The sequence below is a fragment of the Sphingomonas sp. 10B4 genome (assembly GCF_035019905.1).
Taxonomy (GTDB): Bacteria; Pseudomonadota; Alphaproteobacteria; order Sphingomonadales; family Sphingomonadaceae; genus Sphingomonas; species Sphingomonas glacialis.
Genome location: NZ_JASJVC010000032.1, coordinates 1 through 43,983, shown reverse-complemented (window position 1 = coordinate 43,983; position 43,983 = coordinate 1). Strand labels below are relative to the sequence as shown.

Below are 43,983 nucleotides of genomic sequence, written 5' to 3'. Positions count from 1 at the left end.
ACTATCGCTTAAGCGATGGAAGAGTAGGTCGTCGCCAGGCATTGAAGCCGGTGAACACAAAACGTTCGTGTCTCTCATGAGAACCCATTTACAAGTCATCTACCCTGGCGCGGGGTGGAGCAGCCCGGTAGCTCGTCAGGCTCATAACCTGAAGGTCACAGGTTCAAATCCTGTCCCCGCAACCACACACCGACATACCAAACCGTCTCAGGATACCCCGAGGCGGTTTTTTTGTGTCGGCTTTCCGTGGTTTGTCGCCAATTCGTCGCCGCTTGCTGCGCGCGCTATCCGGTGCCTTTTTTGGCCCATAATGTCGAGTTGCATTTGGGGGCATTTCGGGGGGCACGTCATAGCGCATGCCAGTCTCAGGAGCAGCCAATCGTTGCGGCAGGCGGCGGCATAGTTGATGCTGTAGATCACGCAGATTGCGATCGTCCTCTCGACCATGGCAGACGTGATGTTCGGCGGCCCTTATGCTGTGCTCGCCCATGTCGCGCATCAGGCGGTCCAGCAGTCCCATCGGATTACCGCGCGCAAGATGCTCGGCGGCTTCGCCATGGCCGGACCACGCCAAGGCACTGATCATGATTTTTGACTTCTGTCGGCTTCCCTGGTGCGGATCGCCACTCAGGCATGTGGTCGCCGCCGCTCGAGCGGATGCGCGGTGATGCAGCACTATCGGGTGCGGTGTCGGCGATCACCGCTGCGATCGTGGACGCACTGCGCAACCGCGCGGTCGGGTCCGCGCGCCACACCACTTTTCTGCGTCACCCCGCCGGTTGCGATCGGTCCGTTGCGTTTCGTTGCGCCAATCGCGACAAGCATCGACGGCGAAGGCGATTGCTACCGCCCCGATTCTCGCCGTGTTCGGACTAACACTCGAGATTTTCGCGATCGTTGCTGCCGTGTCGGCTGCCGGAATTTCCCGTACCGCGATGGTGGTCCGAGCGCAGCCGCCAGTATTTCGGCGGAAAGCGATGGTCGGTCTGGCATCGCCGACACCTTCTCGTCGGTCCGATCGATCAGGATTCGCGTACGGTGTCGAGGACACGCTCGTCCTTTGGCAACGTAAGCCGTACCAGGACCGGCATCGCGAGCAATACCAAGGGGTATTGCAAGATCAGACCGGCGATGATCGCAATCGCGAGCGGTTGCTGGATCCCCGAGCCCTGACCGATAGCCAGCGCAAGTGGCAGCAGCGTGAAGATCGCCGCGAGCGTCGTCATCGTGATCGGGCGCAGACGGTTGCGGCTCGCCTCGCGCGTCGCCGCCGCGGGCGGCATGGTCCGCGCCAGCTCTTCGAATTCCGAGACGTAGAAGATCGCCATCTCCGTGCCGATGCCGATGATCATCGTCATTCCCATCAGCGCCGTGATGTTGAGATCGACCCCCGCCACCCACAGCGCGGTGAACACAGCGGTGGTCGAAAGCAGCGAACAGCCGATGATGATCACCGGCAACCAGAAGCGGCGATAGAGGATCAGCAGCAAGACCAGCTCTGCCACCAGCGCCGCTCCGAACACTTTGATCAACCCGGCAAAAGCGATCTGTTGCTGCTGATAGAGGCCGCCCAGTTCATACCGCACGCCGGGGCCGAGAACGCTTGGCCGGTCGAGCACCGCCCGCACGTCGCCGACCGCAGCACCGATCCCGCGGCCTTGGATCCGCCCGGTCACCGCGATCATCGGTTCGAGATTTTCGCGGCTGATCTGCGGCTGTCCGGTAACGGCCTCGATCGTGGCGACGCGCGACAGCGCGAAGACGTGTCCGTCGCTCGCGCGGATCGGCAATTGGGCGAGCCCGGCTTCGCTGAGCGTCAGTGCGTTGGGCAAGCGCACCCGCACGTCGACCGCCTTGCTCGGCTGGGCGAGCGTGGTTGCAATGCTCCCGGTCAGCGCGGCGCTCAACTGCGCCTCGATATCGGCGGGAGCGACACCCTCGATCCCGGCGCGGACCGGATCCACATGCACGTCGAGCGCATCGCCCGCGAGCTGCACGCCATCCTTCACCTCGACCACGCCGTCGATCTTGCCGATCAGCGCAGCGACCTTGCGCGCCTCGCCCTGCAGGACCGAAGGGTCGGCGGCATAGAGCTTCACCTCGATCGGCTGCGGCACTGCGGTCAAGTCGCCGATCAGATCCTCGATCAGCTGCGCGACTTCGACCTGGACGCCGGGTACCTCCGCGGTGATCCGCTCCGCCACCGACGCCGCGATTTCCTCGGTCGGGGCGGCATGACCGGGCTTGAGCCGCACGAAATAGTCGCCGTGATAGCTCTGCCCGAGATCGCCGCCGAGCCCGGTGCCGAGCCGGCGCGAAAAGGTCAGCACGGCCGGGTTGGCCTTCAACATCGCGTCGATCTGCCCGACCTGCCGCCCCGTTTCATCGAGCGACGTGCCGGGCGCAGTGTAATAGTCCATCACGAACCCGCCTTCGTCGACCTTGGGCATGAAGCCGCTCGGCACGTTTTCGTAGCTGACATAGCCGATCGCCAGCAGGGGAACCGCGGCGATGGCGAGCAGCCAGGGGCGTGCCGACAGGCGGTCGAGAATGCCGTCGTGGAGCCGCGCCATACGCCCGACTCCGGGGGCGCCGGGGTCATGCCATGCGCTGAAATCGACCAGCCAGCGAACCAGCACCGGCACGACGAACGCGGTCATCGCCCAGGAGATCGCAAGCGCCGCCGCCATCGTCAGCGACAGTGCCTTGGAGAAGGCGCCGGTCACCCCGGTGAGGAACGACAGCGGCACGAACACGATCAGCGTTGCAAGACTCGATCCGGTGAGCGGCGCGAGGAACTCGCGCGCCGCCGGGATCACCGCGGCGTCCCCGGCGGGTCGGCCGTCAGCGCCGATCGCGCCGGCGCGGCGTGCGATATGCTCGACCATCACGATGACGTCGTCGATCAGCAGCCCGACCGCCGCGGCGATCCCGCCAAGCGTCATGATGTTGAAGCTCATCCCCAGCATGCTGAGGACGAGCACCGTTGCCGCAAGCGTCGCGGGCACGACGATGACCGCGACCAGCGTCACCCGCCAGCTGCGCAGAAAGCCCAACAGCACCACCGCTGCGAGCACGAGCCCGATCAGCACTGCGTCGCGCACACTGGCGACCGATTGCGTGACGAGCTCGCTCTGGTCGTACCAGCAGACCAGCTTGACGCCGGGCGGGAGCGCGAGCGTGGCGAGCCTCTGCTGCACGGCCTGCGCGATCCGCACCGCATTGCCATCGGGCTGTTCGTAGATGTTGAACAGCACCGCGGGCGTGCCATCCTCGACGATGCGCTGCCACACCGGGACGGCACCATTCTGCACGGTCGCTACGTCGCGAACGCGGACGACGCCCTGCGGATCGGCAGAGACGATGATTGCACCGATCTGCGCCGCGGTCGTCACGCTGCGATCGGCGATGACGAGCGACAGGCGCCCGCGATCCTGCACCTGTCCGACCGCGCTCAGCACATTGCCGTTGCGGATCGCGGTGGTGAGGTCGGCCATCGACAGAGCGTGATCGGCGAGCCGGTGCGGATCGGCGAGCACTTGCACCTCGGCGGTGTCGCCCCCCTGCACCCCGACGCGCGCGAGCCCTGGGACCGACGAGAGCAACGGCGTGATCTGATATTTTGCGATATCCTGCAGCGCGACCGGATCGGCGGCGGTCGAGACGAGCGCGTAGGAAATGATCGGGAACACCGTCGGGTCCATCCGCCGGACGGTGTATTGGGTGCCGGTCGGAAGCGACGCGATCGTCCGCGCGATCGCCGAATCGACCAGCAGCGTGCTCGCGACCATGTCGCGGCCCCAGCCGAAATCGATCGAGATCTGCGCCGACCCACGGCTGGTCGCGGAACGGACGTCCTGCACACCGGGGATCGCGCGGAGCGCTTCCTCGACCGGGCGGGTGACGGTCAGCGCGGTCTGATCGGCGGGGCGGCTGCCGGCATCGAGATCGACGACGACGCGCGGGAAGGACACCTGCGGAAACAGTCCGATCGGCAGTGACAGCGCCGCCACCAGCCCCGCCACTGCCAGCGCGATGGCGATCAGGACGAAGGCGCGCGATTGCTCGCGCAGCAACCGCTCGAGCATCAGCGCGTCCACCGCACGGCGGCACCGTCGCTGACCTGATAGGCACCATCGACGATCAGGCGACGCCGGGGGTCGATCGCCCCGCTGACGACATCGCCCGCATCAGAGGCGAGCGCCACCGTGACGGGGACGGCGACCGCCTTGCCGCCGCTGACCTGAAAGACGTGCGCCGGCCCGCCCGCGGTGACGACGGAGCGATGCGGCACCACCCAGCCGGCGACCTGCCCAGTGGCGATCGCGACCTGCATAGCTTCGCCCGGCAACAGGCTTCCGACCGGAAACGCAACGTCGACGTCGACCAGCCGGGTCTTGGCATTGAGCGCATTGCTGACCCGTAGCACGCGTCCGGTCAGCGGCGTTCCGCCCGACAGCCGGACGAGCGACGCGGATTGCCCGACCGCGACGCGACCGCGCTCGGCAGGGTCGACGCCGGCGGTCACGATGATACCCGTTCCCTTGGCGACCGTCAGGATCGGGGCGCCCGCTTGCGTCCGGTCACCCTGAGCGACGCTCACGGTGGTGACGACGCCGTCGAACGGGGCGGTCAGCGTCTGTTCGCCGTTCCCCGCGCCATCCGCCTGCAACGCCGCAAGCGCGGTCTGCGCGTCGGACACCGCCTTTTCCGCCTGGACCAACTGATCCTGCGTCGCGAGCTGTTGCGACAGCAGCTGCGCGGTGGTCGTGCGTTGCTTGCGTGCCGCGCTCAGCGCGTCGACCGCTTGGCGGTACAAGCTCCGCGACGCGGGCGCGGTGGCGAAGCTGGCGAGCGGCTGCCCGCGCCGGACCGCCGTGCCGGGGGCGACCATCAGCCGCGTGATCTGGCCCGGCTGCGCTTCGTTGAAGCTACGCGTTCCGTTGAGCGCGGGCGCAACCGTGCCATAGCCGGTGACCGTTTGGGGCAAGGATCCCTGGGTCGGAGCGACTGTGGAGACGAGCGCGCTCGGTACTGCGGTTTGCGCGGAATCGGGGGTGCCCCCCGCGCCGCAGCCCGACAGCGCCAGCGCGATCGACAGACCGAGCGGCACCCTCATCGCGACACCGCCCGGGCGTCGTCGGCGCGCAAATCCACGGTCGGCAGGCCATCGCCGACAAGCGTCTGGATCGCGACCTGTCGGTCGAGCAATCCCAGTTCCAGCGTCATAATCTCCTGTTCCTTGGCAAAGCGGTTGTAGACGAGGTCGACATAGCCCCGCTCGTCGATGTTGGAGGCGCCGAACGCGGCCTGCGCGCGGTCGGCGGCGGACCGCGCCGCGGGTAGGTCGCGGCGCGCGACCGCGAGCTGCGCGGACAGTTGCTCCATCTCACGCAGCAACGCACCGACCGTGCCGACCGCCGTCGCAAGGCGCGCAGCATAGTCGGCCTGGAGCTGCGCACGAGTCGCGCGCGTGATCGCGACATTGCCCTGGTTGCGGTCGAAGATCGGCAGGCCGATCGCGACATTGGGGCCACTGTTGATGACCTTCGAGCTGTCGCTGCTGACGCTGCCGCCGAGAACGACGTCGGGGAATTGCGCGGCGATGGCCTGGCGCAGCTGCTCGTCGGCGGCGGCATAGCCCATCCGCAGCGCAATCAGATCGGGGCGGCGGTCGGGCAACGTCGCGAGCTCGGCGCGGATCGCGACGGGGTCGAACCGCGGCAGATCGATCTGCGTCGCGAGCGGGACGACGACGTCCGGCGCGAGCCCGAGCAACGCGTCGAGCTGATGCATCAACGCCAATTGCCGCTGATCGAGCGCATCGAGCGCGGTCCGCGCGGCCTGCAGCGCGACCCGGTCGGGCGCGACCGTCACCAGCGTGACGTTGCGCGCGGCCAGTGCCTGTTCGAGCTTGGCGTTGCGCGCGGCCAGCAACCGATAGGCCGCGACATAGCTTTGCCGACTGGCTGCGCCGAGGATCAGGTCGCCTGCGACTTGCCGCGCCTGCCCCGCGACTTGCCATTCCTGCCAGACGATATCCGCGGCGACCTGGCGTTCGCTGTCGACAGCGGCGCGGCGGCGCGTGCGGTAGGTGAGCAGCGCCTTGATGTCCTGGCTGAGGCCGATGTTCCACGCGGGCACCGCCCCGCCACCCGACAGCAGCGGGAGGAAGGCGCCGGTCAGCGACGGATTGGGCAGGACACCGGCCTGCCGCGTCTGGCCCGCGGCAATTGCGCGCCGCAGCCGTGCCGCCTTGAGGTCGGGGTTGTTGGCGAGGGCGAGGTCGACCACCTGCGCAACCGACAGCGGTTCTGTCGCGACGATCGTTTCCGCCCGCGCCAACGATCGCACGTCGGCCGCCAGCGGTGGCGCGGTCGCCAGCGGGAGCGGGGTGTAGCGCGCGCACCCGGTCACGCCGCTCAGTGCGGCGAGCGCAGCCATGGCGCGGCGCGGAAGGGTACGTCTCAACGCGGTCAACTCCGGAAGCCGAGCCACGGAAAGAACGCGCGGCCGTCGTGTGATATGGCATAGGCGAATGATGATCCGGATGTTGTTTATTCCCAACTTGCGCGCGACGCGGGACGTCCGGCTAGGCGATCGTGCTACGCAGCTGGTGGAGGTGATGCGGTGAACCTGCTGCTGCTCGAGGATGACGAAGCGACCCGCACCCATCTGGAGCGCACGTTGGTAGCGGCAGGGCATGTCGTCGACGCTTGCAGCAACGGGAGCGACGCGATCGTCCTCGGGTCCACCAACGATTATGCTGTCCTCATCCTCGATCGCATGGTGCCCGGAGTCGATGGGCTTGGCGTGCTCAAGGCGCTTCGCGCGGCCGGTGTTCGCGCCCCCGCGATCTTCCTCACCGCGATCGACGGAGTCCATGACCGTGTCGAGGGGCTCGACGCGGGCGCCGACGATTATCTGGTCAAGCCATTCGCCGCGATCGAGTTTCTCGCGCGGGTCAACGCCTTGTTGCGCCGCCAGCCGGCTCGAGATGTGGCGACCGTGCTGCGCGTCGCCGATCTCGAAATCGATTTGATCAAGCGCAGCGTGCGGCGTGGCGGCCGGGCGATCCCGTTGCAGGCGCAGGAGTTCAAGCTGCTCGAATATCTTATGCGCCACGCAGGCGAGATCGTCACAAGGACGATGCTGCTCGAAAACGTGTGGTCGTTCCATTTCGACCCGCAGACCAATATCATCGAAAGCCATATGAGTCGCTTGCGCTCGAAGGTCGATCGCGGCTTCGTTCAGGAACTGATCCATACGGTGCGCGGCGCGGGCTATCGGTGCGATGGCCTGGCTTAGCGGTTTCCGGAGCGGCGCGTTCCGCTTTGCCTGCCTGCTCGCGCTTGCCTTCGCGGCAGGCTCCGCGCTCGTCTTGGTCGTCGTCGAGCGGTCCATCGCGCATTATGCGGTCGATGCCACCGAAGGCGGCTTGACCAGCGAGGCCGCGATCCTTGCGGGTGAGGACCGGGAGGAGGGGCGAGCAAGCCTGATCGGGGCGATCGCCCGGCATCGGCGCGCCAGCGGCGCGGAAGCGTTCCGATACCAGGTGATCGACCGCGCCGGACGCCTGCTGGTCGACGATATCGGCACGCCGACGGTCAGGCTCGGCTGGGGGCAGGTCGCGGTGCACGACGACCCGCAGGACCCCGCCGCCGAAACCTTGCGGAGCCTCGGGGTTGCTCTCCCCAACGGCGGGACGCTGGTCGTCGCCACCGACACTTACGACATCCAGGAATTGCGGCGTGCGCTCGACCGGTTCCTGGTCGTCGCGGGAGCGGTCATCACCGTGCTTGCATTGGTCGGTGGCTATCTCATCGGCGCGCTGTTCATGCGCCGGCTCGACCGCGTGAACGCTGCGATCGCGCGGGTGATGGCGGGCAATACGGCCGAACGTCTGCCGCCGATCGGTATCAGCCGCGAATTCGACCAGCTCTCGGCGAACCTCAACGCGATGCTCGACCGGATCGGCGCGCTGATGGACGGCCTGCGCCAAGTCACCACCGACATCGCCCACGATCTGCGCACTCCGCTCGGGCGGCTTCGCCAGCAGCTCGAGCAAACGCGCGATGCGCGTGACCCGGAGCGGTTCGACGCCAGCATCGACACCGCCATCGCGCAGACCGACGAGATTCTCGCGATCTTCCGGGCGTTGTTGCGGATCGGGACGCTCGAGGGGGGCGACGGGCGCCAATATTTCGCTCCGCTCGATTTGAGCGAACTGGTCGGGCGAGTGATCGCCGCGTATCAACCCGTTGCCGAGGACGATGGGAAAACCTTGATCGCGGCGCATGCCGACGGTCTGCTAATCGAGGGCGATGCCGAATTGCTGGCGCAGATGATGACCAATCTGGTCGACAATGCGATCCGCCATACGCCGGCCGGAAGCACCATCGTCAGCCGGCTAGAGCGGATCGACGGCGCGATTGTCGCGAGCGTCAGCGACGACGGACCTGGCATTCCGCCGCATGAACGCGACGCCGTGCTGACTCGCTTCTACCGCCTCGACCGCAGCCGAAACTTGCCGGGCGCAGGGCTCGGCATGGCGCTGGCCGCGGCGATCGCGGCGCTCCATCGCGTCCGTCTCGAACTGCTCGACAATCGCCCCGGCTTGCGGGTTCGCCTGACCTTCGCGCAGCCCACACGCGTGGTCGAGACCGGGGTCGCAGCGCTGGATTAGCGATCCCTAACGTGACCGCGGTGGGGCGCCGGGGCAAAAGGCAGCCCTCATCTTCGTGGAGACCGCCATGCGCCGCCCTTCGCTTCTCGTCCTGCTCGCTGCAGCTGCAGCCACGCCGTCCGGTCTCGCGGCGACGCCCGCGCCGATCTATGCCGTCACCCAATCGATCGCTGGGCCCGACGGATCGTGGGACTATGCCCGCACCGACGACGACGGCATTTTCGTGTATGTCGCGCGCAGCAACGCGGTCACGGTGCTGGAAGTGGCGACCGGCAAGGTCACCTCGCTCGGCAGCGTGCAGCGCGGTCATGCAGTCGTGCCGTTGTCCGGCGGCAGGCTGCTGGTGACGAGCGGGACCGATGGCACCGTGCGGTTGTACGATCTGCGGTCGGGTGCCGAAACCGCGAGCATCGCCGTCGGCAAGAAGCCCGACGCTGCCATTCTCGATCCGCAAAAGACCCATGCCTATGTCATGAATGCCGATAGCGGCACCGTGTCGGTGATCGACCTCGCCACCAGCAAGGTGACTCGCACGATCCCGGCCAAGCCCGCGCTCGAATATGCCGCGTTCGGCGCGGACGGGACGCTGTTCGTCAACAACGAGGAGGCGGACCAGATCGAAACGGTCGACGTCGCGCGCGGAGTCGCCGGCAAGGCGATCGCGCTGCCGGGCTGCAAGGCACCGACCGGGCTCGGTTATGACAGCGCGCACGACCGCCTGATCGCGTCGTGCGCCAACGGCAAGGCCGCCATCGTCGACGCCCGTCGACGGCAGCTGAGCGCACTCGTCGATATCGGCGCGGGGCCCGACGCCGTGATTATGGACGAGGCGCGCGGGCTCGCGTTTATCCCGTGCGGGAAAGACGGGGTGCTCGACATCCTCTCGTTGAAAGGTGTCCGTGTGGAAGCCGTGGGCGTCGTGACGACCGAAGTCGGCGCGCGCACCGGCGCGCTCGATCCCAAAACGGGGGCGCTGTATCTGCCAACCGCGAAGTTCGGCGCGGCTGCGGCGGGGGGCGGACGTCCCGCGATGGTGCCGGGGTCCTTTCACATTCTGGTGGTCAAACCTGCGCGTTGAAGGTGCGGTTTTGCGATCGTCGGAACTTTGTTCAACGATCGTCGGCACAGCCACGCGCGCGGCAAAAACCGCGCGCGCCGAGGAAAAGGCGGCCTCCCATCTCATCAACGTCCAGTCCGCCGAGGACATCGTCAAATATCCCACGACGCAACGCGAATTCTACGACCAAAGCTACGAGGCGGGTGTTCGGTCCAAGTTCTGACGATCTCGCGCGTTTCTCCGATGGTTATGCATACCGGCGGCGCAGCGTCCTCTGGCGTGCGTAGTTTCCGATGCTGTTCCGTCGCAGCGGCCTGCCAGATAGCGCCATCGCGACACGGCGTGCGCTTCAGAATGGGTGAAGCAGTCCCTGCCCGGTCGACGCTTTCGAGGAGACGAATGATGGCCGGCACCGACTCACGCATCAAAGACGTCGGGCCACAGCCGCAGTCGTTCGACCTCGAAAGCGCGACCAAGGACAATGCCGAGTATCGGTCCGTCGCGTGGAGCGGCCGCTATCTGCAGGTGACGTTGATGTCGATCCCGGTCGGTGGCGATGTCGGTCTCGAGGCGCATCCCGACACCGATCAGTTCCTGCGCCTCGATGCCGGCCATGGGCGCGTGCAGATGGGTGCTGCCAAGGACGCGCTGACTTTCGAGAAAGACGTTTCGGACGGCTGGTGTGTGCTCGTTCCGGCGGGGACGTGGCACAACATCACCAACACCGGCACGACGCCGATGCAACTCTATACCGTCTATGCCCCCGCGCATCACAGGCCAGATACCGTGCAGGCGACGGCAGCGGCGGCCAAGGCCGACCAGGGCGACGAACCTGCCGCCTGGTCGGTGCAACCAAAGCCTGCAGCCGACACGCACGGTTGACGGGGGAGATGCGCAAGGTTCGGATCGACATGGCCGGGCAGCGCTATGCGCGGCTCCTGGGCGTGGATTTTTCGCACACCGATCGGCACGGCCATTGCCATTGGCTGTTCGCCTGTGATTGCGGCGCCATGATCGTGGCGCATGGCGGCAACGTACGGGCAGGAAGCACCACGAGCTGTGGCTGCAGACACCGCGAGATCAGCGCCGCACGGCTGCGCACGCATGGCGAGCGCGCTGACAAACGGCATGCGCCGACCTACCGCGCTTGGCAGGCGATGAAGAGCCTGTGCGACAATCCAAAGGTCAGCGGCTATCCGCAATGCGGCGGCCGAGGGATTGCGGTGGCTGCGCGGTGGAGAGACGATTTTCCAGCATTCCTGGCGGATATGGGCGAACGCCCGCTCGGAATGACGCTCAGGCGCGACGATGCCCAACGCGACTTCGGCCCGAACGCCTGTCATTGGGCGGTGGTGCCGACGCGCGCTGAGCGGGCTGCGCGCTCGTGGAGCCATCGCCACGCCGAGGTGTAAGGCGGATCATCGGCGCGCGCCGGGGCATCGCACGGGCTGAGGTCGTGGCGACCCTATGCGGTATCGAGGGCGGCGATGATGGGGCAATCCGGCCGCCCGTCACCATGGCATCGTTCGGCGAGATCAAGCAGCGTATTTCGCATCGCCTCCAGTGCAAGAGCCTTGCGGTGAAGATCGTCGGCGCGCGCTAAAGCGAGGCGCTTGACGTCGATGCTCTGGCGGTCGCGATCGTTCCACAGTCCCAGCAGCGAGCGGATGTCCTCGATCGGGAAGCCCAGATCGCGCGCGTTCGCGATGAAGCGGAGGCGGTGCACGTCGGCATCGGCATAATCGCGATACCCGCTGTCGCGGCGGAGAGGCGCCGGGATCAAGCCGATCGTCTCATAATGGCGGATCATCCGCTGCGAGACGCCGCTCGCCTGCGATGCGGGCCCGATTTTCACAGCTTGGCCCGGTTCAATCGCAAGGCATTGGTCACGACGGTGAAGCTCGACAGCGCCATTGCCGCGCCCGCGATCATCGGTGACAGCAGCAAACCCGTGACCGGATAGAGCACGCCGGCTGCTATCGGGACTCCGATGCCGTTGAACACGAACGAGAAGAACAGGTTCTGGCGGATGTTGCGCATCGTCGCGCGGGCCAGACGGCGCGCGCGCACCATCGCCGCCAGATCGCCCTTGGTCAGCGTCATGCCGGCGCTCTCGATCGCGACGTCGGTGCCGGTGCCCATTGCCACACCCACGTCTGCCGCGGCGAGCGCGGGCGCGTCGTTGATGCCGTCGCCCGCCATCGCGACCTTGGCACCCTTTGCCTGGAGCTCGCCGATGATCCGCGCCTTGTCTTCGGGTTTGAGCCCGGCATGGACCTCGTCGATCCCGCCGATTGCCGTGGAAACGGCTTGCGCGGTTGCCTCGGCATCGCCGGTGAGCATGACGATCCGCAACCCTTCCGCCTTGAGGGCGGCAATGGCGTCGCGCGCGGAGTCCCGAATGGGATCGGCGACCGCGATCAATCCGGCCGGCTTGCCCGCGATTGCGACGAGCATCACCCCCGCGCCGTCACGGCGATAGCGTTCCGCTGCCTCCGCGAGGGACCCCGCATCGACTCCGATCCGGTGCATCTGCGCCGCATTGCCCACCACGACCGCCTTGCCATCGACATGACCGCTGACACCCAATCCGGTCTGCGATGCAAACTGCGCAAGCGACCCGAGCTTCAGTTTTGCGTCCTGCGCGGCGCGCAGGATGGCAGCGGCCAGCGGGTGCTCCGACTGGCCCTCCACGGCCGCCGCCGCCGCGAGCACCGTATCGCGATCGAAGCCGTCACCAGGCTCGATCGCGGTCACCTTCGGGCGGCCCTCGGTCAGCGTGCCGGTCTTGTCGATCACCAGCGTGTCGACGACGGCCATCATCTGAAGCGCCTCGGCATCCTTGATCAGCACGCCGCCGCGCGCACCACGCCCGGTGCCGACCATGATCGACATCGGCGTCGCGAGCCCTAACGCACACGGGCAGGCGATGATCAGCACCGCGATGGCGTTGAGCAACGCGTGACCGAAGCGCGGCTCCGGCCCCACCATATTCCACACGACGAAGGTAAGGATCGCGATCCCCACCACCAGCGGCACGAACCAGCCCGACACACGGTCGGCGATCGCCTGGATGGGGGCGCGGCTGCGCTGCGCCTCGGCGACCATCTTGACGATCCGCGCCAAGACCGTGTCGGCGCCGACGGCACGCGCCTCGATCGCCAGCGAGCCGGTGCCGTTGATCGTCCCGCCGGTGACGGAAGACCCCTTCTGCTTGAGCACCGCTGCCGGTTCGCCGGTCAGCATCGCTTCGTCGACCGACGACCGGCCATCGACCACGATGCCATCAACCGGTACTGCCTCGCCGGGCCGCACCCGCAGCGTATCGCCGGTGGCGACGTCGGAGAGGGGGATTTCTTCCTCGCTGCCATCCTCGCGCAGCCGCCGCGCTGTCTTCGGCGCGAGATCCATCAACGCGCGGATGGCTCGACCCGTCGCCGCGCGCGCGCGCAGTTCGAGGACCTGCCCGAGCAGCACTAGCGTCACCACGACGCCAGCCGCCTCGTAATAGACCGGAGTGACCCCGTGCATGCGGAACGAGGGCGGGAACACGCCGGGCGCGATCGTCGCGACGAGACTATAGCTGAATGCCGCGCCGACGCCGAGCGAGACCAACGTAAACATGTTGAGGTGTCGCGTGCGGATCGACGTCCATCCGCGCTGAAAGAACGGCGCACCCGCCCACAGGACGATCGGTGCGGTGAGCGCGAGCTGGATCCACGGCGAATATGTCGGCGGCACGAGCGTGATGCCGAGCATCTCGGCCACCATCGAAATCGCGAGCAACGGAACGCTCAATGCCCCGGCTATCCAGGCTCGTCGGGTAAAATCGGTGAGTTCAGGGTTTGGCCCTGTATCGAGCGTCGGATCTTCGGGCTCGAGCGCCATGCCGCAGAGTGGGCACGTTCCCGGACCGTCGTTCCGGATCTGGGGATGCATGGGGCATGTCCATACTCCACCGGGGCCCGCTTTGGGCGCGGGTACGGGTTTGCCGGCGCGGTAGGTCTCGGGGGCTGCGATAAATTTGCTCCGGCAGCGCGCACTGCAAAAGGAATAGCGGTGGCCTTCATGGTCGGCGTGATGTGCGGTCTTTGTCGCGTCCACGGTCATGCCGCAGACGGGATCGGTGACCATCCCGTCCGCTCGAGGACTGTCGGCATCGCGGCCGTGCACGGGAACGTCGCTGGTCATCTGGGTCTCCATGCGAACCCAGATAGGGTCTGACACCGTGTCAGGGTCAAGCCCGGAGCCGGTCTGGTTCATGACGCACAACGCGCCGGCCATCACTTCGGCCCTGTGAACGCGGCAGCGTGCGTTGGCGCCGGGGCGACCGCTGCGCCGCCGCCGTCACGATGCTCGAGCGGAGCGGCGACTCCGAGCGATGCCGACCGAATGCCGGCACCGCACCAGAAAGCGTACGGGGTTCCGCGCAGAAATGCCTATGGTCGATCACCGCCGCCCGTCGCGCGTGCCGACGCAGGACGTAGCTTGGCGCATTCATGCAAAGGAGCATTCGTTCAATGACAGATCGGGATATACCGATCATCTGCGTCGGCGGATCGGCGGGTGGCCTTGATGCGTACAAGCGCTTGCTCGACAATTTACCGAGTGATCTCGGGGCGGCGATCGTGATCGTGAACCATTTGCGAACCGTCTCGACCCTGCTCCACGAAATCCTCCCGCGGCATACCGCGATGCCGGTCGAGCTCATTACCGAAGGGCTCGATATCCGACCGAACCACGTCTTCATCATCCCCGCGCAACGCGACCTGCACGTGCTGGACGGGGCATTTCGCCTCGCAGCGATCTCCAAACCGCGGGGATGGCCGGATGTCATCACCGTCTTCCTGCAATCGCTGACGCAATATTGGCATGGTCGGCTCATCGCGGTGATCGTGTCGGGCTATGACGGCGACGGTGCGGACGCGCTGTGCGGGATTCGCGCGTGCGGCGGGGTCACGATCGCCCAATTGCCGGCATCGGCGATTCAGGCGGACATGCCCGACAGCGCCATTGCCAGTGGCTGTGTCGATTTTATCCTAGGTCCCGAAGATATCGCCGCTAAAATTGCAGAAATCCTCGGATCGGATAGCGAGTAGGCGTCCGTCGGCTCGCGATGGTTGTTCCGTGCGTAGTTTCCGATCCTTGGGCGGCCCTGTTCGTCACCATAGCGTCTGGCCCGAGGACCGCTCCACTCCGCCGCGGTCGGCCAGAAAGACCAGCGCCATGTCGATCGAAACCAGAGCGTTTTTGCGCGACCGGGCACGCACCGAAGACCTGATCGCGGCGGCAACCGACTGTGGCCCCGCCGCATGGTCGCACGCCCATCTCGCGCGCCTCTACCGTGCGCGGTGTATCGACACGGTGGAAGAGGCCGCGGCGTGCTGCGATTGCGATATGCAGGCGGACTGCCGGACACTGATATCGGCCGGATAGCGCGGTGCAGCGGCGCTATGCTCCGCTCGACCGCTGCAACGCCCTGCCTCAGACCGCCGCACTTTCGGTCGGGGGCAGAGCCGAACGCGGCCGTGCCGCATTCCCGTCGGCGGCGGCTTGCGCGATCCGCGCGAGTTCGGGAAGCGACTTGGCTTGCATCTTGTGCATGACCGCAGCGCGATGGTTTTCCACGGTGCGCTGGCTAATCCCGAGATCGGCGGCGATGTTCTTGTTGGGATGGCCCGCCAAAACCAGGTCCATGACTTCACGCTGGCGGTCGGTCAATTCGCCGACATGCGCCGCCGCTTTCTGGTGCGCGTCATCCCGCAGCCGAAAGTCGTGTGACTGATCGATTGCACGCGCGACGCTCGCAAGCAATTCGACCCGGCCGACCGGCTTTTCGATGAAGTCGCAGGCGCCGCTTCGCATTGCTTTGACCGCAAGTCCGATATCGCCGCTGCCCGTGATCAAGATCGCGGGGAGATGGTTTGCGCGGGCGCGCAGTTGCTCGATCAGCGCCACGCCGCTCATCCCCGGCAGGTGCGCGTCGACCAGCAGGCACCCGTCATTGCCCGGCGCATAGGCTGCAAGAAACGCCTCTGCATTTGGGAAATCCTGGACACTGCGTCCATCGCCCTCCAGCACATCGCGGATCGTCGCCAGAATGTACGGGTCGTCGTCGACGACATAGGTGATCGATGGGCCCGCAATCGCAACAGCTCCGGCCGGGTGCAACGCCGACGGCAGTGCCCGGGCCAACAGGAGTTCGATCGCCGCGAGCAGGTCGCGCGCCTTCACCGGCTTGCTCAGTTGTACGCAGTCTTCTGCCGCGATCCGCGCCAGCGCCGCGCTCGATATGTCTCCGGTGAGGACGATCGCCGGGAGCCCGTGCGGCAGGGTCGCGCGAAGGCTGCGCAGGAGATCGAGGCCGTCCCGGCCGCCGGGCAGGTTATAGTCGGTCAACAGCAGTTCCGGCTTGATCGCGCTGCCCGCAACCAGCTTGATCGCGGATGCTGCATCGGCCGCGGTCTTGACGATATGCCCCTCGCGCTTGAGGAGTTGCTCCAGCAATTCGACGACATCCGGGTCGTCGTCGACGACGACGATCTTGCAGGTGCGCCGGTGCCCCTCCGGGGCCGCATCGGGTTCGGGTGGTTTGGCGACGGCGCTTGGCGGATCGGCGGCCGGGCAGGGAAGCGTGATCGTGAAGACCGAGCCCGCGTTCGGGCGCGAGCGAACGTCGATGGCATGTCCGAGCAAATGGCCGAGGCGTTTTACGATCGACAGGCCAAGACCCAGACCGAGGCTGCGTTCGCGCGCGGCGTTGTCGATCTGGTGGAATTCCTCGAAAATCGCGTGCAACTGGTCGGCGGCGATCCCGATCCCGGTATCCCAAACTTCGATTCGAAGCGTGTCGCCGCGCCGTCGACAGCCGAGCAGGATCTTGCCCTGCTTGGTATATTTGATCGCGTTCCCCAGCAGGTTGCGAAGCATCTGCGTGAGCAGCGTGGCGTCGCTGTGAACCAACGCCGCACTGGGCAGGATGTGCAGCGACAAGTTACGGGCCTGTGCGAGATAACCGAACTCGTCGCGCAGCAGATCGAGCACGTCGGAGATCGGAAAGACCACCGGCATCGCCTCCACCACGCCGGCTTCGATCTGGTTTATGTCGAGCAATGCGTTGAGCATGCCGGACATTGCGGCCAGCGTCTGGCCTTGGCGGGAGACGAGTTTTCTGGGCTTCTCGCCCTCGACGGTCTGGCTCAGCAGTTCCTGCAGCAGCGTCAGTGACTGGAGCGGCTGGCGCAGATCATGGCTTGCTGCCGCGAGGAAACGCGACTTTGCAAGATTGGCGCGGTCCGCCTCGATCTTGGCGGCCTCGAGCGCCTTGGCGGTCATCTTCCGGTCGGTGGTGTCGGCGAACGTGATGACGACGCCTTCGACGGCATCGTCATGCGTGCGATAGGGAAATACTCGGCGCAGAAACCACGTATCGTTCGGCGCGCTGATCTCGCGGTCGATCAAGCCGTGATCCGCCAGCACCTTGCGCGCATCCCCCAGCAGGTCGGGATCGGTCGCGATCGAGCGCAGGTCGGTGATCGGTCGTCCGATGTCGCTGGCGATGATGTTGAAGACCGACTTGATCGCGGGCGTATAGAATCGGATCTTCAAGTCGATGTCGAGAAAGAGCGTCGCGACATTCGTGCTGTAGAGCACGTTCTGCAGATCGTCCGAGGTCAGGCGCTGTCGTTCCAGCGTTTCCTGCAATTGGCTGTTGAGCGCGGTCAGTTCCTCGTTGAGCGACTGCAGCTCTTCCTTGGACGTCAGCAATTCCTCGTTGGTCGACTGGAACTCCTCGTTGACCGAGAGCGCTTCCTCGTTGATCGTCTTCTGTTCCTGGCTCGACGTCTCCTGGTTCAGGATCGACGTCTGCAATTCCGCCTGGGTTGCCTCCAGTTCCTGCTCGAGCTCGGTGACGCGCGCTGCGTCACCGCGATTGGGGGATGCCGTCGCACCCGCGCTCTCGCCCGGTTCCTCGACGAAGCAGACGAGCAGCATGTCGTCCTGCCCGTCGACCACCGCCATGACATCGATCCGAAACCAGATGGCGATGCCGTCCTGCATCACGCGCGTCCGGCCGCCATCGACGCGCGGCGTTGCCTCGCTGACCTTGTCGATCGCGAGCCGCAACTTGGTGCGGAGCGTCGGGGACGCCATCGCAAGCAAGTCGAGCGTGGCATAGCCCGGCGGGATCCGCAGATAGCGATCGGTCGGCCCGATCGAATAGAGACACTGCCGCTTGCGATTGATCAGGATGGCGGCGGGCGCGTGGGTTGCGATGACGGCCCGGCGGCAAATGTCCGCCAGCGTGGCCTGGCGCTGCGACGAGGCGGACCGGCCCGTCGTCCCCGGCATCGGCAGCGCGTCGCCGAAGCTGACGGGAAAGCCCGCGGTGCCGGTCCGGCCGTGCGCGACGTGCCGGTAGATGCGTTCCGACTTGGCGATCACTTCGAACCGGTCTCCGGCGCTGCCCACCGTCTCGGACGATCCGAGCAGCAGGATGCCGCCTTCGCGGAGCGCGAAATGGAACAGCGATATGACCTTGGCCTGCGCCTCGGGGTTCAGATAGATCAGCAGGTTACGGCAGGAGACGAGATCGATCTTCGAAAAGGGCGGGTCCGACAGTACGTCCTGGACGGTGAAGACGACAGTGTCCCGCAGCGCGGTCGCCACCCGGTAGCCGGCCTCGTCCCGAACAAAAAAGCGCGTGAGCAGGTCCGCGGGGACCGTGTTCTCGATATCGAACGGATACAGCCCCTCGCGTGCGGTCGCGATCGCGTCCGGGTCCACGTCGGAGGCGAAGAGCTTGAGTTTGATGTCGCGTCCCGACGCCTTGATCGCGTCGCGGCAGAGCATCGCGATCGAATAGGCCTCTTCACCGGTGCTGCATCCCGCGACCCAGATCCTGAGCGGTGTTTGCTCGGGGAGGAGCCGGACGAGGTCGGGAAGGATCGTCTGCGCCAGCGCATCGAAGATCGCCGGATCCCGGAAGAAGCGCGTCACGTTGATCAGCAGGTCCTTGGCGAGCAGGTCGCGCTCGGCCGGCTCTGTGCGCAGCAGATCGAGATAGCCGGCAAGATTGCCGGGCGCGAGCGTGCGTAGCACGATCCGCCGCTCGATCCGCCGTTCCAGCGTCCCCGACTTGTATTGGCGGAAGTCGTGCGCCGTGTTGTCGTTGAGGAAGGCGATGATCGCGTTCAGGTCGGTCGATGCGGGCGGGGCGGGCATGCTCGACGGGGCGGGCACGCTCGGTGCGGCGGCGGACTGCGCGATCGCGACTTTGCGGTCCGCCAGGGCCTGGGGGATGTCTTCCAGCGCAAGGGTCTGATCGACGAGCCCCGTTTCGATCGCGCTCCGCGGCATACCGTCATAATCGGCCTGTTCGGGCTGTTGCGCGATCGCATAGCCGCCTGCGGCTTTCAGCGCGGCAAGCCCGCCACTGCCGTCTGCGCCGGTTCCCGACAGGATTACGGCAATCGTCCGGTCACCGCATTCCTCCGCCAGCGACGCCAGCAAAAAGTCGAACGGCAGGCGCGCGCCATGGTGCGCCTGTTGCGGGGAAAGGGCCAGCGCGCCGTCTTCGACCGAAAGATATCGGCCGGGGGGAATGACGTAGATATGGTCGCGGCGGATCACGCAGCCATCGACCGCTTCGCCGATGTCCATCGTGGTATGATCGGCCAACAGGTCGACCATCATGCTCTTGTGCGTCGGATCGAGATGCTGAACGACGATGAACGCCATGCCCGTGGTGGGTGAGATCGCGTCGAGCAGTCCGGATGCAGCCTTAAGTCCCCCCGACGAAGCGCCTATCGCGACGATCGGGACCGACTCCGCAAGCCGCGGCCCAGCGACTTTGGGGGTAGCCTTTTGCGGCATCGGCGACGCCGGATGGGGCAGAGGCTGGTCGCTTGCCCCCACCGATGGTGTTTTATTTACGGTCATGAAATAGACGTAGCACTGTCTGGTCCCATCCATCCTACGCATAGTTACGCTGAAAAATAAATCGCCGGTGCGCACTATGAGCTTGAGTATTTTCCGAGACTGACTGCGCGCATTTTTCTGAGGCAGTACCGCGGACGACCCTGATGACAACGCCGTTCACGATCGTGCCCGGGTTCATGTCTATCGCCGACGGGGTGGCCTGGAGGCTAGACAGTGTACCCGAACCCGAACAGCTTGCCCAAGATCGTGCGCGCGCAGCCACCGACGGTGCACCACGGTGTGCCCCGGCGTGGACGTCGCGCGGATGAGGCAAGGCGTGCGCGGCTGTGAGCCCTGGACGCAGAATCCTCCTCGTCGAGGATGACGTCCTGATCGCGATGGATCTTGCCGACCTGCTGATCGCGATGGGGCACGATGTGTGCCACATCGCATCGACCGAGAGCGATGCCGTGGCGGCGGCGCAGCGCTTGGCGCCCGATCTGCTGATCGTCGACGGCAATCTTGCCGAGGGCAGCGGAGTATCCGCGATGCGGCGGATCCTTGCCCGCGGCTTCGTCGCGCATTTCTATATGAGCGGCGATACGATCCAGCTCTTGAAGGCGGTGCCGGACGCCGTGGTCCTCGCCAAGCCTTTCACCCTGCATGCGCTCACGACTGCGATGGACACGGCAACGCGTGTTCGGGGCGGCCAGTGAGATGCTGCTCACGGTGATCGCGGTGCTGCGTGCAGCAAAGCCGAGATCCTCGAGACAGACGCGATGGCGGACCTGAACGCCACGATCATACCGTTATACTGGGTGTCGATGGTACGACAGATGTCGTCCTAGACGTCGATCGCCGAGAAATGATCGATGAAGCGTCGCAAGTAGCGGCGGAATTCGATTGCGCTGTGCCACGGCTCGAACGCGAACAGCGCGCACCATTCCAGCCAGAACGTGGTCTCGAAGAAATGGGCCGCGAAGCAGTCGGTGATGCGCTTGTCGCCGAGCCTGCGCTCGGATCCACCGATCAGCGCGAGCAGGTCGATCCGGTCGTGCTCGGTGAATCCCATGGCGTGCGCATCCGGGCGAGAGCCGTCCAGATTGACGAGCCGCACCTCATTGTCCCACCGCCATTCCGCCGCGGCTGGGTTGGCTTCCTCGGGCACCGAGATCGTCGGGTCGCTCGCCGAAGGAATGTCGTCGAGCACGTCGACGGTGCATTGGTACATCGCCTCGAGCATATGGCTGCCGCTCAGGAAATATCGGTCCTCGGCGCTACCATGCGCATCGAACGCGCCGCCGCTCTGGTGACGTTCCTCGAGGATCGTGATGTCCGCGCCCGCGACCTCTCCATCCCGCAGCAGGATGACCGCCCCGGCAAGCGCGGCAATTCCGCTGCTGACGAGAGTATAGCTGCTCATGCGTTGATCCTCTTGTCCCAAGGATCCCGCGGTAGTCCCGTTCCCCCGGCGCGAGCAGCGTCGGAAATTACGCACACCATCGGGGTATAGCTCGACGCGACGAACGCTAGAATGCCACGGCAAATGCTATCTGGGGCGCGGCGTAGGACGGTGTATTGCGGCCGGCGACGGACACTTCGACCCCCGCAATGAGCCCGGCGCGGGCCGACCAGTTATATTCCAGCGCAGGCGCCAAAGTCGTTCGGCTTGCGCGCCGGCCCGTGGTCCGTCGCACTGTGCCGCCGGCATCCATGCCCGTCAGCCGCGAACCGCCGGCATCGCTCCGGACAAGATCGAGTGCAATCACCCAGCGCTGGTCGAGCGCATAGCCGGCGGCCACACCGACCTGCGCGGACACGCCCGGCATGGCGTGGCCGACAAAGCCGTCCGTCGTGCCATAGACGCTCAGATCGCGAACGCTCGCCGACGCCAGCGCCTCAGTCATTGAGGCGAAGAGGCGGAGACGAACCGGGTGGCCGCCCGCGGTGTCGAATAGCGATTCGACGACGATCCCCTGTTTTGCCAGCAGCGCGCCGGTGCCGAGGCCGTCGAGCACGGTCGTCAGGTGATCGTAGCGGCCGATCGGCAGCACGAGGCCGGCGCTCGCGGTGATCGAGGGCGATCCGGTTCGGCCATTCTCATCCGTCAGGCGATATTCCAGCTCGATCGGCAGATCGGCGATGCCGAGGCCACGCCGATCATGGCCATCGGTCACGCGGACGACCGTCGGCAGCGCCTGAAAGCTCACCCGGTCGGTGAGCGCGTATTTCACGACCGTCACCGACTGCAGCTGGTGCACGCCGTCGCCGCGGGGGTGGCGATGGCCCCGATCGTCATAGGCGCCGGTATCGATCTTGTAGATGAGATAGGGTTCGATCGCGAGCGTCCCGGCCGTCGACAAGGCTGGCGACGACGCCTCGAGCGAACCGGTGAACCATTGGTTGCGAACCGCGAGGTCGCCGTCCTGCGCCAGCGCTGCGCCAGGCGATCCCAGCGCGCACAGGGCGACCGCGGCGCACACCGTCTTCATCGCCCGCCGAGCCCTGGAAACAGCACGACCAGCGCGCTCGCCATCCCGCCGACCGCGATCGCGACGACGAGCAGGCCGAAGATCTTTTCGGTGATCAGCAAGGCCTTCTCCCCGATCACCCGCGTGATCGGCGCGGCCAGGAAATCGAGCGCGACGATGACCGCCGCATTCGCGAGGATCGCGACCATCGCGGCGAGATAGACCGGGCGACTGCCGCTGCCCCAGGCGATGATGACCGACAAGACCCCGGGGCCGGCATAGATCGGGAAGCCCAGCGGCAGGATTCCGACCGATGCGGGGGAGGGGGCGACGGCATTGTGCGCGGCGACCGGCACCTGCGTGTTGGACGCGCGGTGGTGGTGGCTGCGGACGGGCGTCGCTTCGCTCGGGGTCGGGGCGTTGAGCATTTGCCAGCCGATCACGCCGATCACCGCCATTCCCGCCACGCGCAATGCGGCGATGCTGACACCGAAGACGCCGAGCGCGGCGTTGCCGACGAACAGCGCGAGCAGTCCCGCGACGACATAGGTCGCCGCCGCCATCAGCGCGGTGCGACGCTGGTCCCCTTGTGTCTGGCCAGCGGTAGCGGCGACGAACAACGGCAGCACCGCGATCGGCGCGGTGATCGCGAACAGGCCGACGGTCATCGTCACCAGCGCGCTGGTGTCGAGTGCCGTCACGCCGCGGTTTCGAACGGTTCGAAGTCCGACTCCGCCGCCTTCCAGTCGGGCTTGTGAAAGGCGTAGATCACGAACGGGATCGCCAGGAAGAACGCCGACCCGACCACCAGCGCGCCGACATAGAGCACCGGACTGCCCGTGCTGATCTGCGCCGGCGGGATGAAGCTGAACCCCAGCGCGACGAGCGCCCCGGCGAGCCCGAGCAGGCCGACCAGCCACATGCCGACATTCCCGCCGGGAATGCGGAACGGCCGCTCGCGGTCGGGCTGGGTGTAGCGCAACCGGATCGCGGCGACGTACAGCAGGACGTACATCACCAGATAGATGATCGTCGCCATCTGGCTGAGCAGTTGATAGGCCGATTCGACCGACGGCAGCACGGTGAACGCGACGCACAGCACCGTGACGAGCAGACCCTGCAGGATCAGGATCGCGACCGGAATGCCGTGCGCGTTGGTCTTTTGCAGGATGTGCGGCAGATACCCCGCCTTGCCCACCGCGAGCAGCCCGGTCGACGGCCCCGCGACGATCACGCTGACTTGCCCCAGCACGCCGAACGCCAGCATCGCCGCCATCACGTTGCCGAGCCACGGCAGCCCGAACGCCGCCCACAGTTCGTTATACGCGACGAGCAACCCGCGGTTGATGTCGATCGCCGCGCGCGGGATCACCGCACCGACCGCGAGCGTGCCGAGCACGAAGATCACCACGACCATCACCGTCGCGATCAGCACCGACAGCGGATAGTTGCGCGTCGGGTTCTTGAGGTCCTGTACATGGACCGCCTGCATCTCCATGCCGGCGAAATAGAGGAAGACGCTGGCGGCCAGCACCATGTTGTGGAAGTCGCTGAAGTCGGGGATTACGCTCGCGTGCAGGTCGAGGTGCATCGGCTTGCCGGCCGCAACATAGGCCACGCCGAGCGCGATCAGGATCGCGCCGGGGATGATCGTCCCGAACAGACCGCCGAGCCAGCTCAGCCGGGTCGATGCCGCCATGCCGCGGAAGGTGACCAGCGTCACGAACCAATAGACCGCGAGCAGGACGGTGATCGTGTAGACCTTGTTGTCGGCCAGCGCCTGGTCGAACGCGGGCGGCCACCAGATATAGGCGAGCGCGGCGGCGGCGAAGATCAGCACGGTCGGGAACCAGATCACCACCGCCTGCCACTGATAATAGATCGCGGCAAAGCCCCAGCGCGGGCCGAACGCTTCGCCGATCCAGCGGAACACGCCGCCTTGCTTGGGGAAGGTCGCGGCGAGTTCGGCGGCGACCAGCGCTACGGGCACCAGGAACACGATCGCGGCGAACAGGTAATAGAAGATCGACGCCATGCCGTATTCGGCCTGGGCGGGCATGCCGCGCAGGCTGACGATCGTGGTCACGTTCATGACCGCGAACGCCAGCATGCCGATCACGATCTTGGGTTGTGGCTTGGTCTGGCCGCCATGCGCGAGCCACCCCGCGGGCTTGGGCTTGCCGCCGGGCATAGCGGCGGCGGGCGAGGGCTCGGTCATGGGAACAGCCTTGAAAAAGCGTGCCGCCGACGATTGCCGGCGGCGCAGACGTCAGACCAAGTGGTTAGCGCTTGAGCACTTCGTCGCGCGCTGCCGCGACGCAGTGCAGCGCCCATTACATCGTCTCGGGCGTGATGAAGACGTTCATCGGAAACGATTTCAGCGCGTAGACGACGGCTTCGTCGTCGGTCCCGTCGCGGTTGTAGGTTGTGGCGCGAAAGCCCGTGCTGAAGCTCATGTAGGGCGTGTACTTGCCGTCGATCTGCTTGCCGCTACGGAACCATTCGAACAGTTTGTTGCCGACCGCTTCGGTCAAATGATTATGCTTGATCAAGTCGCTGCGCAGCGCCGGGTCGCTCAGCTCGCGACCGAACTGGACCTGCGCGTCGATATCCTCGGGATAGACCCGGAACAGCGTGATCAGTCCGGTGTCGTCGGGGTTGACGCACACCATGTCTGGGTGGCTGCGGATCAGGTCGTAGAGGTAGTATTTGGTCTCGAGGATGCCGCCGAGGATCGCCTGCATCCCTTCCTTGCCGAAATATTTGAGCGTCGCCCAACCCGCGAGCGACCCCGACGCGGTGCGCGACACTTCGAGCGTGTAATACATCGGATTGTACGGCGTGCGCGCCTGCAGATAGGCGTCCGCGCCGCGGCGGTGGATCGACTCGAACTCGGTCGCGTCGCGGTACAGGAAGCAGCTGCTGACATAGGGTGCCCAGCCGACCTTGTGGAAATCGATCCCGACGCAATCGGCATGTTCGAGCGCGCGCATCGCTTCGCCGTTGCGGCGCAGCACGGGCAGGATCCGCTCGGAGAATTCGAGCGGATTGGCCTCGAAATCATAATCCTTGAAATAGACCCACGACCATCCGACGACGGCATCGGCATAGAGCACCGCCTTGCCGAAGCCCGCGGGATTGGGATGGCGGTCCATCACTTCGCGGACCAGGCCGATCGGATCGAACGCGCTCGCGTCGGTCGTGCCCATCGTACAGACGACGGTCGCGACCGGAATGCCGCGCGCAGCGAAATCGGTCAGCAATTCCTCGAGATGGCCGAGGTCCATCTGGTTGGTCGCGACATCGGTGCGGACATGGACGATATTGTCCATGCCGAGGCCGAGCCAGTCGGTCGCGTTCTGCTGGACGTAATGCGCTTGCTGCGAACAGATGACCTTGGCGTCGGTCCGCACGCCCTTGTCGCGTGAGTCCTTCAGGACGCGCGTCAGCCCGTATTTCAGCCCGTAGGTCCAGCAGCCGCCACCGCCATAGGTGTAGATCGCGCCGCTGTTGACCGGGTTCCAGCCGAACATGTTGGCGACCATGCCCGCGGTCTCGAGCTCGGCGCGGTGGACGTTCCAGGCATATTCGCCCTCGAGGATGTTGGCGGAGAACACCTGCGACAGCATCGACGCGACGACGGCCGCGGTATTCGACTGCGGGATGACGTTGCACATCGTCAGCGGGTTGCCCCAATTGGGCGCGCCCTCGAACAGCTTGACGACATCGTCGAGCACCTGGTCGAGATCGCCCATCGCCTGCGGCACGGTGATGTTCTTGACGTCGGGATAGGCATACGTGAGCGCCGGGTTCTTGCCGAGAAAGGCCGGGCCGCCCTTTTCGGGGCGCAGCATGTCGAGCTTCTCGACGAATGTGTTGATCTGGCGCGCGAGCGGATCGTCATCGCCGCGGAAGGGCGAGGGGAACTCGCCTGCCATCTTGGCGTGGTATTTCGCCCATTTGGGCGATCGCGCGGCGGACGACGGGGTCTCGCTGTCGCTCTCGGTGGATGCCGCATGCGCAATGGCTGCAGCGGCGTGGGTCCGGTCGTGCATCGCAATACCTCTGATCACGGGGCGGGAGAATGCCGCCTGATCGACGCAACGCCGGGTGCGCGTCAGCCTCGGAAAATACCCAGCATGGGGGGCGGCCTGGGCTCGCGCATCCTGCTACCGCGAGTGATTGGACCAGCGCTGGCAGCGCACTGGTCGGAAGGCGCCTTTCATCCGCACGGCGCAGACGCTGGCGATGTCCGCCCCGTTCGGTGGCTTCAAGCACTCCGGCATCGGCCGGGAGAATGGCGTGTTCGGGCTCGAAGCCGATCTCGAACCCAAAGCCGTGATCGGCTGACGCGGCGCCATTTCGGGTATGGCGCCCAGCCGATCCTCGGCTACGGTGGAGACACACGCCGCTGGTCCTTTACGGATTATGGCGGCGAGAAGGGGAAGCGATGAACCACCGCCCGATCCAACCGACGCCCCAGAGCGTCCTTCGCGCCCTTTCCGCGGCGATGGCCCTCGTCCTGACCGCCCCCGTCCTGACCGCCCCCGTTCTCGCCCAGCCGACGGCGCAGCCGGTCGATCCGGTCCGCGTGCTGGTCAAGCGACTTGATCTGGAGCGCTACAAGGCGACGATCAAAGCGCTCACCCGGTTCGGCGATCGCCGCCAGGGCACCGCCCGCAACCGCGCCGCGACCGACTGGATCGAAGCGCAACTCAAGAGCTATGGCTGCACCAATACCGAGCGCTTGAAGTACACGTTCGGCGAGGAACCCGTCCATACGGTCGCACCGGCCAAGGCAGCGGTGGTGGCCGGGTCGGACGAACCCGGCCGGTCTGTCGGCGGCGGGCGCTCGCGCGGCTTCACGCGCAAGACCGGCGTGAACAGCGATCCTGGCGCGCAGCCCGACCCGCGGATCAGGGCGCTGGACACGCCGCCCGCGGTCCCGGGCGCGCGCGAGGAGGTCTATTGCACCAAGATCGGGAGCGGCCACCCTGGCGAGATGTATATCGTCAGCGCCCATATGGACGGGATCGGCTTTGGCGAAGCCGCCAATGACGACGGCTCGGGCACGGCGCTGGTGATGGAACTGGCGCGCGTGTTCAGCAGCCCCGACGTGCAGACCGATCGTTCGATCCGCTTCATCCTGTGGAACAACGAGGAGACCGGCCTCAACGGCGCGAAGGCCTATGTCGAGCAGCGGGCGGCACTGCAAGGCAAGGAATCGCCTGCCGGATCGGGCCGCTACCCCGAGCCGAAATGGCTCGGCGTAATGCAACACGATATGATGCTGTTCGATCACGGCATGCCCCGTGCCGACGGCAGCATGAGTCCGGTGCAGCGTCCCGAGGCCGACGTGAACATCGAATTCCAGTCTGCATCCAAGCTGGCCGGCCAATCGCAGGAATTGGCTTGGGCGCTGCAGGCGGCGAACGAGCGGTACGCCACAGACTATCCGGCCGCGGTCGGACGGCACATGACCAATACCGATTCGAGTCCGTTCATGGACCTGGCACCGGCGGTCAGCCTGCGCGAGAATGACCGTGGCGCGCAGGTCGGAAGCGGCTGGGACCCCCAGTGGCACCAGCCGAGCGACCTCTACAGCACCTATGACGACAAGGATTTCCGCCTTGGGCTGAACGCCGCGCAGACCACGCTGTCTGCCACGGCGCAGCTGGCGGGTGCGACGCTGCGCTAGACGCCGTCGACCATCCGCCGCGGCCGCGTTTCGAGCGGTCGCGGTATCCTCAGCGGATCCTCCGCGGCGTCGGCAAACGTCCGCGCCACCCTGATGCCGCCGGGCGGGGCCACGGTGTCACAGCGGCGCCCCGTCCTTGTCGAGCATCTCGAAGCGGTAGCTGCAGCCGTAGAAGGTCTTGCCGGGATGCGTCGTGGCGTTGGAGATGGTCCGCGCGACGACCAGATGGCTGCCGTAGCTTTGTCCCTCCGCCGCGGGCTCGGTGACGTCTTTTAGGATGCGCTCGCCCATGAATTTGCGGAACGGGACCGCAGCCTTCGCCTGCGCATCGGTCATGGTGCCGGTGTCGACGAGCGCGGCGATCATCGGGTCGCTGGACATGGCGTTTTCGACCTGCTCGGCGCGCGCGACCGTAGCTGGGTCGGGCAAGTCGAGGATGGCGAGGATCGCGTTCGCGGTGAACGCGATCCGGCGGGTGCTGTACGCGCCGGCGACAGTGATCGCCTGCGGCAGCTCATATTCGTTCATGAAGGCATTGCGCGACGCGATCCGTTTCCAACGGCGCGTTTGCGCGAGTTTCTCCTCGCCATCGATCGCCATGGCGAACTGCGTGTAGCCGGGGACATCGAGGCGGCAGTGTATGGCGTCGACCTCAGATGTGCTCGCGGGACCGCCATTTGCGGTGTCGGCGTGCTGCAATGCTGAGGCTAGCGCGAGCGCGTAGAGAGACATCATCCGCCCGTGATAGCCCTACGCCCGGCATTTGCCAGCAGCTGCGCGGCACCGGACCCGGGCACGATCAGGCTCGAATCATCGACACGCGGTCGCGGCGCTGCCTCGGCCCGGTGACCAGCGCGTCGCTGGCGACCACCCCGAGCCTTAGCACAGGACCGCTTGTGCGGTTTCGGCGCTTCGATGCCGCCATGCCGCTTTGCAGCCCTTCGGCGTCCGGTCGCCGCGCGGTGCACAGCGAACTGGCGGCGCACCGCGCGGCGCGATAGAGCTTGGCGATGGCATCCCCCACGCTCCCCACGGTCGACCGTCGCACGCTGCTGATCGCGGGCGGCGCGGGGATCGGTCTGGTCGTCGCGTGGCAGCTGTGGCCGCGCAGCTATGTCGGCAATCTCACCGCCGATCCCGGCGAGACGATCTTCGGCGCGTGGCTCAAGATCGGCGACGACGGACGCGTCATCGTCGCGGTGCCGCAGGCCGAACATGGCCAGGGCGTCTATACCGCGCTGCCGCAGATCGTCGCCGACGAGCTCGGCGCCGACTGGCGCACCGTCGGGGTCGAGCCGGCGCCGGCCAACCCGCTCTACGCCAATCCGTTCGGGGCCGAGCAACTGTTCGAACAGCCCGACAACGGCCTGCTCAAGCATTGGCGCGATGGCCATGCGGTGCGGATCGGGCTGACGCTGACCGCAGGGTCGAGCTCGGTGCGCAGTTTCGAGGATCCGCTGCGCGCGGCGGGGGCCGCGGCGCGGATCCTGCTGTGCAAGGCAGCCGCCGCGCGGTGGAAGATCGATTGGCAGGCCTGCACCACTGGCGAAGGCTTCGTCGTGCATGGCAAGGACCGGCTGCGCTTCGGCGAGCTCGCGGTCGAAGCGGTGCGCGATTTCGGGGGGGCGGCGCTGCCCGATCCGCTTCCGCTGCGCAGCGATCCCGCCGGGCGGCTGTCGGGACAGTCGCTGCCGCGGCTCGATGCGCCGTCGAAGGTCGACGGTTCGGCGACCTTTGCCGGCGACGTCAGGCTCCCCGACATAGTCTATGCGAGCATCCGCCAGGGTCCGGTCGGCGATAGCAGATTGGCGCGCGTCGATCGTGCAGCGGCCGACCGCGTCAATGGCGTGCTGCAGGTCGTCACCAACGATCGCTGGGTCGCGGCGATCGGGAACACCTGGTGGTCGGCCAACCGCGCGCTCGATGCGCTCGCGCCGCGCTTCGAGACCAAGGGGCCGATCGTGAGCAGCGCGAGCATCGCCGCCGCGCTCGCCGCCGCGCTTGCGGCGCCCGGAACGCGGATGGTCGCGCAAGGCGATGTCGCGGCGGCGTTCAAGGGCGCGCGGCTGGTCAGCGCGGCGTATCAGGTCGGGCTCGCGCCCCACGCCGCTATCGAGACGATGACCGCGACCGCGCAGTTCAGCCATGGCCGGCTCGAACTGTGGCTGCCGACGCAAGCCCCGGGCGTGGCGCGCGCCGCAGCAGCGGCGGCGATCGGGATTGCCGAGGATGCGGTGCTCGTCCACCCGATGCTCATCGGCGGGTCGTTCGGCGCCAATCTCGAGACCGAGTGCGCGGCGCAGGCGGCGGTGCTGGCGCACGCGATCAAGCGTCCGGTCCAGCTCGTCTGGAGCCGCGTCGAGGATCTGCTGCACGATCGCTATCGCCCGCCGGCGCACGCGCGGATGACCGCGCGGCTCGGCACCAACGGCCAGATCCTCGGGCTTTCCGCCAAGATCGCCGCACCCGCGACGGGGCACGACCTCGCGCGGCGGATGTTCGCGCACGACGCGGGCACGAGCGCCGCGCTCGCGCTCGCCGGGGCGGCCGACCCCTATGCCGTCGCGGGCGCGATGCCGGCGTATCGCATCCCCGCCGTCGCGATCGATCACCATCCCGCCGAGATCGGCGTGCCGACCGGGCATTGGCGCTCGGGCGCGCACAGCTACACCAGTTTCTTCACCGAATGCTTCCTCGACGAGCTCGCGCATGTCGCCGGAACCGAAGCCTTGTCGTTCCGCATCGCCATGCTCGGCGGCGACGCGCGGCTCGCGCGGTGTCTCTCGACCGCCGCCTCGCTCGGCGGCTGGGAAGGCGGCGTCGCGGGAAGCGGGCAGGGGATCGCCTGCCACAGCTTCCGCGGCAGCCACATCGCGGTGCTGGTCGAGGCGCATGTCGGCGAGGGGCAGGCGGTGAGCGTCGACCGGATCGTCGCCGCGGTCGATTGCGGGCGGCAGATCAACCCCGACCTCGTCCGCCAGCAGATCGAGGGCGGGCTGCTGTTCGGCATGGCGGCGGCGACGGGCTGCACGACGGGCTTCAAGGATAATCTTGCGACCGTTCGCGGGCTTGGCGGGCTCGGGCTGCCACGGCTCGCCGACACGCCCGACATCACCGTCGAGCTCGTGCCGAGCGAGGCCGATCCGGGCGGGGTGAGCGAACTTGCCGTGCCGCCGGTCGCGCCAGCGATTGCCAATGCGCTGCAAGCCGCTACGGGCTATCGCCTGCGGAGCTTGCCGCTAATGCCCGGAACCCTGTGATGCTGCCTGCCGATCATCCCCCCATCCCCAAGCGGAAAGTCGGCGTCTTGCTGACCAATCTCGGCACGCCCGACGGCGCCGATACCAAGTCGGTCAAACGCTATCTGGCGGAATTCCTGTCGGACCGGCGCGTGGTCGAGATTCCGCCGCTGATCTGGCAGCCGATCCTGCGCGGCATCATCCTCAACACGCGCCCGCAGAAATCGGCCGAAGCCTATGCGCAGGTATGGAGCGAAGACGGCTCGCCGCTCGCCGCGATCACCAAGGCGCAGAACAAGGCGCTGCAAGGCGCGTTCGGGCCGGGCGTGATGGTCGATTGGGCGATGCGCTACGGCAAGCCGTCGATTCCCGAGCGGTTGCAAGCGATGAAGGATGCCGGCTGCGAGCGGATCCTCGTCGCGCCGCTTTATCCGCAATATTGCGGGGCGACGACCGCGACCGCCAACGACAAGGCGTTCGAGGCGCTGGCCAAGATGCGCTGGCAGCCCGCGTTGCGCACGCTCCCCCCCTATCATGACGATGCCGTCTATATCGACGCGCTCGCGACCTCGATCGAAGCGGGCGTCGCGGCGCTCGATTTCGAGCCGCAGGCGATCGTCGCGAGCTTCCACGGCATGCCGCAGCGCACGCTCGAACTCGGCGATCCGTATCACTGCCATTGCCAGAAGACCGGGCGCTTGCTCGGCGAGCGGCTGGGGAAGCCGCTGATCGTGTCGTTCCAGTCGCGCTTCGGGCGCGCGAAATGGCTCGAGCCGGCGACCGACATCACGCTCGAGGAATTGCCCGCGAAGGGAATCACCAAGATCGCGATCGTCGCACCCGGTTTCTCGGCCGATTGCCTCGAGACGCTCGAGGAACTGGCGATCCGCGGGCGCGAGAGTTTCGAGGAGAAAGGCGGCACGCATTTCGCCTATATCCCGTGCCTTAATGCCAGCGACACCGGTGTCGAAATGTTGCGCACTTTACTCGCGCGTGAACTTGAAGGCTGGGTGAGCGCCGCTTAGCGTGGCGCCCGGACACAGATCCTTTGAGGAGAGTAGAATGGCACGCGTCGCGATCGTAACCGGCGGAACCCGCGGGATCGGCGAGGCGATCAGCCTTGCGCTCCAGGATCACGGGATGACCGTCGCAGCGACCTATGCCGGCAATGACGACCGCGCGCGCGACTTCACCGAGCGCACCGGGATCGCCGCGTACAAATGGGACGTCGCCGATTACGACGCCTGCCAGGACGGCTGCGCGCGGGTCGCCGCCGATCTCGGGCCGGTCGACGTGCTCGTCAACAATGCCGGCATCACGCGCGACGGCACGATCATGAAATTGAGCTACCAGGCGTGGAAAGAGGTGATCGACACCAATCTCGGCGGCTGCTTCAACATGGCCAAGGGCGTGTTCCCGGGCATGCGCGACCGCAAATGGGGGCGGATCGTCAATATCGGGTCGATCAACGGGCAGGCCGGGCAGTACGGGCAGGTCAATTACGCTGCGGCGAAATCGGGCATTCACGGGTTCACCAAGGCTTTGGCGCAGGAGGGCGCGCGCGCTGGCGTGACGGTCAATGCGATCGCGCCGGGGTATATCGATACCGACATGGTGGCGGCGGTCCCGGCCGATGTGCTGGAGAAGATCGTCGCGAAGATCCCCGTCGGCCGCTTGGGCCAGGCGAGCGAGATCGCGCGCGGCGTGGCGTTCCTGTGCTCGGACGAGGGTGGGTTCGTGACGGGCTCGACGCTCAGCATCAATGGCGGGCAGCATATGTACTGACGGGCGCAGGCGCGGCCCCGCCCGCGCCGATGCGCCTGCGGCGCAGCGCCCGGCACGGCCGGCGGACGGGGTTCACCCCGATCCGGCCGACGGCTTTGCCGGCGGCGTTTTCCGAGCAGGCCGCCAGCTAAAGAAGAGGCCGGCCTCCTCGAGGAGAAGCCGGCCTCAAACCCTCGCTTTGCGTGCGCCGAGGGTAACTCTGAAATCCTCTAGCGCCGGCGGCAAAGCCGCCGTCGGTCGGATTCGCCCGGGGGGCGACCCGCCGGCCGTGCCGAGTGCTGCGGGCTATGCCCGCATCGGCGCGGTCGTAGCCGCGCCTGCACTCGTCACCGGCAGCGCTGTCCGTCCTTCTCGATCGCGCGCCCGGCCAGCGCACCACCGCCTGCGCCGAGCACGGTTCCAAGCGTCCGGTCGCCGCGCCCTGCGATGGTGTTGCCGAGCAGACCGCCCGCGATCGCGCCGAGGATCGTGCCCGTATTGCCCGAATTGCAGCGCGAGCGGTTGTAATAGCGGCGGTCGTCATAGCGGCGCCCATCGTCATACCGGCGGTCATCGCGGTATGCGCGGCGGTCCTGATAGCCATCGTCACGGTTGTAGCCGTCGCGATAGGCCTGGGCGTAGGCATAGCTCTGATCGTCATAGCGCTGCGCGGCAGCGGGCGTTGCGGCCAGGCCCGAGGCGGTCATGGCAATCGCGGTAGCGGCGAGCGTGAGCGTCTTCATCATGATGCGTCTCCTGGTAGGCGGTGGTCCAATGCTGACGGTATGGCGACTCGCTGCTGAGGTAAGCCTGAATGCGCTTGTTACCCACCGTTCATCGCAGCACTGGGTCGAAACCCGGTTGCGCGCGCTTCATGCCTCCCGCAGGGGCGGGGAATGCGAATTCTGTGGTCGGTCCTGCTGTGCGTCGTTCTCGTTCCCGACTGGATGGGAGCGCAGCGGCGCGAGGTGTTCGACCCAGCCTATCCCTTCCAGGTCGAGCCGGTCGAGCTCGACTTCGCCGATCCGCACCGCACGCGCGTGGGGGATCTGGCGTGGCTCGGCGGGATCAAGCTGTCGAGCGGCGACCCTGCCTTTGGCGGCTTTTCGTCGCTCCACGTCGCGGGCGATCGCTTCACGCTGCTGAGCGACGGCGGCGATGTGCTGCGCTTCACGATGGGGCGCGATTTTCGTGTCCATCGGCGCAGTATCACCACGCTCCCCGACGGACCGGGGCAGGGCTGGAGCAAGCGCGACCGCGACAGCGAATCGATGAGCGTCGACCCGAAGACCGGCGACGTCTGGGTCGGGTTCGAAAGCTATAACCAGTTCTGGCGCTACGATTCGGGCTTTCATCGCGCGCTGGCGCATGTCGCGCCGCCGGTGATGAAGAACTGGCCCGAGAATGAGGGGCCCGAGGCGATGACGCTGCTGCCGGGCGGCGGGATGGCGACGATCAACGAGACGACGCCCTGGCCCGATCAGCCCGGGCGGGGCGGGATCGTCTTCTATGGCGATCCGGTCGCGCACCCGCGCGGCGGCTTCCGCTTCAACTTCATTCCGCCCGAGGGGTATGACGTGACCGACATGACGGTCCTGCCCGACGGGCGCTGGCTGATCCTCAGCCGTCGCTTTGCGCAGCTGCGCTTTTCGAGCACGCTGACGATCGTCGACGCACGGCAGGTCAAGCCGGGCGCGAGCGTGCGCGGACGCGACATCGCGACGATCGCGGCACCGTTGCTGCACGACAATTTCGAGGGGGTCGCCGCCACGCGCGAAGCGGGCACGACGATCATCTGGCTCGTCTCGGACGATAACCAGTTCGCGCTAGAGCGCAGCCTGCTGTTCAAGTTCAGGCTCGATCCGGTCGGGCATAAGCCCGACCGGAGCAAAGGGTAGGTTAGGCTGCAGCCTGCGGCGCAGCGGCCGTCAGCTTCTTCGACACGTCGCGCTTGAGGCGACGCGCACGCAGCGAGAGCTTGTCGTTGGTCGTCTTGACCAGCCAGTTGTCGAGCCCGCCGACATGCTCGACCGAGCGCAGGCCGTGCGCCGAGACGCGCAGCTTGACGCTGGTGCCGAGCGCGTCGGAGATCAGCGTGACGTTCTGCAGGTTCGGGAGGAACGTGCGCTTGGTCTTGTTGTTCGCGTGGGAAACGTTGTTACCCACCATCCGGCCCTTGCCGGTCAGTTCGCAGATGCGCGACATCTTGAATTCCTGAATACCAGATTGAGCCGTGAAGCAGCTCGTGAAGGCGGGGCGCATACCGAACGCGAGCCAGTCGGTCAACCGCGCGCGGCGATTCGGCTGCGTGTTCGGCAACGCTTGCAACCTTCAGGAAGACGCGGCGTTGGTTACGGTAACGATTCGAATGCGCAGTGTTCGAGTGTCCTGTTGGAGAAGATCATGCGGTTTCTGTTAGCTCTGGTCGGCCTTGCCGCGCTTGTCGTGGTCGCGCTCGTATCGCTGGGTATGCTCAAGATCGACACCAGGGCGGGCTCGTTGCCGTCGCTCAGCGTCAACGGCGGCAAGGCGCCCGAGGTCACCGCCAACATGGCGACCGTAGAATTCGGCAGCAAGACCAAAGAGATCGAAGTCCCGACCGTGACCACCACGACCAAGACGATCTCGGTCCCGACGCTGCGCGTCAACAAGCCGACCGGCGCCGACGGCAACAGCGTCACCACGCAGTAAGTAGCGATTCGCGCCTGAGTGGGGCATGGGGACGGTCGTGATCCCCATGCCCCTTTTCATGCGTGCCGCACTCGATGCCGCCGCCGCCGCCGGTGCCGCCGGTGAAGTGCCGGTCGGCGCGGTGGTGGTGCTCGACGGCCGCATCATCGCGACCGCGGCAAACGCCCCGCGCGCGCTGCACGATCCGACCGCACATGCCGAGATGCTGGCGATTCGCGCCGCCGCCGCGGCGATTGGCGACGATCGTTTGCAGAATTGCGATCTGTGGGTGACGCTCGAACCCTGCGCGATGTGCGCCGGCGCGATCGCCCATGCCCGAATCGCGCGGCTGTATTATGGCGCGAGCGATTCGAAAGGCGGCGCGGTCGAGCACGGCCCGCGGCTGTTCTCGCAGAGCACGGTGCACCACCGGCCCGAGATCTTTCCCGGGATCGGCGAGGGCGAGGCTGCGGCGTTGCTGAAAGGCTTCTTCGCCGCGCGGCGCTGAGACCCGCGAACCGTCACCCCATCCGTCACCCCAGCGAAAGCTGGGGGCTCCGGCCTGGGGGCACCGCGCGAGCAGCACGAGACCCCAGCCTTCGCTGGAGTGACGGGCGCGCTGCCGCGCCTTAGCGCAGATCGGTATCGGCGATCGGCACGATCTTGATCTCGACGCGCCGATTCGTCGCCTGGCCGTCGGGCGTCTCGTTCGAGGCGATCGGCTGACCCTTGCCGAACCCCTTGGTGCCGACCCGCGCCGCGTTGACCCCATGCGAGACGAGATACGCCGCGACCGATGCCGCGCGCTGCTCGGACAGCCGCTGATTGTACGAATCCGATCCGACCGAATCGGTGTGGCCATAGACGTCGACGAGCGCGTGATCGTACGCTTTGAGCACGCTGGCGATCTGGTCGAGCGTCGGCTGGAAGCCCGGCGCGACGCTCGCATCCTTATACGCGAAGCTCAGTCCCGACGGGATCGTCAGGATCAGATCGTCGCCGCGCCGCGTCACTTGAACGTCGGTCCCCGTGATCCGCGCGCGCAGCTCGGCTTCCTGTCGGTCCATGTATGCGCCGATCCCGGCACCCGCGATCCCGCCGATCCCGGCGGCGTTGATCCTCGCGGAGCGGGCGCGCCGCCCGCCGACGACGTCGTCGAGCAGATAGCCGCCGAGCGCCGCGCCGATCCCGCCGACCGCGGTGTCCGCCACGCGCGGCGTCTGCGCCGCCTGTGGCGTCGCGCACGCGCCGGTCGCGAGCAGCGCGCCGAGCGCGGCGGTGGTCGCCAAGGTGCGGAAGGTCGTCGTCATGCTGCTATCCCTTTTCCAGCCGGTACGCGCTGCTACGGCTCATCAAACCCGCCGGATGCGCCGGTTGTTCCGCTTGCGCACCGATGTCCAGCCCCGGCCTGACGCAGCGCTGCCTGCACGACGGCGTGCGAGAACGGTTGTGCAATGACCCGATTCGCGCGAAAGGTGCGCCGCGCCATGCACCCGCTTCCCCCCTTTCCCTGGATCGACGTTGCGATCATCGCCGTGTTGATCATCGTCAACGGCGTCTTCGCGATGTCGGAGCTCGCCATCGTTTCTGCGCGGAAGGCGCGGCTCGAGGCGATGGCGCGCGTCGGCGCGCGCGGCGCGCGCACCGCGCTCGCGCTCGCCGCCGATCCGGGCAAGATCCTCTCGACCACGCAGATCGGCATCACGCTGATCGGCATCCTTTCGGGCGCCTATTCGGGCGCGAGTCTGGGCGGCCCGGTCGCGGCACGACTGGCGTTTCTCGGGTTCGGCGCCGAGACGACGCAGTCGCTCGGCTTCGCGATCGTCATCGGGATCACGACGTACGCCTCGCTGGTGATCGGCGAGCTCGTCCCCAAGCAGATCGCACTGCGCGCGCCCGAGCCGCTCGCCGCGATCATGGCGGGGCCGGTGCTGCTGCTCGCGCGGATCACCGCGCCGTTGGTGTGGCTGCTCGATTCGTCGTCGGGGCTGCTCTTCCGGCTGATGGGATTAAAGCGCGAGAGCGAGGAGCATGTCACCGCCGAGGAGCTCCACCTGATCGTCGCCGAGGCGAGCAAGTCGGGGATCATCGAGGAGCATGAACGCTCGATCATCTCCGGCGTCGTCCGCCTCGCCGATCGCCCGGTGCGCGAGGTGATGACGCCGCGCACCGACATCGAGTGGATCGACGCGACGATGGACGATGCCGGGATTCGCGCCGCTTTGATGCAGGCGTCGCACAGCCGGTTGCCGGTGACCGAAGGCTCGGTCGACACGGTGATCGGCGTTGTGCAGGCGCGCGACATCGCGGTCGCCCTGCTGGAGGGCGGGGCATTCGATCTGCGCGCGCTGATGCGCCAGGCGCCGGTGGTGCTCGACCAGATCGACGCGATGGACGCGCTCGACGCGCTGCGCCAGGCCGAGGTGCCGATGGCGTTGATCCATGACGAATACGGCCATTTCGAAGGGATCGTCACGCCGGCCGATCTGCTCGCGGCGATCGCTGGCGAATTCGCCTCGGACACCGATCCCGACGATGCGCCCTCGGTAGTGACGCGCGACGACGGTTCGCTGCTGGTCGCGGGCCAGATGGCGGTCGACGCGCTCGCCGAGCGACTGGGGATCGATCTGCCCGAGGGGCGCGATTACGCGACCGTCGCGGGGTTGGCGCTCGCGGTGTTCCGCCATCTGCCGGGCGAGGGCGAGAGCTTCGTCGAACAGGGCTGGAAGTTCGAAGTGGTCGATCTTGATGGGCGCCGGATCGACAAATTGTTGGTGAGCCGCGCGCGCGAGGCCGGGTTCCGGCTGGGCTGACCGGGCGGGTTTCGCGGGGCTGAGGCGCTGCCAAGACCTCAGCGGTCGCGCGCTCTTCAGAGACTAGGATCCGATCCGGCGCAGCACAGACCGGTTGCGCGGAAGCCAGACCTCCTTTTTGTCGCCATCGGGGTTGACCTCCTTCAGCGTCGTCATCGTATCGCCCGCGCGCGTGGTCGTTTCGCGCACCTGCGCCACGTCGTTGCCGTCGCCCCGCCGCTCGGTCGTCACCATCGTCCAGTGCGCCGCATCGACCCCCGGCACGACCGAGACGATCTTGGCGCTTCCCGAATCGGGCGCGCGGCTGCGGCGGAAACTGGCGTAGGCCAGCGTCGCGGCGGCGGGATCGACCATCGTCACCGTGGTGATCGTCACGATCCCCGTCTTGGGTCCGTCGTCGAATTGGGCGGTGCGGATCGTCGTCAGCTGGTCGGGCTGCGCGGCGATCGTCACCGTCACGGGCAGCGCCTGCCAGCTGTTCGACTGGTAATCGCGATATGCGAGCTCCCCCTGCCAGCGACCGGCGGTCTGCGCCAACAAGGCGGCGGCACCATCGGTCGGCGTGCTTGCCGAAAGCGCCGGAGTGGCGACGAGCGCGAAGAGAAGTGCCAGATAGCGCATCGATGGTCTCCGACAGATCGCCACGACGAGTAGCCTTCCGCCGAGGATATGCCGGGGATCGGGCGTCTGCAATGGAGCGTTCGCCGACCCCGCGCTGTCCTACATCACGGGATTGTGGTATGCCTTCCAGGCTTTTTGAAATCGTCGAACGCTCCCGCCTGCATTATGCAAGGAATGGAAACGATCGCCGCTGACGATGTCGCGTCTTGGGGTCAATCGAGTCAAGCGAAAGCCCCCCGACCTGCGTCCCCCGTTGCGGTGCTTACCCGCCCAGCTTCCCGAACGCCGCCTCATAGCCCGCGCGGTCGCCCGCGCTCAGCAGCGTGGCCTGTTCGATCCAGCGGTCGCGCGTCATGCGGCCCTTGAAGACGCCGAGCTTGGCGTCGAGCGCGGCGGCGGCATCGGGGGTCAGCGCGGCGATCTGCTCGACGCGGGTGATGCCGAGATCGGCGAGCGTTGCCGCCAGCTTGGGGCCGAGCCCCTTGATCTGCGTAAGGGCGCTCGCGATCGGTGTCGCCGCGGCGGGCGCTGCAGCCGGGGCTGGAGTGGGGACGGGCGCTGGGGCCGGGACAGGTGCTGCAACTGGGGCTGGGGTCGCAACCGGCGCTGGAGCCGCGACAGGTGCGGCAATCGGAGCCGGAGTCGGAGCCGGAGCAGAAACTGGTGCAGCCGCAGGCGCTGGACGCGGCATCTCCGCAGCGTCAGGCGCGCGCTCCGCCTTCGGCACGTCGGACGACACCGCCGGCGTCCCGTCGATCGACGCGCTCCCCGGCTCGGCGGTCGCGCCGTGCTCCTCGGCGATCGCGAAATTCTCCTCGACCTGCTTTGCTGCGTTGCGGCGGCGGCGGGCGATGATCGTGCCGTAGATCAGGATCGCGATCGCGGCGGCGGCGAGCGCGACCATCAGGATGACGTGCGAGATGGTGATCGGCACCATCACGTCGATTGCCTGATTGGGGTTCTGGGGGCCGGAAGACATGACGCTACTCCTGATGTTCACAAAGGCTAACGCACAAGCTCAGCCCGCGTCGCGCGCAATCTCGCGCCAGCCGATGTCGCGGCGGCAGAAACCGCTCGGGAAGACGATCTGGTCGACTGCGTGATACGCCGCTTGCTGCGCGGCGGCGACAGTATCGCCAAGCGCCGTCACCGCGAGCACGCGCCCGCCCGATGCGACGAGCTGCTCGCCGTCGAGCCGCGTGCCCGCCTGGAAGACCAGTGCGCCGGTCTCCTCGGCTTCGGCCACATCGTCGATCGCACCGCCGCTCGCCGGTGTGCCGGGATAGCCGTTGGCGGCGAGCACGACGGTCAGCGCGGTCTGCGCGACCCACTTCGCGGGCTCACGCTCGCCGAGCGTGCCGGTCGCCACCGATAGCAGCAGCTCGAGCAGATCCTCGTCGAGCCGCGCCATCAGCACCTGGCACTCGGGGTCGCCGAAGCGGGCATTGTATTCGATCAGCTTGGGGCCGTCCGCGGTCAGCATCAGCCCGGCATAGAGCACGCCCGAAAACGGCGTTCCCGCCGCCGCCATCGCCGCGACGGTCGGTTTGACGATCTCCGCGATCGCGCGGGCTTCGAGCTCGGGGGTGAGCACGCGCGCCGGGCTGTACGCGCCCATGCCGCCGGTGTTGGGGCCGGTATCGCCTTCGCCGACGCGCTTGTGGTCCTGCGCCGAGCCGAAGCTCAATATGTCCGTGCCGTCGGTCAGCACGAACAGGCTGGCTTCCTCGCCTTCGAGGAATTCCTCGATCACTGCTTCCCCGCCACGCGCGCCGAACAGATCGGCGAGCGCGCCCTCCGCTTCCTCGCGCGTCATCGCGACCGTCACGCCCTTGCCCGCCGCCAGGCCATCGGCCTTGACCACGACGGGCACGCCGAAGCGGTCGAGCGCATGGCGCGCCTCGGCGCGGCTCGTCGCATGGACATAGCCCGCGGTCGGGATGCCCGCGCGGTCGCACAGCGCCTTGGTGAACGCTTTCGAGCCCTCGAGCTGCGCCGCCGCCTTGTCCGGGCCGAATACCGCGACGCCGGCGGCGCGGAGACTATCGCCGAGACCGTCGACCAGCGGCGCCTCGGGGCCGATCACCACCAGTTCGACCGACTGTTCGGCGCAAAAGGCCACCACCGCGGCGTGATCGGTCAGCTCGAGCGATACGATCTGCGCATGCGCTGCAATGCCCGGATTGCCGGGTGCGGCGAACAGTGTACGCAGGCGCGGCGATTGCGCGAGCTTCCAGCTCAGCGCATGTTCGCGACCCCCCGAGCCGATCAACAGGACATTCAATGGCGGACCCTTTTCTAGAGATTGCCCGGCGTGAGGGCGTTTCCGCGCTCGTAGCCGAGCCGGTCGCGGGGGACAACGCCGCGCCGATGTCGGTCGGCGAACTCGCCGGAAAGCTCAAGCGCGTCGTCGAGACCGAATTCGGCTTCGTCCGGCTGCGCGGCGAAATCTCGGGCTACAAGCGCGTGTCGTCGGGCCACGCCTATCTCAGCCTCAAGGACGACAGCGCGGTCATCGACGGCGTCATCTGGAAGGGCAATGTCGCGCAACTGGGCTTCACCCCGCAGGACGGCGCCGAGGTGATCGCGACGGGCAAGATCACCACCTATCCGGGCCGCTCCAAATACCAGATCATCATCGATCGGATGGAGCTGGCGGGCGAGGGCGCGCTGATGGCGCTGCTCGAAAAGCTCAAGGCGAAGCTTGCGGGGGAGGGGCTGTTCGCCGCCTCCGCCAAGAAGCCGCTGCCGTTCCTGCCGCGCCGGATCGGCGTCGTGACCTCGCCGACGGGCGCGGTGATCCGCGACATCCTCCACCGGCTCGAGGATCGCTGCCCGACGCATGTGCTCGTCTGGCCGGTCAAGGTGCAGGGCGCAGGTGCCGCCGAGGAGGTCGCACGCGCGATCGCCGGATTCGACGCGATGCCGCTCGGGGACCGGCCCGACCTCGTCATCGTCGCGCGCGGCGGCGGGTCGATCGAGGATCTGTGGGCGTTCAACGAGGAAGTCGTCGTCCGCGCGATCGCCAAGTGCAGCATCCCGCTGATCTCGGCGGTCGGCCACGAGACCGACACCACGCTCGCCGATTTCGCCGCCGACCTGCGCGCGCCGACCCCCACGGCGGCGGCCGAAATGGCGGTCCCGGTGCTTGCCGATTTGCGCCTGACGCTCGCGGGTTATGGCAACCGCACCGAGAAATGCGCGCGGCGCTATGCCGAGCGCGGACGCGAGCGGCTCGACGCGCTGGTCCGCGTGCTGCCGCGCCGCGACGCGCTCCTCGGGCCGCAGCGGCAGAAGGCCGACGATCTCGGCGCGCGGCTCGACCGCGGGCTCGAGCGCCGCGTCGTCGTCGCGCGCGGGCAGCTCGATCGCTCGGCGGGCGCTTTGCGGCTCGCGACGCTCGACCGCCAGATGGAGCGCGGGCGCGACCGGTTGAGCGCGACGTGGCGGCTGGTCGAATCGCTCGGGCCGAACGCGATCCTCGACCGCGGCTACGCCTTTGTCTCGGCACGCCCGTCGGGCGCAGTCGTCGGCTCGGCCAGCGCCGCACGCAGCGCCGGCACCGTCACGCTCCACTTCCGCGACGGCGAGGTCGACGCCAAGGTTGAGCGCAGCGGCGCCAAGGCATATGGTGGCACGCCACCCGAACAGCCCACCCTCCTCTAAAAGAGCCGCGCCATGTTGATGTCCAATACCGATCGCCCCGCGCGGCTCCACTTCATGGCGAACGGGTTTCGCGTGCTGGCGCCCGGCGATCACGTCGTCTGCGCGGTCAGCGGCACGCGCATCGCGCTCGACGACCTGCGCTATTGGAGCGTCGCCAAGCAGGAAGCCTATGCCAGCGCGGCGCTCGCGACCGAAGCGATGACGCCCGCATGAAGGCCCGGGGGGGCATTTCGATCATCGCCAGCTGGACCACCGGTTTCGCCGCAATGGTCGTCCTCGGCAGTTGCGCGGCGGCGGCCGAGCGTTCGGCCCCCCAACAAGCGGCCCCCCAGCGCGTCACCGCACCGTCGGTGCGCCGTCCGGCGCCGCTGCCGGCCAGCTTCAGCTACACCGGATCGATGATCCAGGGCGGCATCGTCATCGGCATCGCGCCCGCCGGCACCAGCCTGTTGAGCTTCAACGGCGCGGCGATCCCGGTGGCGAGCGATGGCCGCTTCCTGATCGGCTTCGATCGCGATGCCGGCCCGAGTGCGAGCCTCGTCGCGACGCTCGAGGACGGCCGCGTCGTGCGCGACACGCTGGCGATCGCGCCGCGCGGCTGGGACATTTCGCGCCTGTCGACGCTCCCCAAGATCCCGCTGCCGCAACCCGAATTCGACCGGCTGCGCCCCGCCGAACTCGCGCAGATCGCCGCCGCGCGGCGCGTCCAGTCGGATTCGCAAGGCTGGCGGCAGACCTTCCTGTGGCCGACGACGGGCCGCATCTCGACGCTGTTCGGCTCGCAGCGGATCTACCAGAATGGCGAGGCAGGGTCGTACCATTCGGGCCTCGATGTCGCCAAGCCGCAGGGCTCGGTGCTCCTCGCGCCCGCCGACGGCGTGGTCATTCTGGCCGCCGATCACCCCTTCACGCTCGAGGGCAACCTCTTGATGATCGATCACGGCAATGGCCTCAACACCGCGTTCCTCCACCTCGCGCGGATCGACGTGCGCGTCGGCGAGCGCGTCCGGCGCGGGCAGCCGGTGGCGCTGTCGGGGATGACCGGGCGCGCGACCGGGCCGCATCTGCACTGGAGCCTGAAGTGGCGCGAGGCGAAGATCGATCCGCTGCTGGTTGCGGGGCCGATGCCGCGTTCGGAATGAGCGGCGATCGGTGAAGCGGCATTTGTAACGCCAAACCGGTTTCATTTGAAATAGTGTTGCATTGCGGCGACACTTGGAAAAGTTCCGTTACCAACCCTTTACAATACGGTCTCTGCCTTACAGTCTCGTGAGGCTTTGTTGCATAACGTCGCGAGAGCATAACCGCGCTTTTACTTGAAGATGTTATGAGAGGCGGACGGTCACCGGTGTTCCTATTTCGGAGAACCGATTGAGG

41 protein-coding genes and 1 tRNA gene are annotated in these 43,983 nt (G+C 67.0%); 23 read left to right on the top strand and 19 right to left on the bottom strand.

Annotation, left to right across the window (positions count from 1 at the left end):
• Positions 1–108: 108 nt before the first annotated feature.
• Positions 109–185, top strand: a tRNA-Met gene (locus QN347_RS11325).
• 260 nt (positions 186–445) lie between these two features.
• A complete protein-coding gene (locus tag QN347_RS11320; protein ID WP_322161303.1) occupies positions 446–595 on the top strand; it encodes a hypothetical protein in 150 nt (49 codons plus the stop codon).
• A gap of 427 nt (positions 596–1,022) precedes the next feature.
• Here the strand turns inward: QN347_RS11320 and QN347_RS11315 are convergent, their stop codons facing one another.
• The 3 genes from QN347_RS11315 to QN347_RS11305 are packed head-to-tail and all read right to left on the bottom strand — an operon-like array spanning position 1,023 to position 6,444.
• Positions 1,023–4,088 carry an efflux RND transporter permease subunit gene (locus QN347_RS11315; RefSeq protein ID WP_322164137.1) on the bottom strand — a complete coding sequence of 1,022 codons (3,066 nt, stop codon included), beginning with the start codon at positions 4,086–4,088 and terminating at the stop codon, positions 1,023–1,025.
• Complete coding sequence (locus QN347_RS11310) at positions 4,088–5,119, bottom strand: efflux RND transporter periplasmic adaptor subunit (protein WP_322161302.1); 1,032 nt, start codon at positions 5,117–5,119, stop codon at positions 4,088–4,090. The genes QN347_RS11315 and QN347_RS11310 overlap by 1 nt, the downstream gene beginning before the upstream one ends.
• A complete protein-coding gene (locus QN347_RS11305) occupies positions 5,116–6,444 on the bottom strand; it encodes a TolC family protein (protein ID WP_322161301.1) in 1,329 nt (442 codons plus the stop codon). The genes QN347_RS11310 and QN347_RS11305 overlap by 4 nt, the downstream gene beginning before the upstream one ends.
• A 186-nt stretch (positions 6,445–6,630) precedes the next feature.
• On the opposite strand from QN347_RS11305, the gene QN347_RS11300 reads away from it, so the two are divergent.
• The 6 genes from QN347_RS11300 to QN347_RS11275 all read left to right on the top strand — a co-directional run bounded on the left by QN347_RS11300 (position 6,631) and on the right by QN347_RS11275 (position 11,155).
• Entirely contained in the window at positions 6,631–7,308 is a 678-nt protein-coding gene (locus tag QN347_RS11300) for a winged helix-turn-helix domain-containing protein (RefSeq protein WP_322161299.1), read from the top strand.
• The gene (locus tag QN347_RS11295; RefSeq protein WP_322161298.1) at positions 7,295–8,686 is read left to right on the top strand and encodes a sensor histidine kinase; all 1,392 of its coding nucleotides are present in this window, start codon (positions 7,295–7,297) and stop codon (positions 8,684–8,686) included. Before QN347_RS11300 ends, QN347_RS11295 begins: the two co-directional genes overlap by 14 nt.
• A 67-nt stretch (positions 8,687–8,753) precedes the next feature.
• The gene (locus QN347_RS11290) at positions 8,754–9,764 is read left to right on the top strand and encodes a gluconolactonase (RefSeq protein WP_322161296.1); all 1,011 of its coding nucleotides are present in this window, start codon (positions 8,754–8,756) and stop codon (positions 9,762–9,764) included.
• A gap of 10 nt (positions 9,765–9,774) precedes the next feature.
• Positions 9,775–9,966: a hypothetical protein gene (locus tag QN347_RS11285; RefSeq protein ID WP_322161295.1), complete on the top strand. Its 192-nt coding sequence runs from the start codon at positions 9,775–9,777 to the stop codon at positions 9,964–9,966.
• A gap of 179 nt (positions 9,967–10,145) precedes the next feature.
• Entirely contained in the window at positions 10,146–10,625 is a 480-nt protein-coding gene (locus QN347_RS11280) for a cupin domain-containing protein (protein WP_322161293.1), read from the top strand.
• A gap of 8 nt (positions 10,626–10,633) precedes the next feature.
• Positions 10,634–11,155: a hypothetical protein gene (locus tag QN347_RS11275; protein ID WP_323494027.1), complete on the top strand. Its 522-nt coding sequence runs from the start codon at positions 10,634–10,636 to the stop codon at positions 11,153–11,155.
• Between the two features lie 53 nt (positions 11,156–11,208).
• Here QN347_RS11275 and cueR read toward each other — a convergent pair whose 3' ends face one another.
• Positions 11,209–11,598 (bottom strand): Cu(I)-responsive transcriptional regulator, encoded by a 390-nt coding sequence (cueR, locus tag QN347_RS11270; protein ID WP_133190876.1) that lies wholly within the window; start codon positions 11,596–11,598, stop codon positions 11,209–11,211.
• A complete protein-coding gene (locus QN347_RS11265; protein ID WP_322164135.1) occupies positions 11,595–13,877 on the bottom strand; it encodes a heavy metal translocating P-type ATPase in 2,283 nt (760 codons plus the stop codon). Before QN347_RS11265 ends, cueR begins: the two co-directional genes overlap by 4 nt.
• Before the next feature lie 386 nt (positions 13,878–14,263).
• Between QN347_RS11265 and QN347_RS11260 the strand changes: the two genes are divergently transcribed.
• Both QN347_RS11260 and QN347_RS11255 read left to right on the top strand, forming a co-directional pair.
• Complete coding sequence (locus tag QN347_RS11260) at positions 14,264–14,842, top strand: chemotaxis protein CheB (RefSeq protein ID WP_322161289.1); 579 nt, start codon at positions 14,264–14,266, stop codon at positions 14,840–14,842.
• A gap of 127 nt (positions 14,843–14,969) precedes the next feature.
• A complete protein-coding gene (locus QN347_RS11255) occupies positions 14,970–15,179 on the top strand; it encodes a hypothetical protein (protein WP_322161288.1) in 210 nt (69 codons plus the stop codon).
• A gap of 48 nt (positions 15,180–15,227) precedes the next feature.
• Here the strand turns inward: QN347_RS11255 and QN347_RS11250 are convergent, their stop codons facing one another.
• A complete protein-coding gene (locus tag QN347_RS11250; RefSeq protein WP_322161286.1) occupies positions 15,228–19,619 on the bottom strand; it encodes a chemotaxis protein CheB in 4,392 nt (1,463 codons plus the stop codon).
• 392 nt (positions 19,620–20,011) lie between these two features.
• Between QN347_RS11250 and QN347_RS11245 the strand changes: the two genes are divergently transcribed.
• The gene (locus QN347_RS11245; RefSeq protein WP_322161284.1) at positions 20,012–20,380 is read left to right on the top strand and encodes a response regulator; all 369 of its coding nucleotides are present in this window, start codon (positions 20,012–20,014) and stop codon (positions 20,378–20,380) included.
• A gap of 128 nt (positions 20,381–20,508) precedes the next feature.
• On the opposite strand, the gene QN347_RS11240 is transcribed toward QN347_RS11245, so the two are convergent.
• From QN347_RS11240 to QN347_RS11220, 5 genes are all read right to left on the bottom strand, one after another.
• Positions 20,509–21,087, bottom strand: coding sequence for an oleate hydratase (locus QN347_RS11240; RefSeq protein ID WP_322161282.1), 579 nt, complete (start codon positions 21,085–21,087; stop codon positions 20,509–20,511).
• Positions 21,088–21,193: 106 nt separating this feature from the next.
• Entirely contained in the window at positions 21,194–22,147 is a 954-nt protein-coding gene (locus QN347_RS11235) for a hypothetical protein (protein ID WP_323494026.1), read from the bottom strand.
• Between the two features lie 5 nt (positions 22,148–22,152).
• Positions 22,153–22,836, bottom strand: coding sequence for a MarC family protein (locus tag QN347_RS11230; protein ID WP_322161278.1), 684 nt, complete (start codon positions 22,834–22,836; stop codon positions 22,153–22,155).
• Complete coding sequence (gadC, locus tag QN347_RS11225) at positions 22,833–24,353, bottom strand: putative glutamine/gamma-aminobutyrate antiporter GadC (protein WP_322161277.1); 1,521 nt, start codon at positions 24,351–24,353, stop codon at positions 22,833–22,835. The genes QN347_RS11230 and gadC overlap by 4 nt, the downstream gene beginning before the upstream one ends.
• Before the next feature lie 115 nt (positions 24,354–24,468).
• Positions 24,469–26,190 (bottom strand): pyridoxal phosphate-dependent decarboxylase family protein, encoded by a 1,722-nt coding sequence (locus QN347_RS11220; RefSeq protein ID WP_322161276.1) that lies wholly within the window; start codon positions 26,188–26,190, stop codon positions 24,469–24,471.
• 127 nt (positions 26,191–26,317) lie between these two features.
• On the opposite strand from QN347_RS11220, the gene QN347_RS11215 reads away from it, so the two are divergent.
• Both QN347_RS11215 and QN347_RS11210 read left to right on the top strand, forming a co-directional pair.
• Positions 26,318–26,485: an aldehyde dehydrogenase family protein gene (locus QN347_RS11215; protein ID WP_322161274.1), complete on the top strand. Its 168-nt coding sequence runs from the start codon at positions 26,318–26,320 to the stop codon at positions 26,483–26,485.
• A 160-nt stretch (positions 26,486–26,645) separates the two neighbouring features.
• Positions 26,646–27,833 (top strand): M20/M25/M40 family metallo-hydrolase, encoded by a 1,188-nt coding sequence (locus QN347_RS11210; RefSeq protein WP_322161272.1) that lies wholly within the window; start codon positions 26,646–26,648, stop codon positions 27,831–27,833.
• A gap of 117 nt (positions 27,834–27,950) precedes the next feature.
• Here QN347_RS11210 and QN347_RS11205 read toward each other — a convergent pair whose 3' ends face one another.
• Together QN347_RS11205 and QN347_RS11200 are read right to left on the bottom strand one after the other, a co-directional pair.
• Positions 27,951–28,568: a hypothetical protein gene (locus tag QN347_RS11205; protein WP_322161271.1), complete on the bottom strand. Its 618-nt coding sequence runs from the start codon at positions 28,566–28,568 to the stop codon at positions 27,951–27,953.
• 64 nt (positions 28,569–28,632) lie between these two features.
• The gene (locus QN347_RS11200) at positions 28,633–28,857 is read right to left on the bottom strand and encodes a hypothetical protein (RefSeq protein ID WP_323494025.1); all 225 of its coding nucleotides are present in this window, start codon (positions 28,855–28,857) and stop codon (positions 28,633–28,635) included.
• Here QN347_RS11200 and QN347_RS11195 point away from each other — a divergent pair.
• Genes QN347_RS11195 through phbB form a run of 3 tightly spaced genes read left to right on the top strand, consistent with a single transcriptional unit; the run spans position 28,844 to position 32,857 of the window.
• On the top strand, positions 28,844–31,093 hold the full coding sequence (locus tag QN347_RS11195; protein ID WP_322161270.1) for a xanthine dehydrogenase family protein molybdopterin-binding subunit: 2,250 nt from the start codon (positions 28,844–28,846) through the stop codon (positions 31,091–31,093). The two genes, QN347_RS11200 and QN347_RS11195, sit on opposite strands and share 14 nt — an antisense overlap.
• Positions 31,093–32,097 carry a ferrochelatase gene (gene hemH, locus QN347_RS11190; protein ID WP_322161268.1) on the top strand — a complete coding sequence of 335 codons (1,005 nt, stop codon included), beginning with the start codon at positions 31,093–31,095 and terminating at the stop codon, positions 32,095–32,097. The genes QN347_RS11195 and hemH overlap by 1 nt, the downstream gene beginning before the upstream one ends.
• Before the next feature lie 37 nt (positions 32,098–32,134).
• Complete coding sequence (gene phbB / locus QN347_RS11185; RefSeq protein WP_322161267.1) at positions 32,135–32,857, top strand: acetoacetyl-CoA reductase; 723 nt, start codon at positions 32,135–32,137, stop codon at positions 32,855–32,857.
• A gap of 326 nt (positions 32,858–33,183) precedes the next feature.
• Here the strand turns inward: phbB and QN347_RS11180 are convergent, their stop codons facing one another.
• Positions 33,184–33,582, bottom strand: a complete 399-nt coding sequence (locus QN347_RS11180; protein WP_189676154.1) for a glycine zipper 2TM domain-containing protein — start codon at positions 33,580–33,582, stop codon at positions 33,184–33,186.
• A 150-nt stretch (positions 33,583–33,732) separates the two neighbouring features.
• On the opposite strand from QN347_RS11180, the gene QN347_RS11175 reads away from it, so the two are divergent.
• Positions 33,733–34,734 (top strand): esterase-like activity of phytase family protein, encoded by a 1,002-nt coding sequence (locus QN347_RS11175; protein ID WP_322161266.1) that lies wholly within the window; start codon positions 33,733–33,735, stop codon positions 34,732–34,734.
• 1 nt (position 34,735) lies between these two features.
• On the opposite strand, the gene rpmB is transcribed toward QN347_RS11175, so the two are convergent.
• Positions 34,736–35,041: a 50S ribosomal protein L28 gene (gene rpmB, locus QN347_RS11170; RefSeq protein ID WP_133192112.1), complete on the bottom strand. Its 306-nt coding sequence runs from the start codon at positions 35,039–35,041 to the stop codon at positions 34,736–34,738.
• A gap of 198 nt (positions 35,042–35,239) precedes the next feature.
• On the opposite strand from rpmB, the gene QN347_RS11165 reads away from it, so the two are divergent.
• Together QN347_RS11165 and QN347_RS11160 are read left to right on the top strand one after the other, a co-directional pair.
• Positions 35,240–35,527 (top strand): hypothetical protein, encoded by a 288-nt coding sequence (locus QN347_RS11165; protein WP_133190845.1) that lies wholly within the window; start codon positions 35,240–35,242, stop codon positions 35,525–35,527.
• Between the two features lie 58 nt (positions 35,528–35,585).
• On the top strand, positions 35,586–36,014 hold the full coding sequence (locus tag QN347_RS11160; RefSeq protein ID WP_189676260.1) for a nucleoside deaminase: 429 nt from the start codon (positions 35,586–35,588) through the stop codon (positions 36,012–36,014).
• A 121-nt stretch (positions 36,015–36,135) separates the two neighbouring features.
• On the opposite strand, the gene QN347_RS11155 is transcribed toward QN347_RS11160, so the two are convergent.
• Positions 36,136–36,816 carry an OmpA family protein gene (locus QN347_RS11155; protein ID WP_322161265.1) on the bottom strand — a complete coding sequence of 227 codons (681 nt, stop codon included), beginning with the start codon at positions 36,814–36,816 and terminating at the stop codon, positions 36,136–36,138.
• Between the two features lie 177 nt (positions 36,817–36,993).
• Here QN347_RS11155 and QN347_RS11150 point away from each other — a divergent pair, with 177 nt between their 5' ends.
• On the top strand, positions 36,994–38,319 hold the full coding sequence (locus QN347_RS11150; protein ID WP_133190839.1) for a hemolysin family protein: 1,326 nt from the start codon (positions 36,994–36,996) through the stop codon (positions 38,317–38,319).
• Positions 38,320–38,382: 63 nt separating this feature from the next.
• Here the strand turns inward: QN347_RS11150 and QN347_RS11145 are convergent, their stop codons facing one another.
• The 3 genes from QN347_RS11145 to purD all read right to left on the bottom strand — a co-directional run bounded on the left by QN347_RS11145 (position 38,383) and on the right by purD (position 41,224).
• A complete protein-coding gene (locus tag QN347_RS11145; RefSeq protein WP_322161263.1) occupies positions 38,383–38,940 on the bottom strand; it encodes a hypothetical protein in 558 nt (185 codons plus the stop codon).
• A 262-nt stretch (positions 38,941–39,202) separates the two neighbouring features.
• The gene (locus QN347_RS11140) at positions 39,203–39,919 is read right to left on the bottom strand and encodes a hypothetical protein (RefSeq protein WP_322161262.1); all 717 of its coding nucleotides are present in this window, start codon (positions 39,917–39,919) and stop codon (positions 39,203–39,205) included.
• Positions 39,920–39,958: 39 nt separating this feature from the next.
• Positions 39,959–41,224 carry a phosphoribosylamine--glycine ligase gene (gene purD, locus QN347_RS11135; protein ID WP_322161261.1) on the bottom strand — a complete coding sequence of 422 codons (1,266 nt, stop codon included), beginning with the start codon at positions 41,222–41,224 and terminating at the stop codon, positions 39,959–39,961.
• Between purD and xseA the strand changes: the two genes are divergently transcribed.
• From xseA to QN347_RS11120, 3 genes are read left to right on the top strand one after another with little or no spacing between them, the layout of a single operon-like run.
• Positions 41,224–42,606 carry an exodeoxyribonuclease VII large subunit gene (gene xseA, locus QN347_RS11130; protein WP_416194472.1) on the top strand — a complete coding sequence of 461 codons (1,383 nt, stop codon included), beginning with the start codon at positions 41,224–41,226 and terminating at the stop codon, positions 42,604–42,606. The genes purD and xseA overlap by 1 nt on opposite strands.
• 12 nt (positions 42,607–42,618) lie before the next feature.
• Positions 42,619–42,819, top strand: a complete 201-nt coding sequence (locus QN347_RS11125) for a DUF2093 domain-containing protein (protein ID WP_189676148.1) — start codon at positions 42,619–42,621, stop codon at positions 42,817–42,819.
• A complete protein-coding gene (locus tag QN347_RS11120; RefSeq protein WP_322161260.1) occupies positions 42,816–43,748 on the top strand; it encodes a M23 family metallopeptidase in 933 nt (310 codons plus the stop codon). Before QN347_RS11125 ends, QN347_RS11120 begins: the two co-directional genes overlap by 4 nt.
• Positions 43,749–43,983: the final 235 nt, after the last annotated feature.

What these genes read in the sequence shown, in the direction of transcription:
- QN347_RS11320 (WP_322161303.1), top strand. Translation starts at nt 446, where the DNA reads ATGGCAGACGTGATGTTCGGCGGCCCTTATGCTGTGCTCGCCCATGTC.
- QN347_RS11315 (WP_322164137.1), bottom strand. Translation starts at nt 4,088, where the DNA reads ATGCTCGAGCGGTTGCTGCGCGAGCAATCGCGCGCCTTCGTCCTGATC.
- QN347_RS11310 (WP_322161302.1), bottom strand. Translation starts at nt 5,119, where the DNA reads ATGAGGGTGCCGCTCGGTCTGTCGATCGCGCTGGCGCTGTCGGGCTGC.
- QN347_RS11305 (WP_322161301.1), bottom strand. Translation starts at nt 6,444, where the DNA reads ATGGCTGCGCTCGCCGCACTGAGCGGCGTGACCGGGTGCGCGCGCTAC.
- QN347_RS11295 (WP_322161298.1), top strand. Translation starts at nt 7,295, where the DNA reads ATGGCCTGGCTTAGCGGTTTCCGGAGCGGCGCGTTCCGCTTTGCCTGC.
- QN347_RS11290 (WP_322161296.1), top strand. Translation starts at nt 8,754, where the DNA reads ATGCGCCGCCCTTCGCTTCTCGTCCTGCTCGCTGCAGCTGCAGCCACG.
- QN347_RS11280 (WP_322161293.1), top strand. Translation starts at nt 10,146, where the DNA reads ATGGCCGGCACCGACTCACGCATCAAAGACGTCGGGCCACAGCCGCAG.
- QN347_RS11275 (WP_323494027.1), top strand. Translation starts at nt 10,634, where the DNA reads ATGCGCAAGGTTCGGATCGACATGGCCGGGCAGCGCTATGCGCGGCTC.
- QN347_RS11265 (WP_322164135.1), bottom strand. Translation starts at nt 13,877, where the DNA reads ATGGTCACCGATCCCGTCTGCGGCATGACCGTGGACGCGACAAAGACC.
- QN347_RS11260 (WP_322161289.1), top strand. Translation starts at nt 14,264, where the DNA reads ATGACAGATCGGGATATACCGATCATCTGCGTCGGCGGATCGGCGGGT.
- QN347_RS11255 (WP_322161288.1), top strand. Translation starts at nt 14,970, where the DNA reads ATGTCGATCGAAACCAGAGCGTTTTTGCGCGACCGGGCACGCACCGAA.
- QN347_RS11250 (WP_322161286.1), bottom strand. Translation starts at nt 19,619, where the DNA reads ATGCCGCAAAAGGCTACCCCCAAAGTCGCTGGGCCGCGGCTTGCGGAG.
- QN347_RS11240 (WP_322161282.1), bottom strand. Translation starts at nt 21,087, where the DNA reads ATGAGCAGCTATACTCTCGTCAGCAGCGGAATTGCCGCGCTTGCCGGG.
- gadC (WP_322161277.1), bottom strand. Translation starts at nt 24,353, where the DNA reads ATGACCGAGCCCTCGCCCGCCGCCGCTATGCCCGGCGGCAAGCCCAAG.
- QN347_RS11220 (WP_322161276.1), bottom strand. Translation starts at nt 26,190, where the DNA reads ATGCACGACCGGACCCACGCCGCTGCAGCCATTGCGCATGCGGCATCC.
- QN347_RS11210 (WP_322161272.1), top strand. Translation starts at nt 26,646, where the DNA reads ATGGCCCTCGTCCTGACCGCCCCCGTCCTGACCGCCCCCGTTCTCGCC.
- QN347_RS11205 (WP_322161271.1), bottom strand. Translation starts at nt 28,568, where the DNA reads ATGATGTCTCTCTACGCGCTCGCGCTAGCCTCAGCATTGCAGCACGCC.
- QN347_RS11195 (WP_322161270.1), top strand. Translation starts at nt 28,844, where the DNA reads ATGGCATCCCCCACGCTCCCCACGGTCGACCGTCGCACGCTGCTGATC.
- hemH (WP_322161268.1), top strand. Translation starts at nt 31,093, where the DNA reads ATGCTGCCTGCCGATCATCCCCCCATCCCCAAGCGGAAAGTCGGCGTC.
- phbB (WP_322161267.1), top strand. Translation starts at nt 32,135, where the DNA reads ATGGCACGCGTCGCGATCGTAACCGGCGGAACCCGCGGGATCGGCGAG.
- QN347_RS11180 (WP_189676154.1), bottom strand. Translation starts at nt 33,582, where the DNA reads ATGATGAAGACGCTCACGCTCGCCGCTACCGCGATTGCCATGACCGCC.
- QN347_RS11175 (WP_322161266.1), top strand. Translation starts at nt 33,733, where the DNA reads ATGCGAATTCTGTGGTCGGTCCTGCTGTGCGTCGTTCTCGTTCCCGAC.
- rpmB (WP_133192112.1), bottom strand. Translation starts at nt 35,041, where the DNA reads ATGTCGCGCATCTGCGAACTGACCGGCAAGGGCCGGATGGTGGGTAAC.
- QN347_RS11165 (WP_133190845.1), top strand. Translation starts at nt 35,240, where the DNA reads ATGCGGTTTCTGTTAGCTCTGGTCGGCCTTGCCGCGCTTGTCGTGGTC.
- QN347_RS11160 (WP_189676260.1), top strand. Translation starts at nt 35,586, where the DNA reads ATGCGTGCCGCACTCGATGCCGCCGCCGCCGCCGGTGCCGCCGGTGAA.
- QN347_RS11155 (WP_322161265.1), bottom strand. Translation starts at nt 36,816, where the DNA reads ATGACGACGACCTTCCGCACCTTGGCGACCACCGCCGCGCTCGGCGCG.
- QN347_RS11150 (WP_133190839.1), top strand. Translation starts at nt 36,994, where the DNA reads ATGCACCCGCTTCCCCCCTTTCCCTGGATCGACGTTGCGATCATCGCC.
- QN347_RS11145 (WP_322161263.1), bottom strand. Translation starts at nt 38,940, where the DNA reads ATGCGCTATCTGGCACTTCTCTTCGCGCTCGTCGCCACTCCGGCGCTT.
- QN347_RS11140 (WP_322161262.1), bottom strand. Translation starts at nt 39,919, where the DNA reads ATGTCTTCCGGCCCCCAGAACCCCAATCAGGCAATCGACGTGATGGTG.
- xseA (WP_416194472.1), top strand. Translation starts at nt 41,224, where the DNA reads ATGGCGGACCCTTTTCTAGAGATTGCCCGGCGTGAGGGCGTTTCCGCG.
- QN347_RS11125 (WP_189676148.1), top strand. Translation starts at nt 42,619, where the DNA reads ATGTTGATGTCCAATACCGATCGCCCCGCGCGGCTCCACTTCATGGCG.
- QN347_RS11120 (WP_322161260.1), top strand. Translation starts at nt 42,816, where the DNA reads ATGAAGGCCCGGGGGGGCATTTCGATCATCGCCAGCTGGACCACCGGT.